The sequence below is a fragment of the Bradyrhizobium sp. Kon37 genome (assembly GCF_055807535.1).
This window is the reverse complement of sequence record NZ_JBVVOY010000007.1, coordinates 108,667-164,062: the sequence shown is the minus strand read 5'-3', so window position 1 is coordinate 164,062 and position 55,396 is coordinate 108,667. Positions and strand designations below refer to the sequence as shown.

The 55,396-nt window shown below is 64.3% G+C and carries 58 protein-coding genes and 1 pseudogene (2 of these 59 running past the window's edge); 32 read left to right on the top strand and 27 right to left on the bottom strand.

Going from position 1 to position 55,396, the window contains the following annotated elements:
- The 8 genes from AC0L3J_RS17005 to AC0L3J_RS16970 all read right to left on the bottom strand — a co-directional run.
- A protein-coding gene (locus AC0L3J_RS17005) for an NTP transferase domain-containing protein (protein WP_473347778.1) crosses the window boundary here: on the bottom strand, positions 1-639 show its beginning. Its footprint begins 966 nt before the window's first position; only the first 639 of its 1,605 coding nucleotides appear in the window; its start codon is at positions 637-639; the stop codon falls past the left edge of the window.
- Positions 636-1,337, bottom strand: coding sequence for an XdhC family protein (locus tag AC0L3J_RS17000; protein ID WP_473347777.1), 702 nt, complete (start codon positions 1,335-1,337; stop codon positions 636-638). Before AC0L3J_RS17000 ends, AC0L3J_RS17005 begins: the two co-directional genes overlap by 4 nt.
- 2 nt (positions 1,338-1,339) lie before the next feature.
- Positions 1,340-1,663 (bottom strand): XdhC family protein, encoded by a 324-nt coding sequence (locus tag AC0L3J_RS16995; protein ID WP_007602422.1) that lies wholly within the window; start codon positions 1,661-1,663, stop codon positions 1,340-1,342.
- Between the two features lie 9 nt (positions 1,664-1,672).
- Positions 1,673-2,875 (bottom strand): vWA domain-containing protein, encoded by a 1,203-nt coding sequence (locus tag AC0L3J_RS16990; RefSeq protein ID WP_473347775.1) that lies wholly within the window; start codon positions 2,873-2,875, stop codon positions 1,673-1,675.
- Between the two features lie 145 nt (positions 2,876-3,020).
- Positions 3,021-3,959: an AAA family ATPase gene (locus AC0L3J_RS16985; RefSeq protein WP_473347773.1), complete on the bottom strand. Its 939-nt coding sequence runs from the start codon at positions 3,957-3,959 to the stop codon at positions 3,021-3,023.
- Between the two features lie 62 nt (positions 3,960-4,021).
- Entirely contained in the window at positions 4,022-4,828 is an 807-nt protein-coding gene (locus tag AC0L3J_RS16980) for an FAD binding domain-containing protein (protein ID WP_027567711.1), read from the bottom strand.
- 33 nt (positions 4,829-4,861) lie between these two features.
- The gene (locus tag AC0L3J_RS16975) at positions 4,862-5,347 is read right to left on the bottom strand and encodes a (2Fe-2S)-binding protein (protein ID WP_007602418.1); all 486 of its coding nucleotides are present in this window, start codon (positions 5,345-5,347) and stop codon (positions 4,862-4,864) included.
- Between the two features lie 135 nt (positions 5,348-5,482).
- Positions 5,483-5,929 (bottom strand): SRPBCC family protein, encoded by a 447-nt coding sequence (locus AC0L3J_RS16970; RefSeq protein WP_018455582.1) that lies wholly within the window; start codon positions 5,927-5,929, stop codon positions 5,483-5,485.
- Positions 5,930-6,113: 184 nt separating this feature from the next.
- Here AC0L3J_RS16970 and AC0L3J_RS16965 point away from each other — a divergent pair, with 184 nt between their 5' ends.
- The 3 genes from AC0L3J_RS16965 to AC0L3J_RS16955 all read left to right on the top strand — a co-directional run bounded on the left by AC0L3J_RS16965 (position 6,114) and on the right by AC0L3J_RS16955 (position 8,788).
- Complete coding sequence (locus tag AC0L3J_RS16965; protein WP_473347772.1) at positions 6,114-7,469, top strand: 3-carboxy-cis,cis-muconate cycloisomerase; 1,356 nt, start codon at positions 6,114-6,116, stop codon at positions 7,467-7,469.
- Positions 7,470-7,505: 36 nt separating this feature from the next.
- Positions 7,506-8,288, top strand: a complete 783-nt coding sequence (gene pcaD / locus AC0L3J_RS16960; RefSeq protein ID WP_473347770.1) for a 3-oxoadipate enol-lactonase — start codon at positions 7,506-7,508, stop codon at positions 8,286-8,288.
- 107 nt (positions 8,289-8,395) lie between these two features.
- Positions 8,396-8,788, top strand: a complete 393-nt coding sequence (locus AC0L3J_RS16955; RefSeq protein WP_027567707.1) for a carboxymuconolactone decarboxylase family protein — start codon at positions 8,396-8,398, stop codon at positions 8,786-8,788.
- Here AC0L3J_RS16955 and AC0L3J_RS16950 read toward each other — a convergent pair.
- Complete coding sequence (locus AC0L3J_RS16950; RefSeq protein ID WP_473347768.1) at positions 8,750-9,286, bottom strand: hypothetical protein; 537 nt, start codon at positions 9,284-9,286, stop codon at positions 8,750-8,752. The two genes, AC0L3J_RS16955 and AC0L3J_RS16950, sit on opposite strands and share 39 nt — an antisense overlap.
- Positions 9,287-9,630: 344 nt before the next feature.
- Here AC0L3J_RS16950 and AC0L3J_RS16945 point away from each other — a divergent pair, with 344 nt between their 5' ends.
- The 5 genes from AC0L3J_RS16945 to AC0L3J_RS16925 all read left to right on the top strand — a co-directional run bounded on the left by AC0L3J_RS16945 (position 9,631) and on the right by AC0L3J_RS16925 (position 14,723).
- Complete coding sequence (locus tag AC0L3J_RS16945; RefSeq protein ID WP_007602412.1) at positions 9,631-10,548, top strand: ABC transporter permease subunit; 918 nt, start codon at positions 9,631-9,633, stop codon at positions 10,546-10,548.
- Positions 10,549-10,559: 11 nt separating this feature from the next.
- The gene (gene livM / locus AC0L3J_RS16940; RefSeq protein ID WP_027567705.1) at positions 10,560-11,879 is read left to right on the top strand and encodes a high-affinity branched-chain amino acid ABC transporter permease LivM; all 1,320 of its coding nucleotides are present in this window, start codon (positions 10,560-10,562) and stop codon (positions 11,877-11,879) included.
- Positions 11,876-12,709 carry an ABC transporter ATP-binding protein gene (locus AC0L3J_RS16935; protein ID WP_473347767.1) on the top strand — a complete coding sequence of 278 codons (834 nt, stop codon included), beginning with the start codon at positions 11,876-11,878 and terminating at the stop codon, positions 12,707-12,709. The genes livM and AC0L3J_RS16935 overlap by 4 nt, the downstream gene beginning before the upstream one ends.
- Complete coding sequence (locus tag AC0L3J_RS16930; protein WP_473259002.1) at positions 12,706-13,446, top strand: ABC transporter ATP-binding protein; 741 nt, start codon at positions 12,706-12,708, stop codon at positions 13,444-13,446. The genes AC0L3J_RS16935 and AC0L3J_RS16930 overlap by 4 nt, the downstream gene beginning before the upstream one ends.
- A 158-nt stretch (positions 13,447-13,604) precedes the next feature.
- Entirely contained in the window at positions 13,605-14,723 is a 1,119-nt protein-coding gene (locus AC0L3J_RS16925) for a branched-chain amino acid ABC transporter substrate-binding protein (RefSeq protein WP_007602405.1), read from the top strand.
- A gap of 83 nt (positions 14,724-14,806) precedes the next feature.
- Here the strand turns inward: AC0L3J_RS16925 and AC0L3J_RS16920 are convergent, their stop codons facing one another.
- On the bottom strand, positions 14,807-15,193 hold the full coding sequence (locus AC0L3J_RS16920; RefSeq protein WP_473287743.1) for a response regulator: 387 nt from the start codon (positions 15,191-15,193) through the stop codon (positions 14,807-14,809).
- Positions 15,194-15,433: 240 nt separating this feature from the next.
- Here AC0L3J_RS16920 and AC0L3J_RS16915 point away from each other — a divergent pair, with 240 nt between their 5' ends.
- From AC0L3J_RS16915 to AC0L3J_RS16905, 3 genes are read left to right on the top strand one after another with little or no spacing between them, the layout of a single operon-like run.
- On the top strand, positions 15,434-18,244 hold the full coding sequence (locus tag AC0L3J_RS16915; RefSeq protein ID WP_473347766.1) for a PAS domain S-box protein: 2,811 nt from the start codon (positions 15,434-15,436) through the stop codon (positions 18,242-18,244).
- Positions 18,245-18,302: 58 nt separating this feature from the next.
- Positions 18,303-19,298, top strand: coding sequence for a P1 family peptidase (locus tag AC0L3J_RS16910; RefSeq protein ID WP_473347764.1), 996 nt, complete (start codon positions 18,303-18,305; stop codon positions 19,296-19,298).
- Positions 19,299-19,347: 49 nt separating this feature from the next.
- Positions 19,348-19,560 carry a KTSC domain-containing protein gene (locus AC0L3J_RS16905; RefSeq protein WP_473347762.1) on the top strand — a complete coding sequence of 71 codons (213 nt, stop codon included), beginning with the start codon at positions 19,348-19,350 and terminating at the stop codon, positions 19,558-19,560.
- Positions 19,561-19,572: 12 nt separating this feature from the next.
- Here AC0L3J_RS16905 and AC0L3J_RS16900 read toward each other — a convergent pair whose 3' ends face one another.
- Complete coding sequence (locus AC0L3J_RS16900; protein WP_473347760.1) at positions 19,573-20,364, bottom strand: EF-hand domain-containing protein; 792 nt, start codon at positions 20,362-20,364, stop codon at positions 19,573-19,575.
- 251 nt (positions 20,365-20,615) lie between these two features.
- Here AC0L3J_RS16900 and rpe point away from each other — a divergent pair, with 251 nt between their 5' ends.
- The 4 genes from rpe (at position 20,616) to AC0L3J_RS16880 (ending at position 22,002) form a co-directional block, all read left to right on the top strand.
- Positions 20,616-21,317, top strand: a complete 702-nt coding sequence (gene rpe / locus AC0L3J_RS16895; RefSeq protein WP_473347759.1) for a ribulose-phosphate 3-epimerase — start codon at positions 20,616-20,618, stop codon at positions 21,315-21,317.
- 150 nt (positions 21,318-21,467) lie between these two features.
- A complete protein-coding gene (locus AC0L3J_RS16890) occupies positions 21,468-21,608 on the top strand; it encodes a hypothetical protein (protein ID WP_456769247.1) in 141 nt (46 codons plus the stop codon).
- 4 nt (positions 21,609-21,612) lie between these two features.
- Positions 21,613-21,789, top strand: coding sequence for a hypothetical protein (locus AC0L3J_RS16885; protein ID WP_198034867.1), 177 nt, complete (start codon positions 21,613-21,615; stop codon positions 21,787-21,789).
- Between the two features lie 21 nt (positions 21,790-21,810).
- Complete coding sequence (locus AC0L3J_RS16880; protein ID WP_007602380.1) at positions 21,811-22,002, top strand: hypothetical protein; 192 nt, start codon at positions 21,811-21,813, stop codon at positions 22,000-22,002.
- A 24-nt stretch (positions 22,003-22,026) separates the two neighbouring features.
- On the opposite strand, the gene AC0L3J_RS16875 is transcribed toward AC0L3J_RS16880, so the two are convergent.
- From AC0L3J_RS16875 to AC0L3J_RS16855, 5 genes are all read right to left on the bottom strand, one after another.
- The gene (locus tag AC0L3J_RS16875; RefSeq protein WP_473347758.1) at positions 22,027-23,451 is read right to left on the bottom strand and encodes a protein kinase domain-containing protein; all 1,425 of its coding nucleotides are present in this window, start codon (positions 23,449-23,451) and stop codon (positions 22,027-22,029) included.
- A gap of 6 nt (positions 23,452-23,457) precedes the next feature.
- Positions 23,458-24,198 carry a metallophosphoesterase family protein gene (locus AC0L3J_RS16870; protein WP_473347757.1) on the bottom strand — a complete coding sequence of 247 codons (741 nt, stop codon included), beginning with the start codon at positions 24,196-24,198 and terminating at the stop codon, positions 23,458-23,460.
- A 116-nt stretch (positions 24,199-24,314) separates the two neighbouring features.
- Positions 24,315-24,920 (bottom strand): hypothetical protein, encoded by a 606-nt coding sequence (locus AC0L3J_RS16865; RefSeq protein WP_027567695.1) that lies wholly within the window; start codon positions 24,918-24,920, stop codon positions 24,315-24,317.
- Entirely contained in the window at positions 24,913-25,599 is a 687-nt protein-coding gene (locus AC0L3J_RS16860) for a hypothetical protein (RefSeq protein WP_473347756.1), read from the bottom strand. Before AC0L3J_RS16860 ends, AC0L3J_RS16865 begins: the two co-directional genes overlap by 8 nt.
- Complete coding sequence (locus AC0L3J_RS16855) at positions 25,596-26,366, bottom strand: MotA/TolQ/ExbB proton channel family protein (protein WP_473347755.1); 771 nt, start codon at positions 26,364-26,366, stop codon at positions 25,596-25,598. Before AC0L3J_RS16855 ends, AC0L3J_RS16860 begins: the two co-directional genes overlap by 4 nt.
- Positions 26,367-26,545: 179 nt before the next feature.
- On the opposite strand from AC0L3J_RS16855, the gene AC0L3J_RS16850 reads away from it, so the two are divergent.
- The 4 genes from AC0L3J_RS16850 (at position 26,546) to AC0L3J_RS16835 (ending at position 30,253) form a co-directional block, all read left to right on the top strand.
- Positions 26,546-27,916 carry a sensor histidine kinase gene (locus AC0L3J_RS16850; RefSeq protein ID WP_473347753.1) on the top strand — a complete coding sequence of 457 codons (1,371 nt, stop codon included), beginning with the start codon at positions 26,546-26,548 and terminating at the stop codon, positions 27,914-27,916.
- 7 nt (positions 27,917-27,923) lie between these two features.
- On the top strand, positions 27,924-28,574 hold the full coding sequence (locus AC0L3J_RS16845) for a response regulator (RefSeq protein WP_473347752.1): 651 nt from the start codon (positions 27,924-27,926) through the stop codon (positions 28,572-28,574).
- 241 nt (positions 28,575-28,815) lie between these two features.
- Positions 28,816-29,853 (top strand): MBL fold metallo-hydrolase, encoded by a 1,038-nt coding sequence (locus AC0L3J_RS16840; RefSeq protein ID WP_473347751.1) that lies wholly within the window; start codon positions 28,816-28,818, stop codon positions 29,851-29,853.
- A gap of 100 nt (positions 29,854-29,953) precedes the next feature.
- Complete coding sequence (locus AC0L3J_RS16835; RefSeq protein ID WP_473347750.1) at positions 29,954-30,253, top strand: hypothetical protein; 300 nt, start codon at positions 29,954-29,956, stop codon at positions 30,251-30,253.
- A gap of 18 nt (positions 30,254-30,271) precedes the next feature.
- Here AC0L3J_RS16835 and AC0L3J_RS16830 read toward each other — a convergent pair.
- Positions 30,272-30,451: pseudogene (locus tag AC0L3J_RS16830) on the bottom strand (hypothetical protein); the annotation flags it as partial.
- A 177-nt stretch (positions 30,452-30,628) separates the two neighbouring features.
- On the opposite strand from AC0L3J_RS16830, the gene AC0L3J_RS16825 reads away from it, so the two are divergent.
- On the top strand, positions 30,629-31,825 hold the full coding sequence (locus AC0L3J_RS16825) for a calcium-binding protein (RefSeq protein ID WP_473347749.1): 1,197 nt from the start codon (positions 30,629-30,631) through the stop codon (positions 31,823-31,825).
- 139 nt (positions 31,826-31,964) lie between these two features.
- Here AC0L3J_RS16825 and AC0L3J_RS16820 read toward each other — a convergent pair whose 3' ends face one another.
- The gene (locus AC0L3J_RS16820; RefSeq protein WP_473287762.1) at positions 31,965-32,552 is read right to left on the bottom strand and encodes a TetR/AcrR family transcriptional regulator; all 588 of its coding nucleotides are present in this window, start codon (positions 32,550-32,552) and stop codon (positions 31,965-31,967) included.
- A gap of 582 nt (positions 32,553-33,134) precedes the next feature.
- Between AC0L3J_RS16820 and purB the strand changes: the two genes are divergently transcribed.
- Complete coding sequence (purB, locus tag AC0L3J_RS16815; protein ID WP_473347748.1) at positions 33,135-34,442, top strand: adenylosuccinate lyase; 1,308 nt, start codon at positions 33,135-33,137, stop codon at positions 34,440-34,442.
- Positions 34,443-34,549: 107 nt separating this feature from the next.
- Complete coding sequence (locus AC0L3J_RS16810; RefSeq protein ID WP_456769236.1) at positions 34,550-35,722, top strand: M20 aminoacylase family protein; 1,173 nt, start codon at positions 34,550-34,552, stop codon at positions 35,720-35,722.
- 150 nt (positions 35,723-35,872) lie between these two features.
- Here the strand turns inward: AC0L3J_RS16810 and AC0L3J_RS16805 are convergent, their stop codons facing one another.
- The 4 genes from AC0L3J_RS16805 to AC0L3J_RS16790 form a co-directional block, all read right to left on the bottom strand.
- Positions 35,873-37,198 carry an LVIVD repeat-containing protein gene (locus AC0L3J_RS16805; protein WP_473347747.1) on the bottom strand — a complete coding sequence of 442 codons (1,326 nt, stop codon included), beginning with the start codon at positions 37,196-37,198 and terminating at the stop codon, positions 35,873-35,875.
- Between the two features lie 162 nt (positions 37,199-37,360).
- On the bottom strand, positions 37,361-39,181 hold the full coding sequence (locus tag AC0L3J_RS16800) for a caspase family protein (RefSeq protein ID WP_473347852.1): 1,821 nt from the start codon (positions 39,179-39,181) through the stop codon (positions 37,361-37,363).
- 5 nt (positions 39,182-39,186) lie between these two features.
- Positions 39,187-41,007 (bottom strand): caspase family protein, encoded by a 1,821-nt coding sequence (locus AC0L3J_RS16795; protein WP_473347746.1) that lies wholly within the window; start codon positions 41,005-41,007, stop codon positions 39,187-39,189.
- 189 nt (positions 41,008-41,196) lie between these two features.
- Complete coding sequence (locus AC0L3J_RS16790; protein WP_473347744.1) at positions 41,197-43,104, bottom strand: acyl-CoA synthetase; 1,908 nt, start codon at positions 43,102-43,104, stop codon at positions 41,197-41,199.
- 260 nt (positions 43,105-43,364) lie between these two features.
- Here AC0L3J_RS16790 and AC0L3J_RS16785 point away from each other — a divergent pair, with 260 nt between their 5' ends.
- On the top strand, positions 43,365-44,462 hold the full coding sequence (locus tag AC0L3J_RS16785; protein ID WP_473347743.1) for a SecDF P1 head subdomain-containing protein: 1,098 nt from the start codon (positions 43,365-43,367) through the stop codon (positions 44,460-44,462).
- A 279-nt stretch (positions 44,463-44,741) separates the two neighbouring features.
- The gene (locus tag AC0L3J_RS16780) at positions 44,742-45,548 is read left to right on the top strand and encodes a Crp/Fnr family transcriptional regulator (RefSeq protein ID WP_473287769.1); all 807 of its coding nucleotides are present in this window, start codon (positions 44,742-44,744) and stop codon (positions 45,546-45,548) included.
- 18 nt (positions 45,549-45,566) lie between these two features.
- Here the strand turns inward: AC0L3J_RS16780 and AC0L3J_RS16775 are convergent, their stop codons facing one another.
- The gene (locus AC0L3J_RS16775; RefSeq protein WP_473347742.1) at positions 45,567-46,208 is read right to left on the bottom strand and encodes a glutathione S-transferase family protein; all 642 of its coding nucleotides are present in this window, start codon (positions 46,206-46,208) and stop codon (positions 45,567-45,569) included.
- 66 nt (positions 46,209-46,274) lie between these two features.
- Positions 46,275-46,823 carry a cytochrome b gene (locus AC0L3J_RS16770; RefSeq protein WP_473347741.1) on the bottom strand — a complete coding sequence of 183 codons (549 nt, stop codon included), beginning with the start codon at positions 46,821-46,823 and terminating at the stop codon, positions 46,275-46,277.
- A gap of 173 nt (positions 46,824-46,996) precedes the next feature.
- On the opposite strand from AC0L3J_RS16770, the gene murI reads away from it, so the two are divergent.
- The 8 genes from murI to AC0L3J_RS16730 all read left to right on the top strand — a co-directional run bounded on the left by murI (position 46,997) and on the right by AC0L3J_RS16730 (position 52,500).
- The gene (gene murI / locus AC0L3J_RS16765; RefSeq protein ID WP_473347740.1) at positions 46,997-47,794 is read left to right on the top strand and encodes a glutamate racemase; all 798 of its coding nucleotides are present in this window, start codon (positions 46,997-46,999) and stop codon (positions 47,792-47,794) included.
- Positions 47,795-47,855: 61 nt separating this feature from the next.
- Positions 47,856-48,629 carry an HpcH/HpaI aldolase family protein gene (locus AC0L3J_RS16760; protein WP_106944481.1) on the top strand — a complete coding sequence of 258 codons (774 nt, stop codon included), beginning with the start codon at positions 47,856-47,858 and terminating at the stop codon, positions 48,627-48,629.
- A gap of 72 nt (positions 48,630-48,701) precedes the next feature.
- Positions 48,702-49,085 (top strand): cupin domain-containing protein, encoded by a 384-nt coding sequence (locus AC0L3J_RS16755; RefSeq protein WP_456769226.1) that lies wholly within the window; start codon positions 48,702-48,704, stop codon positions 49,083-49,085.
- A gap of 104 nt (positions 49,086-49,189) precedes the next feature.
- Positions 49,190-49,957, top strand: a complete 768-nt coding sequence (locus AC0L3J_RS16750) for an acyltransferase (protein ID WP_473347739.1) — start codon at positions 49,190-49,192, stop codon at positions 49,955-49,957.
- Positions 49,958-50,154: 197 nt separating this feature from the next.
- On the top strand, positions 50,155-50,772 hold the full coding sequence (gene rpsD / locus AC0L3J_RS16745; protein WP_007602315.1) for a 30S ribosomal protein S4: 618 nt from the start codon (positions 50,155-50,157) through the stop codon (positions 50,770-50,772).
- Positions 50,773-50,885: 113 nt separating this feature from the next.
- Positions 50,886-51,116 carry a hypothetical protein gene (locus AC0L3J_RS16740; protein WP_473347738.1) on the top strand — a complete coding sequence of 77 codons (231 nt, stop codon included), beginning with the start codon at positions 50,886-50,888 and terminating at the stop codon, positions 51,114-51,116.
- The gene (locus AC0L3J_RS16735) at positions 51,095-51,397 is read left to right on the top strand and encodes a type II toxin-antitoxin system RelE/ParE family toxin (protein WP_473347737.1); all 303 of its coding nucleotides are present in this window, start codon (positions 51,095-51,097) and stop codon (positions 51,395-51,397) included. The genes AC0L3J_RS16740 and AC0L3J_RS16735 overlap by 22 nt, the downstream gene beginning before the upstream one ends.
- A 35-nt stretch (positions 51,398-51,432) precedes the next feature.
- Positions 51,433-52,500, top strand: coding sequence for a threonine aldolase family protein (locus AC0L3J_RS16730; RefSeq protein ID WP_473347735.1), 1,068 nt, complete (start codon positions 51,433-51,435; stop codon positions 52,498-52,500).
- A gap of 115 nt (positions 52,501-52,615) precedes the next feature.
- On the opposite strand, the gene AC0L3J_RS16725 is transcribed toward AC0L3J_RS16730, so the two are convergent.
- The 3 genes in view from AC0L3J_RS16725 to AC0L3J_RS16715 are tightly spaced (at most 46 nt apart) and all read right to left on the bottom strand, a layout consistent with a single transcriptional unit that may run on beyond the window.
- A complete protein-coding gene (locus tag AC0L3J_RS16725) occupies positions 52,616-53,878 on the bottom strand; it encodes a serine hydrolase domain-containing protein (RefSeq protein WP_473347734.1) in 1,263 nt (420 codons plus the stop codon).
- A 1-nt stretch (position 53,879) separates the two neighbouring features.
- On the bottom strand, positions 53,880-55,166 hold the full coding sequence (locus AC0L3J_RS16720) for a serine hydrolase domain-containing protein (protein WP_473347732.1): 1,287 nt from the start codon (positions 55,164-55,166) through the stop codon (positions 53,880-53,882).
- A gap of 46 nt (positions 55,167-55,212) precedes the next feature.
- Positions 55,213-55,396, bottom strand: partial view of an O-acetyl-ADP-ribose deacetylase gene (locus tag AC0L3J_RS16715; protein WP_473347731.1) — the 3' portion only. Its footprint extends 368 nt past the window's final position; 184 of the gene's 552 nt are visible here — the last part of the coding sequence; the start codon falls outside the window, past its right edge; the stop codon is at positions 55,213-55,215.

Below are 55,396 nucleotides of genomic sequence, written 5' to 3'. Positions count from 1 at the left end.
CGCCTGCTCCTCATGGGCGACCCGCCGCTCGGCGATGATGCCGGCGCCGGCTGGCGCCAGCCGCTCGGCGGTGACGCGCAACGTCTTGTCGATCACCTTGGAGGACAGGCCGGGCAACAGCGTCGAGACCACGCCGACACGCTTGACGACGTAAGGCGCGATCTTCAGCACGTCGCGACCCGCGGCCTTCACCGCGGCATCACGCAAGTTTCCTTCGACGCCGAACGGGATGATCTTGACGGTGCCGACCATCTCGCCCTCGACCACCGGCTTGAAGGCCGAGAGCGTGGCAAAAGTAATGGCCTCGTCGATATTGTTGATGCGGTCCACCGCGGCGCGATCGATCACCAGCACGCCCGGGCGCGCGGCGAACAGATTGGCGCGACCGGTAAAGGCACGCTCGACATGAATGCCATCGCCACCGACGGCGAGCGCGATGCTGGCGGCAGCGATGTCCTCGGAGACATCGCCCGCCTCCATCCGCACCACCACGACGTCCTTGATGCCGGCGCGCTCCAGCGCCTCGACCTCGGTGGGCCCGATCGTCGTGCCCTTCTTCAGCACCAGCGGTCCCTGACGCAGGGTGTGGACGGTCACCCCGCCGATCGCATCCCTGGGGCTGGCCGGGCCGAATTTCATGCGGCTTCTTCTTTTTCTTTGGGCGGCAGGCGAAGCACCGCCGTGATCTCGGCCATGATCGACACCGCGATCTCGGACGGCGAGACCGCACCGATCGCAAGCCCGATCGGCGCGTGGATGCGCGCGATGTCAGCCTCCTTGGCGCCCTGCGCCCGCAGCCGGTCGCCGCGCTTGGCGTGCGTCTTCCGCGAGCCGAGTGCGCCGATATAGAAGCAGTTGCGCTCGAAAGCGTGCAGCAGCGCGGGATCATCGATCTTGGGATCGTGCGTCACCGCGACGAAAGCGGTGTAGGCATCGACGTTGAGCGGCGGCAGCGCCGTGTCGGGCCATTCCGCGACCAAGGGAACGTCGGGGAAGCGCTCCGGGCTCGCAAAGGCCGTGCGCGGATCGACCACGGTGACGTCGTAGCCGAGCGAGCGCGCCAGCGGTGCCAGCGCCTGGCTGATATGGACGGCGCCGACGATGACGAGCTTGGCGGTCGGCGCATGGACGTTGAGGAACAGCTTCTTGCCGCCGGCCTCGACGCTGGCGCTCTTGCCCATGCGAAGCTGCTTGTCCAGCTCGGCGCGCAAAGGATCCTTGGCAAAATCCTTGGCCTTCACCAGGCGCTGCTCGCCGCTGTCGGTGTCGGTCACCAGAATCACCGGGCGGCGTGCGGCGCGCTCAGCATTGAGTTCGTGCAGGATTGCGAGCTTCACGGCTAGCCGACCTTCTCGACGAAGACGCGGATGGTACCGCCGCAGGACAGCCCGACATTCCAGGCAGTCTCGTCGGCAACGCCAAACTCCAGCATCCTGGGCTTGCCGCTCTGGATCACGTCCATGGCCTCGGTGACAACGGCGCCCTCGACGCAGCCGCCGGAGACGGACCCCAGGAACGTGCCCTCGTCGTTGATGACGAGGCTCGAGCCTGCCGGACGCGGTGCCGAGCCCCAGGTCTCCACCACCGTGGCGAGCGCGACGCCCCGGCCGGCCTTCTGCCAGTCCTCCGCCGCCTTCAGAATATCCTCGTCGCGATCGAGCATGGCTACCTCTCAGGCTGCGGAGCGGATCAAGCTGCGGTGATGCGGCGGCAGCGGCCGGGAGAGCGTGGTGATCAGCTCCTGGATCGAGCTCAAATTATGTACGGGGCGGAATTCGTCAACGTGCGGCAGCATCATTTTGATACCCTGGGCCTTGGCCTCGAAGCCGCCAAACCGCAGCAGCGGGTTGAGCCAGATCAGCCGCCGGCAGGAACGGTGCAGCCGGTCCATCTCGAAGGCGAGCTTGGAATCGGCTTCCCGCTCCAGCCCGTCGGAGATCAGCAGCACGATGGCGCCCTGGCTCAGCACGCGCCGCGCCCACAATTTGTTGAAATTGTGCAGGGAGGCCGAGATCCGCGTGCCACCGGCCCAGTCCTCCACCGAGGCCGAGCAGCTCGCCAGCGCCTCGTCGGGATCGCGCTGGCGCAGCGCCCGGGTCACGTTGGTGAGGCGGGTGCCGAACAGGAACACCGAGACACGTTTTCGCGCGTCCCCTATGGCATGCAGGAAATGCAGGAACAGGCAGGTGTACTCGCTCATCGAACCCGAGATGTCGAGCAGCGCGACGATCGGCGCCGGTTTCTCGATCCGCCCGAGGCGATGGATGTCGATGATGTCGCCGCCGGTGCGCAAGGACGCGCGTAAGGTACGGCGCAAATCGAGACGAAGCCCGCGCGCATCGGGCCGGTGCCGGCGCGTCAGAAGCTCGGCCTGCGGCAATCGCATCCGCTCGACGGCGCGAAGCGCTTCGGTGATCTCGGCCGCGCTCATCTGCGCAAAATCCTTCTTCTGAAGGATTTCCTTGTCGGAGACCGACAGGCGCAAATCCTGCTCCTGGTGCTGCGGCGTCTCCGTCATGCGCGGCTGCGACATCGCCTCCTGGACGCGGCGGGAGCCGGCCTGCGGCTTCTTCTTGGCCTGCTCCGGCAACGGTACCGAATCCAGCATGTGCTTCCACTCTTCCGATGCACGGAAGAACAGGTTGAAGGCCTGCTTGAAGATCAGCGCATGCTCGTGGCGCTTGACGAAGATCGCCTCCAGGGTGGTGAAGACGTCGGCGCGTTTGCCGATGTCGATCACCTCAAGCGCGCTTATGGCATCGATGACCGCACCCGGCCCGACCGGCATGCCCGTCGAACGCAGCGCACGGGCGAAGCCGACGATGTTATCGGCGAATTGCTCGGTTTGCTCAGGCGCAAGGTGGTTGATGGCCATGCTTCATCACTCTCAGCCGTCATTCCGGGGCGCGCCTCTTGGCGCGAGCCCGGAATCCATTCATCTACTCACTCTGCGCACCAATGGATTCCGGGTTCGCGCTACGCGGGCCCGGAATGACGAGCTCAGTTATGACGCGCCCGCGTCAATTCTCGCTCGTCGCGTCCTTCAGTACCTTCTGCAAGGTGTCGCCCTGCATCCGCGTGATGTCGTCCTGGTATTTGAGCAGCGCGCCCAGCGTGTCGCCGACAACTTGCGGGGTCAGCGAGCGGGCGTCGAGCTCCGACAGCGCGGTGGCCCAGTCGATGGTCTCGGCGACGCCCGGCGACTTGTAGAAATCCTGATTGCGCAGCGCCTGGACGAAACGCACGACTTGCTGCGACAATTTTGCGGAGATGCCGGGCACGCGCGACTTGACGATCGCGAGCTCGCGATCGGCGTCGGGATAATCGACCCAGTGATAGAGACAGCGCCGCTTCAGCGCGTCGTGGATCTCGCGGGTGCGGTTGGAGGTGATGATGACGATCGGCGGGCTCGGCGCCTTCACGGTGCCGAATTCGGGGATCGTCACCTGGAAGTCGCTGAGGATTTCGAGCAGATACGCCTCGAACGCCTCGTCGGCGCGGTCAAGCTCGTCGATCAGAAGGACCGGCGGTCCGGCGACGTCAGGCTCAAGCGCCTGGAGCAGCGGTCGCTTGATCATGTAGCGATCGGCGAAGATGTCGGACGACAATTGATCGCGATCGGTCTCGCCGGCGGCTTCCGCCATCCGGATCGCGATCATCTGCGCGGCGCTATTCCACTCGTAGACCGCCGAGGAGACGTCGAGGCCTTCGTAACACTGCAGGCGGATCAGCTTCCGCCCCAGGGCCGCCGACAGCACTTTTGCGATCTCGGTCTTGCCGACGCCGGCCTCGCCTTCCAGAAACAGCGGCCGGCCCATGCGCAGCGACAGATAGGTCACCGTGGCCAGCGATCGCTCGGCGAGATAGCCGCGCGACGTCAGGAGTTCGAGCATCGAATCGACCGATGCCGGCAATACAACTGAAGTATTGGCACCGGGCGTATTGGCCGCTGAGGTCATGAAAAAGCCAGTCTCGCTACGCCCTCACCGGGGACAAGTTTGGGCCGAGGCGTGAGGATCGCTCACTCCTTGGCGTTGGCGGCGTCGAGGGCACGCCGCGTCAGCACGCCGATGAGGTGCGCGCGGTATTCGGCGCTGCCATGGATATCGCTGTTGAGGCCGTCCGCCGGCACCTCGATGCCGTCAAGCGCTTTCGCGGCGAAGCGCTTCTTCAGGGCTTCCTCGAACGCGGTGACGCGGAATACGCCTTCGGAGCCGGCGCCGGTGACCGCCACCCGCACGTCGGAAGGACGCCGCGCCACGAACACACCGACCAGCGCGTAACGCGAGGCCTGGTTGCGGAATTTGATATAGGCCGCCTTCTTCGGCAGCGGGAACATCACCTTGGTGATGATCTCGTCGGCTTCGAGCGCCGTCGTGAACAGGCCCTGGAAAAACTCTTCCGCCTTGAGGCGACGCTTGTTGGTGACGATGGTGGCGCCGAGCGCGAGCACCGCAGCCGGGTAGTCCGCGGTCGGGTCGTTGTTGGCGAGCGAGCCGCCGATCGTGCCCTTGTGACGCACGGCGGGATCGCCGATCTGGCTGGCAAGGTTCGCGAGCGCCGGGATCGCCTCGCCGACGATGGCCGAGCTTGCGACCTCGGCATGCCTGGCGGTGGCACCGATCACGAGCGCGCGACCCTTCATCTCGATGGTGTTGAGCCCATCGATATGGGAGAGGTCGACCAGATGCGGCGGGCTGGCGAGGCGCTGCTTCATGACGGGAATCAACGTGTGGCCGCCGGCGATCACCTTGGCGTCTTCGTTCTTGACCAGGATGTTGGCGGCCTGCCGAACGGTCCCGGGGCGATGGTATTTGAAGTCGTACATCTGAATGTCCTGATCGCAGAGTGCGCGCGAGGTTTACGCGAGATCGGATTTCGCCATCGCCTTGGCGCCGGCGGAGATCGAGGTGACGATGTTCTGGTAGCCGGTGCAGCGGCAGAGATTGCCTTCCAGCTCCTCGCGAATGGTGTGGTCGTCAAGCTCGTTGCCCTTGCGATGGACGATGTCGATCGCGGTCATGATCATGCCGGGCGTGCAGAAGCCGCACTGCAGGCCATGGTGTTCGCGGAAGGCCTCCTGCATCGGATGCAGCGGCGCGCCGTCGGCGGCCAACCCCTCGATCGTCTTGACCTCGTGGCCATCGGCCATCACGGCGAGCGTGGTGCAGGACTTCACGGCCTTGCCGTCCAGATGCACGACGCAGGCGCCGCATTGCGAGGTGTCGCAGCCGACATGGGTGCCGGTGAGCCGCAGATTCTCGCGCAGGAACTGCACCAGCAGGGTGCGGGGATCGACATTGGCCGTAACAGGATTGCCGTTCACGATGAGGGAGATTTTTGCCATAAGCACTCTCTATCAGCGCCCCGACGGGTCCCGTCGAAGCGGTTCTTATAATTATTCCAACCCATCATATGGGCCATTATGCCCCGGGGCAACATCACCGGGAATGCAAGGCGCTATGCCGAAAGGCGATAGCGTTCAGCCCTGTACCGCCTTGGCGAAGTTCGCGAAAAATTCGTCGGCCAGTTTCTTGGCGGCGCCGTTGATCAGGCGCTGGCCGAGCTGCGCCAACTTGCCGCCGATCTGTGCCTCGACCTCGTAGGACAAAAGCGTGCCGCCGTCCTTCTCCGCAAGCTTGACCACGGCGCCACCCTTGGCGAAGCCGGCCACCCCGCCCTCGCCTTCGCCGGAGATCTTGTAGCCGTTCGGCGGGTCGAGATCGGACAGCGTGACCTTGCCCTTGAAGCGCGCCGACACCGGACCGACCTTCATTTTCGCCGTCGCACGAAAGCCGCCATCGTCGGTCTTCTCCAGCTCCTCGCAGCCGGGGATGCAGGCCTTCAGCACCTCGGCATCGTTGAGCTTGGCCCACACGGCCTCGCGCGGCGCCGCAAGCTGGACTTCGCCGTTCATCGTCATGGCCATTGGGTGCCTCCCGGGATACCGAACTTGGATCGCGCAACTATTAAGGCAGCTCAAGTACCGCACGGAGGCGGCAAAAGAAAGGGTGGCCTCGGTCACGGGCAATGCATATTCGCAACTGCAAAAAGCTTGCGCCGGTGGTTTGGGATTGGCACAGGCGGCCCATGGTGGTTAGGTCCCGCACAATATGAGCACATCCCTCTCCCCCCTGCTCGCGCCGATGCTATCGAGCGTGGCCATGCGCGCGGTCTGCGACGACCGGTCGACCCTCCAGAACATGCTCGATTTCGAGGCAGCCCTGGCCCGAGCCGAGGCGGCCACCGGTGTGATTCCCGCGTCCGCGGTGGGCCCGATCGAAGCCGCGTGCAAGGCCGATACCTTTGACATGGCTGCGCTGGCCGAGGCCGCGACGCGATCCGGCAATCTCGCTATCCCCCTGGTCAAGACGCTGACCGCCAATGTCGGCAGGGCCGACGCAGAGGCCGCCCGCTACGTGCATTGGGGCGCGACGAGCCAGGACGTCATCGACACCGCGACCATGCTCACGCTTCGCGCCGGCATCGATGCGTTGGACGCCGATCTCAGCCGCGCCATCAAGGGCTTTGCTGCACTGGCACGAGCCCACCGCAACACGGCAATGGTGGCGCGGACCTGGCTCCAGCACGCGCTGCCGATGCCGTTCGGCCTGAAGGCCGCCGAATATGCCGCAAGCCTTGCCCGCGCCCGCTGCCGCCTGAGGCGGCTCTCCCGCGAGGGCCTCGCACTGCAATTCGGCGGCGCGGCCGGCACGCTTGCAGCCCTTGGCGATAAGGGGCTCGTGGTTTCCGAACGGCTGGCGCGGGAGCTGAACCTGCCGCTGCCCGAAGCGCCCTGGCACACCCATCGCGACCGCATCGCGGAAGCCGCGTCGAGCTTTGCGATTCTCGCCGGCAGCTGCGGCAAGATCGCCCGCGACGTCTCGCTGCTGATGCAGACCGATGTCGGCGAAGCGTTCGAGCCTGCCGGCGAAGGCCGCGGCGGCTCCTCGACCATGCCGCACAAGCGCAACCCGGTCGCAGCCGCAAGTGCGCTGGGCTGTGCGACCATGGCGCCTCAGCTCGCAGCGACGATTTTCGCCGCACAGGTGCAGGACCACGAACGCAGCGCCGGTCCCTGGCACGCGGAATGGCCGACGCTGCCGCAATTGATGCTGGTCACCTCCGGCGCGCTTGCCGCCATCGTCGACATCGCCGAGGGTCTCGATGTCGATGCCGCGCGCATGCGCAGCAATCTCGATGCGACGCACGGGCTGATCATGGCGGAAGCGGTCACCTTTGCGTTGGCCGAGGCGATCGGCAAGAGCGATGCGCATCACCTCGTCGAGGCCGCGAGCAAGCGCGCGGTCGCCGAGAAGAAGCATCTGCGCGAGGTGCTCGCAGCCGATTCGCAGGTTACTGCGCATCTTTCGCCGGAAAAAATTACGGCGTTGTTCGAGCCGATGGCCTATCAAGGCGCTTCCCAAGCCCTGATCGACCGCCTGCTCGACAGCCTCGAACGCGAATAGAGCAGCCTTGAGCGGACATAAAACGGAGACGCCAGCATGCCCATGATCGATGCCGACGGTTGCCTGATCAACGTCTCCGTCGAGGGCCGCGACGGCGGGCCGACGCTGATGCTGTCGAACTCGCTCGGCTGCACGCTGCAGATGTGGGAGCCGCAGATGAAGGCGCTGACGCAGATATTCCGCGTCATCCGCTACGACCGCCGCGGCCACGGCAAGTCCAACGTTCCGCCCGGCCCCTATACGATGGAGCGCTTCGGCCGCGACGTGCTCGCGATCCTCGACGACCTCAATATCGAGAAAGTGCACTGGTGCGGCCTGTCGATGGGCGGCATGGTCGGGCAATGGCTGGGCGCGAACGCGCCGGAGCGCTTCGGCAAGCTCATCCTCGCCAACACCTCCTGCTACTATGCCGAGCCGACCAAATGGCTCGAGCGCATCGACGCCGTGAAGAAGGGCGGCATCGCCGCCGTCGCCGACGCCGTTATTGCCGGCTGGCTCACCCAGGATTTCCGCGAGCGCGCGCCCGACATCGCCGCCAGGATGAAGGCGATGCTGCTGGCCTCGCCGGTCGAAGGCTATCTCGCCTGCTGCGAGGCGCTGTCGACGCTCGACCAGCGCGCGCTGCTGCCGAAGATCAAGGGCCCGACGCTGGTGATCGCTGGCCGCCACGACGTGGCGACGCCGATTTCGGCGGGTGAATTGATCCGCTCAAGCATTCCCGGCGCGAGCATGACCATCATCGACGCCGCCCACATTTCCAATGTCGAGCAGCCGCACGCGTTCACGGACGCGGTCGTGGGCTTTTTGACGCAACGCTGATTTCATAACGCCGTCATTGCGAGCGCAGCGAAGCAATCCAGAATCCCTCCGCGGCCACACTCTGGATTGCTTCGCTACGCTCGCAATGACGGAGAGGAGGATAGAGAATGGACGATCAGAAACGCCGCGATGCCGGCATGAACGTGCGCCGAAAAGTGCTGGGCAATGCCTGGGTCGACAAGTCGATCGCGGGTCGCAATGCATTCAACACCGATTTCCAGGACATGATCACGCGCTACGCCTGGGGCGAGATCTGGACGCGGCCGCATTTCGACGAGCGCACGCGGCGGGTGCTGGTGATCGGCACCATGGTAGCGCTTGGCCAATGGGACGAATTCCGCCTGCATGTGCGCGCGGCCCTCGCCGAGGGCGGCTTCACGCCCGACGACATCAAGGAAATCTTGCTGCAGCAGGCGATTTATTGCGGCGTGCCGGCGGCGAACCACGCCGTCAAGGAAGCCTCAGCGATTGTGCAGGAGCTCGGCCTGCTCAAGACCTAGCGGCGGGGCGGCCTCAACGGTCCTCTGAACGATCTTGGGCGCCGCCTCGGGCCGTTCGATCACCACCACGATGGCGGCACCGAGCAGGAGCAGGAGCTCGGTGGCGTGCAGCCGCAGTGCGGCCATCTCGCCGACTTTCGAGGCCATGATCATGCTCGCAAACGAGATCAGGCTGCCGATCGCAAGCGCGATGCCGAGCGCTTCGTCGCTGCCGCCGTTCTTGCGGATGCGCGGGATGCAGAGCAGCGCAAGGTAGATCGCAAAGAACGCCACCACCGTCAGTCGGCCCAGTGCCAGCAGCCAGGCGGCGCGCACCGTATCCATCCCCGCCATCTGGAGATGGTCACTGAGGAAAAGCGCCACTGCGACGCTCGGCCGCTCATAGAGGCCGTGCACCGGCGCCACCATGATGTTGAAGGCAACGAGGGTCCAGGCCGGGATGAAATAGGCCGCCAGAAGTGCGCCGTTGACCGAACCGATCCGCCAGTTTCCGAACATGCCGCTTCCCGCTTCGTTTGGCCCGCGCCTTCGATGGAAGGCATTGCCGGGAGCTAACTCGCATCAGACTGTGGCGGCAATTTAAACCCTTTGTTTACCTTAACTGCCTCCCGACAGGCATCCAATTGGGCGCCGGCGGCGCCGGTTCCGCCCATTGCGGGGAACCGCAGCGCCTAAATGATCTCTGTAAAAGCCTTGATGCGGAGGCAGGGCCGGTTGCAGCCGCCAGTTCCCTCCTGTTACAAAACGAGAATGCTTAAAGGGCTGCCGGGGCCCGAGAAGAAACCAGCACTCTCTCTCGAAGAGCTCCCTTTGAGCCGCGTCAGATTTGGGTACGGCAGCCTATGGATTATTTCGCCCAGCAGCTCATCAACGGCCTCGTGCTCGGCTCGATCTACGGGCTGATCGCGATCGGCTACACGATGGTCTACGGCATCGTCGGGATGATCAACTTCGCCCATGGCGATGTCTTCATGATCGGCGGCTTCATCGCGCTGATCACCTTCCTTCTCCTGGTCTCGACCGGCCTGACTGCGGTCCCGGTGATCCTTTTGATCGTGATCCTGGTCTCGATGGCGGTCACCGCCCTGTATGGCTGGACCATCGAACGCATCGCCTACCGTCCGCTCCGCCACTCCTTCCGCCTCGCGCCGATGCTGTCGGCGATCGGCATGTCGTTCGTGCTGACCAACTATTCGCAGGTGGCGCAGGGCGCACGGGTGAAGCCAGTGCCGCCAGTGATCACCGGCGGATATACGCTGCACGAGAGCGCCGATGGCTTCGTCATCCAGCTCTCCAACATCCAGATCGTGGTGGTCATCACCACCATCGTGCTGCTGGCGATCTTCACCTGGCTGGTGTCGCGCACCCGGCTCGGGCGCGACATGCGCGCCTGCGAGCAGGACCAGACCATGGCGGCGCTGCTCGGCGTCAACGTCGACCGCACCATCTCCATGACCTTCGTGATCGGCGCTGCGCTCGCCGCGGTGGCCGGCCTGATGTACCTGCTCTATTACGGCCTGGTCGATTTCTTCATGGGCTTCGTCGCCGGCATCAAGGCGTTCACGGCGGCCGTGCTCGGCGGCATCGGCTCGCTGCCCGGCGCCATGCTCGGGGGGCTCGCGATCGGGCTGATCGAGACGTTCTGGTCGGCCTATTTCTCGGTCGAGTACAAGGACGTCGCCGCGTTCTCGATCCTGATCGTCGTGCTGATCTTCATGCCGACCGGCCTGCTCGGCCGCCCCGAAGTCGAAAAAGTCTGACGGTCGCGCGCGTGAAAACTCCCTCGAGCAATACGGCCAAAGCTGCATCGGGCATCCCCGCTCTCCTGAAGACCGCCTGCGTCAACGCACTGATCGCGCTGGTGCTGTTCTCGCTGATGGTCGGCGTCCGCACCGAAGCCGGTTCCGACGGCCAGCTCACCTATTGGACGCGCTTCGGCGAGGTCGCCTCCCTCGTCGCCGCGGTATTCGGCGGCTCGATCGTGCTCGAGCTGCTCAAGCAATGGATCGGTCCGACCGGCGCCGAGAAGCTGGTGCCGCCAGCGGTGCAGAGCGGAATGTCGTTCCTCGGCCGCTATCTCGCACCGGCGCTCCTGATCTTCACGCTGCTGGTGCCCGTGATCTTCTATGACCAGCGCTACATCCTCGACCTCGCAATCCTCGTGCTCACCTATGTCATGCTGGGCTGGGGATTGAACGTCGTGGTTGGCCTCGCCGGCCTGCTCGATCTCGGCTACGTCGCCTTCTATGCGGTCGGCGCCTATTCCTACGCGCTGCTTGCGACCAATTTCGGCTGGTCATTCTGGATCTGCCTGCCGCTAGCGGGCGTCCTCGCCGCATTCTGGGGCGTGCTGCTCGGCTTTCCCGTGCTGCGCCTGCGCGGCGACTACCTCGCCATCGTGACGCTCGCCTTCGGCGAGATCATCCGCCTCGTCATCATCAATTGGCAGGATCTGACCGGCGGCCCCAACGGCGTCTCCAGCATTCCCCGCCCCTCCTTCTTCGGCATCCCGCTCGACAACAGCGACAACGGGCTCGCCGCCAGGCTCGGCATCGAATATTCGCCGACCCACCGCATCGTCTTCCTGTTCTACCTCATCCTGGCGCTCGCGCTGCTCACCAACTGGGTGACGATCCGGCTGCGCCGGCTGCCGATCGGCCGCGCCTGGGAAGCCTTGCGCGAGGATGAAGTCGCCTGCCGCGCGCTCGGCATCAACACCACGACAACCAAGCTCACGGCATTCGCGACCGGTGCGATGTTCGGCGGCTTTGCCGGCGCGTTCTTCGCGACCCGCCAGGGCTTCATCAGCCCGGAATCCTTCACCTTCCAGGAATCGGCGCTGGTGCTCGCCATCGTCGTGCTCGGCGGCATGGGCTCGCAGCTTGGCGTGGCGCTCTCCGCGCTCGCCATGATCGGCGGCTTCGAGCTGTTCCGGAGCCTCGAGAGCTATCGCATGCTGGTGTTCGGCATGGCCATGGTGCTGATCATGATCTGGCGGCCGCGCGGCCTGATCGGCCATCGCGCGCCGACCGTGTATCTGACCAAGGCTCACGCGATCTCATCCGACCTCGTCAAGGAGGGACACGGATGAGCAGCGACCAGATTCTCGAGGTCGACCGGCTCACCATGCGCTTCGGCGGCATCGTCGCGGTGCAGGACCTGTCGTTTGCTGCCGAGCGGAACAAGATTACCGCGCTGATCGGACCCAACGGCGCCGGTAAGACGACGGTGTTCAACTGCATCACCGGGTTCTACAAGCCGAGCGGCGGCGCCATCCGCCTCAGCCATGACGACGGCAAGGTGATCGCGCTGGAGCGGCTGAACGATTTCCGCATCGCCAAGCAGGCCAAGGTCGCCCGCACCTTCCAGAACATCCGTCTGTTTCCCGGCATGACCGCGCTGGAAAACCTGATGGTGGCGCAGCACAACGCGCTGATGCGCGCCTCCGGCTTCACCTTGCTCGGGCTCATTGGCGCGCCTGTCTACCGCGACGCCGAGAAGCGCGCGATCGATCTCGCCACCGACTGGCTCAAGCGGGTCAATTTGCTCGATCGCGCCGACGATGCCGCCGGTAATTTCGCCTATGGCGACCAGCGACGGCTCGAGATCGCACGTGCGATGTGCACCGAGCCTGCGCTCTTGTGCCTGGACGAACCCGCCGCCGGCCTCAATGCGCGCGAGAGTGCCGCCCTGAGCGAGCTGCTGCTGTCGATCCGCAACGAGCTCGGCACCTCGATCCTGCTGATCGAGCACGACATGTCTGTGGTGATGGAGATCTCCGACCACATCGTGGTGATGGACCACGGTGTGAAGATCTCTGAAGGCTCCCCGCGCGAGGTTCGCGACGACCCAAAGGTGATCGCCGCCTATCTCGGCACTGATGAGGAAGAGGCGGCGGCCGTGATGGAGAGCGGGTCGTGACGTCGCCCACTGCCCTACTCGCGATCCGCGGCCTTCGCGCCGCCTACGGCAAGATCGAGGCGTTGAAGGGCGTCGACCTCGCGATCAATGCCGGCGAGATCGTGGCGCTGATCGGCGCCAACGGTGCCGGCAAGTCGACGCTGATGATGACGATCTTCGGCAAGCCGCGCGCCCGCGCCGGCCAGATCCTGTACGAAGGCCGCGACATCACCGAAGTGCCCACCCACGAGATCGCGCATTTGCGCATCGCGCAATCGCCGGAAGGCCGCCGCATCTTCCCGCGCATGAGCGTGGCGGAAAATCTCCAGATGGGGGCGGACGCCACCGAATGCACTGACGCCGAACGCGAGGCGACGCTACAACGCGTGTTCACGCTGTTTCCGCGGCTGAAGGAACGCTACGCGCAGCGTGGCGGAACCCTGTCCGGCGGCGAGCAGCAGATGCTGGCCATCGGCCGCGCCCTGATGAGCCGTCCTCGCCTGCTCCTGCTCGACGAGCCCTCGCTCGGTCTGGCGCCGCTGATCGCGCGCCAGATTTTCGATGCAATCCGCACCCTGAACCGCCAGGACGGCCTGACCGTGCTGATCGTCGAGCAGAACGCCAACCACGCGCTCAAGCTCGCCCATCGCGGCTATGTCATGGTCAATGGCCTGATCACGCTGGCCGGGACCGGTGCCGAGTTGTTGCAGCGCCCCGAGATTCGCGCCGCCTACCTGGAAGGCGGCCGGCACGGCTGAGGCCCCAAAGGCGAACCCATGCTGCCGAATGTGGCGAGATATCTCTGCCCCTGCCCGTATTTTGCCGGTGACTTCTCCTCGAATTCATTCAAGAATGGCGCCGGTTTGAACCGGGCATGCCCGGTAACTCCCACAGGCGACCACCCTCGAGGTATCTCATGAAATCACTGAAGCTCATCGGTCTGGCATTCGGCGCGTCGATCGCGCTGTCGAGCGCGGCATTCGCGCAGGATGTCACCGTCGCAGTCGCAGGTCCGATGACCGGCGGCGAGTCCGCTTTCGGCCGCCAAATGAAGAACGGCGCCGAGATGGCCGTAGCCGACATCAACGCCGCCGGCGGCCTCAACGGCAAGAAGCTCGCGCTGTCCGTCGAGGACGACGCTTGCGATCCGAAGCAGGCGCGCTCGATCGCCGAGAAGATCGCCGGCGCGAAGATTCCCTTCGTGGCCGGGCATTATTGCTCGTCGTCCTCGATCCCGGCTTCGGAAGCCTATGCCGACGGCAACGTGCTCCAGATTACTCCCGCCTCCACCAATCCGAAGTTCACCGATAGCGGACTGTGGAACGTGGCGCGCGTCTGCGGCCGTGACGACCAGCAGGGCCTGGTCGCCGCCCAGTACATCGCCAAGAACTACAAGGGCAAGAACATCGCCATCCTCAACGACAAGACCACCTACGGCAAGGGTCTTGCGGACGAGACCAAGAAGGCGCTCAACAAGGCCGGCGTCACCGAGAAGATGTACGAGTCCTACAACAAGGGCGACAAGGACTTCAACGCGATCGTCTCGCGGCTGAAGCGCGACAACATCGATCTCGTCTATGTCGGGGGCTACCATCAGGAGAGCGGCCTGATCCTGCGCCAGATGCGCGACCAGGGCCTCAAGACCGTGCTGATGGCCGGCGACGCGCTCGCCGACAAGGAATATGCCTCCATCACCGGCCCGGCCGGCGAAGGCACGCTGTTCACCTTCGGCCCCGATCCGCGCAACAAGCCGACCGCGAAGAAGATCGTCGAGGCCTTCAAGGCCAAGAACATCGACCCCGAGGGCTACACGCTCTACACCTATGCGGCGATGCAGGTCTGGTCGCAGGCGGCCAAGAAGGCCGGCACCACCGACGCCAAGAAGGTCATGGCGGCCATCAAGGCCGGCAAGTGGGACACCGTGATCGGGCCGATCGAGTATGACGCCAAGGGCGACATCAAGCAGCTCGACTACGTCGTCTACAAATGGGACGCCAAGGGCGGCTACGCCGCGATCAGCGGCAACGGCACCTAGGCACGGTTGCCGGGGGCCTTGGAGGCCCCATCCAATCATCGTCGCGCCCCGGCTTGCCCGGGGCGTTTCTTCCCGCGTCAGGGTCAGACGGCTGCAGGCAGCGCGCCGTCCGCCGCGGCTTGGGCGTTCCTTAGTGCTTGAAGAAGATCGTTCGGCCGAAACGGCTTTTGAAGGCAGACCACGTTGGCGAGGTGGGGCGATTGTTCCATGAAGTCCAGCGCCGTCATCCCCGACACGGCAACGACCGGGAGGCTCGGTGCAAGCTCGCGCAGCGTCGTGATGACCTCGACGCCGCTGGTATCGCCAAGGAAAATGTCCACGATTGCCGCGTCGAAGCAGGCCTCGGTGAAGGCTTTCACCCCGGCAGCCCCGCTATCGGCCTCAACGACGTCGTAACGGTTGACGCGCAGCACGATCGCGACCATCGCACGGACGTCCTTCTGGTCGTCGATGATGAGAATACGGGGCATAGGGAACAACTCCCGGATCGTGAAATCAAAATGCCTGATTCAAACCTGGAACCCGTAGCAGCGGGAGAGCATTATGGCACCGTCCAGTAAAGCGCATCTTACCCGATCCCCCGTGCGCGTTCCCCACAAAATTAAGTAAACTGTAACCTTCGGTTGAGTCGCGGTGGGTTTTGTCATGATGCGTGCCCAGAACCCGCTACCATGGACCAAAATTGATTAGGCCAAATGAGATTGGCGAAGATGCTCAAGACCGATCTGCGAGAGCTGCACGTGTCCGCGACGACCGATCGGAACACATTCCTTTCGACGCTGCCGGCTACGCCGAAAGATCGCACCGCAGCATTGGCGATCGTGGGCGTCTCGTCGATCCTGTTCGCAATGGCCGTGCCCTTCGCAGGTATCCCGCTGCTCCCGGTGCCAGCCTTTGTCGCGAGCTATCAATCCGCGCTCGTCGTCGCGGACATCGTCACCGCTGTCCTGCTGTTGTCGCAGTTTGCGGTGCTCAGGACCCGCGCGCTCCTCGTGCTCGCGACGGGCTATCTGTTCACCGCTGCCGCGGCCGTGGTCCATGCCCTCACCTTCCCCGGACTTTTTTCGCCGACCGGGCTGCTCGGTGCCAACCAGCAGACCACGGTCTGGCTTTACATGATCTGGCACGGCGGCTTTCCGCTCTGCGTGCTGGGCTACGCCTGGCTGAAGGAGGCCGACGGCGGCGCCCGGATCGCGGGCTCGGCAAGCAAGGCGATCTACGCCAGCGTGGTCGGCGTCGCCGCGGTCATGATCGTCTTGACCTGGATCGTCACTGCCCAGCACGACCTGCTTCCGGTCCTGCTGCGCGACGGCCGTTACACGCAGATCATGATCGGCGTGGTGGCCTTTGTCTGGTCCTTGAGCTTTGCCGCGCTGGTCTCGCTGTGGTTCCGCCGTCCGCATTCGGTCATCGACGTCTGGCTCATGGTGGTGATGTGCGCGTGGCTGTTCGACATCGCGCTGTCGGCGATCGTCAACATCGCGCGCTTCGATCTCGGCTTCTACGCCGGCCGCGTCTATGGCCTCTGTGCGGCGACCTTCGTGCTCGCAGTGCTTTTGATCGAAAATGTCCGCCTCCAGGCGCACACGCTGGGGCTCGTCGGCAGGTTGCGCCAGCAGTCAGCATTGGATCGCGACTACTATGGCAAGCGCCTTGCGCTGTACGGGGCCGTCGTCGAATCCGCCAATGACGCCATCATTACGAAGACGCTCGATGGTGTCATCACGGGCTGGAACAAGGCCGCCGAACATCTGTTCGGCTATGCCGCCGCGGAGGCCATCGGCCAACCGATCGACATCATCGTGCCGGAGGACCGCAAGGCCGAGGTCAGGGGTATCCTGAACAGGGTCGGCGGCAATGAAACGATCGCCCAGCATGAAACGGTCCGGATCCGAAAGGACGGCCGGCCGCTCGACGTCGTTCTCAATGTTTCTCCGCTCAAATCAGCCACCGGACAGATCATCGGCGCTTCCAAGATCGCCCACGACATCACGGAAGAGAAGCAGGCACGAGAAAAACTGCGCCGCGAGGTCGAGGAGCGGCAGCGGATCTTCGAGACTTCGCAGGACCTGATCCTGGTCACCGACGGTTTTGGCAATTTCATCCAGGTCAGCCCCAGCGTGAAGACCATTCTGGGCTTGAGTCCGGACGACATGATCGGGCACAGCGCCACCGAGTTCATTCATCCCGATGACCTACAGAAGACGCGCGACGAGATGCGCGCGGCGCGGCGTGGCGCGGTCAAGCGCAGCTTCGAGGCGCGCTACTACCACTACGATGGTCACGAGGTCACGCTGAACTGGATGGGCACCTGGTCCGAGCCGGTCAAGCGCCATTTCTTCATCGGCCGCGATCTCACCGAGAAGCAGGCCGCCGAGGCGCAGTTCAGGCACGTCCAGAAGATGGATTCCATCGGTCAATTGACCGGCGGCGTCGCGCACGACTTCAACAATGTGCTGACCGTCATCACCGGCACGATCGGAATTCTGGCGGACGCGGTCGCTGACCGTCCCGAGCTCGCCGCCATCACCAAGCTGATCGATGACGCCGCCGAACGTGGCGCGCAACTGACCAAGCATCTGCTCGCCTTCGCCCGCAAGCAGCCGCTCCAACCGCGCGAAATCGACGTCAACGCATTGACGCTCGAGGCCGCAAAGCTCCTGCATCCCACGCTCGGCGAGCAGATCACCATCATGCCGCAACTCACCGACGATGCGTGGCCGGCACTGATCGACCCGGGCCAGCTTTCCACCGCGATCCTCAATCTCGCGCTGAACGCGCGAGATGCCATGCCCAACGGCGGCACGCTGGTGCTGGAGACGCGCAACATCTTCCTCGACGACGGTTATGCCAGCATGAATCCCGACGTGGTGGCTGGCAATTACGTCATGATCGCCGTCAGCGACACCGGCTCCGGAATCCCGCCGGAGTTGATCGACCGGGTGTTCGATCCCTTCTTCACCACCAAGGAGGTTGGCAAGGGCACCGGCCTCGGCCTCAGCATGGTGTTCGGCTTCGTCAAGCAGTCCGGCGGACACATCAAGATCTACAGCGAGGAAGGCCACGGCACGAGCGTGAAGATCTACCTGCCGCGCTCGAGCGGCGTGCAGGAGACCGAATTCGAGGTGCTCCAAAACGCGCCCGTCACCGGCGGCCACGAAAAAATCCTGATCGTCGAGGACGACGCGCTGGTGCGCCAATATGTCGTGACCCAGATCAAGAGCCTCGGCTATGTCGCCCTCGAAGCCGGCAATGCGGCCGAGGCCCTCGTCATCATCGACGCCGACAAGGACATCGACCTGCTGTTCACGGACGTCATCATGCCCGGCAACATGAACGGCCGCCAGCTCGCCGACGAGGCGGCTCGCCGCCGCCCCGACCTGAAGACGCTGTTCACCTCGGGCTACACCGAGAACGCCATCGTCCATCACGGGCGGCTCGATTCCGGCGTGCTGCTGCTGGCGAAGCCCTACCGCAAGTCCGAGCTCGCCAAGATGCTGAGGACCGCCCTCGCGGGTTGAGCCTGCGGCATCCCTGCGATATCGCTGAAGCGAGCGCCTTTCAGCCTGCGGAGCCGCCTTGAAAAACCTTCTCACCGATATCGCCGGCGTCCGCGTCGGCCACGCCGAGGATGCGAAAATCGCCACTGGCACGACCGCGATCATCTTCGACGCCCCCGCGGTCGCGGCCATCGATGTTCGCGGCGGCGGACCCGGCACGCGCGAAGACGCGTTGCTCGACCTCGCCAGCACTGTCGATCGGGTTGACGCCATTGCGCTGTCCGGCGGCTCCGCCTTTGGAATCGACGCCGGCGGCGGCATCCAGGCCTGGCTCGCCGAACAAGGCCGCGGCTTGCGGATTCGCGAGGCGGTGATTCCGATCGTCCCGGGCGCGATCGTTTTCGACCTGCTCAACGGTGGCGACAAGGCCTGGGGACGCTTCGCGCCCTATCGCGATCTCGGCTACGCCGCAGCGTTGGCCGCCAGCGACGATTTCGCGCTGGGCAGCGTCGGCGCCGGCCTCGGTGCCACCACCGCGACCTTCAAGGGCGGACTGGGGTCGGCCTCCGCGGTCCTGGCCAACGGTATCAAGGTTGCCGCGATCATGGTCGTCAACGCGGTCGGCAGCACAACCGTTGGCGATGGGCCTTGGTTCTGGGCTGCGCCGTTCGAGGAGAACGGCGAGTTCGGCGGGCGCGGCCTGCCGTCCGCGTTCACGCCGGACATGCTGGCGATGCGTATCAAGGGCGGACCCGCCGCGAGCGCGCGTGAGAACACCACGATCGGCCTCGTCGTCACCGATGCCACGCTGACCAAGGCCCAGGCCAAGCGGCTTGCGATGATCGCGCATACCGGGTTCGCCCGTGCGATCTATCCGGTGCATGCCCCAACCGACGGCGACGTGCTGTTCGCCGCCGCAACGGGCGAGAAGCCGATCGAGCCGCTCGTCGGCCTCACCGAGCTCGGAACCGTCGCCGCCAACGTGGTCGCACGCGCAATCGCACGCGGCGTCTACAATGCGACGGCCCTGCCGTTCGCAGGCGCGCTGCCGGCGTGGAAGGATCGGTTCGGCTAGAAACGAAACGGCTGACACGGCGTTACCCTTGCGGACAAGGTGCACAGCCATGCCGTCTTCCGTGATCCGGTTTTTCCGTTATGCGCCCGAGACGCGCGAGCTGAAAGTGACTTTCGTCAGCGGACGCCTCTATGTCTACGAGGACGTTCCGCCCGAGGTCGCCGCGGCGTTCAGGAATGCGCGCTCAAAGGGTACATTCTTCAACCGCGAAATCCGCGACCGTTATCTCCACCGTGACATCACTCACGAATATGCAGGCTAGCCGTGAGCAAGGTTACACGCTCATCGACATCGATGAACCGGCAGCCGCTGAGGCGCCTTGTCCCTGCCCGCCCTGCCGCTGCATCAACTGCGCGAACAGATCGTACGCCGAATTACGGGGGCTGGAGGCGCCCGGGACCGTCGTCGACATCTTGAAGCCGTCGGCGTAGGTGACGGTGGTGGTGGTCGAGCCGTCGGCGCCGGTCGTCGAAGTCGAGGTCGAGCCGCCCTTGGCCTGCGAGGAGGAATCCGAGCCGCTGCCGGAGGCGTCGCTCGCACCCTGCGCGTGATGGTGGCCGCGATGGCCGCTCTTCAGCGCCTTCGACATCTCATCGAGGCTGACGCTGCCGTCGGTATTCGAATCCAGCTTTGAGAAAACGTCGTCGGCCCGCGCGAGGTTGGTGCCGCCAGCACCGAGCGCATTCTCGAATTCCGACTTGGTGATCTTGCCGTCGCCGTCGCCATCGATCTGCGAGAACAGGTCCTTCAGGGCGGCGTCGCGGCGCGTCGAGGACGAGGATGTCGAGCTCGACGAGGTCGAGTTGGCGCTGCCGGTGCCGTCCGTCGACTGGCTCTGCGCTGCGAACAGCGCGTTCATCGTCTCCGACGAGATCTGCGGGGTTTTGCCCGCATTGACCGACGAGGTCGCGCCGGTCGTGCTGTTGCTGCCGCTGTCGATCGCGAACGGATTGGTCGCCGGCTTTTGCGAGGACCCCGTCTTCTGCGTCGACGAGGACGATTTCGAATTCGTCAGCGACTGGATCGCGTCGAGCGCACTCGATACGGCCCCAAGAGCGAACAACATTGCACAACTCCAACCGATGCGGCATGCCGCGGCCAATGTTCTGTTGAGATGAAGTCAGCAAGCGCCGTGCCAGCGCAAAAAACTCAATGAAATCCGCTCTCACCGCACGTTGCATGGCCCGGGAACACCGGCAATTCATGCCGGTCGCGGCAGAAATTTCCGCCCACAGGAAGCACGCCGCCCCTGCATTGCCCGGCTGAGAGGCCCATGTTAGGCGAGTCCATCTTTCACGGCCGCCACGGGAAACCGCCATGACCCAAGCCTTCGCTCCCCGCCCCCTGGCAATCGCGCCCTCGATCCTGGCCTCGGACTTCTCCAGGCTCGGCGAGGAGGTGCGCGCCGTGGACGCCGCCGGAGCCGACTGGATCCATCTCGACGTCATGGACGGGCACTTCGTTCCCAACATCTCGTATGGCCCCGACGTCATCAAGGCGATGCGCCCGCACACCAAGAAGATCTTCGACGCGCATCTGATGATCTCGCCCTGCGACCCCTATCTCGAGGCCTTTGCGAAAGCCGGCTGCGACCACATCACCGTGCATGCTGAGGCCGGTCCCCATCTGCACCGCTCGCTTCAGGCGATCCGCGCTCTCGGCAAGAAGGCCGGCGTTTCGCTCAATCCGGGCACGCCGATCAGCGCGCTCGAATACGTTCTGGACCTGGTCGACCTCGTGCTGGTGATGTCGGTCAATCCCGGCTTCGGCGGCCAGGCCTTCATCCCCTCCACGATCGGCAAGATCCGCGATATCCGCGCGATGACGGCGGGCCGTCCGATCGACATCGAAGTCGATGGCGGCGTCGGCTCCGACGTCGCAGGTCCCCTGGCCGCAGCCGGCGCCAACGCCTTCGTCGCCGGCACGTCCGTGTTCAGGGGCGGCACGCAGGACGCCTACAAGACCAACATCGCCGCAATCCGCAACGCCGCCGCGGCTGCACGCGGCGAGGCGATCTGAGGGCTCGCGCGGCTCCGCAGATGTGCGGCTTCTACGGGTGTTGCGGCGCGCAGTGCCTAAATTTGCAACCTTAATCCGTACTCCTCCGGGCTTCCCTGATTCGCGCAAATCACCGCTAGTGATTCTTGCCTGTTTTCGCGGGAGCACATCATGACGACGACCCTGGTTTGGACTGGCGTGGCGTTGTGGCTTGGTTTTTCTGCGTTTGTTGTGTTTGGTCCATCGGCTGGACCGGTGAAGGTCTCGGCTCGCTCGACCCGCATCGCTCGTCGCGACTGGTATCGGGCCTGACCCCATGCAGATCGCGCTCGTAAAGCGTCAGCCGAAGCGCCGGTGCCGCATCCCGCGGCGCCCACATCCTGACCTCGATTTTTTCTTCGGTCGGCTCGAACGCACCGAAGGCGAGATGCGCGACGACACCGGGCCCGAGACGGACCTGGATCACCCGCTCCGGTCACCGCGCCGGCATTGAATTCTTTTCTGGACCAAGCTCATGAAGCCGCATTGCCCGAACTGCCTGAAGGAAATGACCAAGGCGTCCGCGTCGCGTAACCTGTTCAACTGCGAACCCTGCCGCGAGATCATCCAGTTCTTCGGCGGCAGCGCGGATCACGGCGAGCCCGGCCCGCAATTCTCCTGGCCGATCCGCCGCAAGCGCTCCGTCCACACCGCTCACGCGGCCTGAACCTCCAGGATCCAGAGCGCGGCGCTATCCGGCCTCCTCGCCCGCATCCGCTGCCATTCGCGGCGGCCGTACCACGGTGACGGTGCAGGCCGCTTCCGAGGCCACCTTGGCCGAGACGCTGCCGAGCAGCGTGCGCCTGAACGAGCCCTGCCGCGCGCCGATGATGACGTGGTCGACGTGGTTGACCTCGCAAAACTCCAGGATGGCCGCCGCGGGATCGACGGCTTCCAGCACGTGAGCCGACAGCCGGCTCTCATCCAGCTTGAGCGGAGTGGCCCAGTGCCTGAGCGCCACCAACCGGTCGATATGCTTGTTGGAGCCCTGCTCATCCAGCGTCCTGTCGATCGCGATGCGGTTGAGCTTCAGCACGTTGAGACATGCGAGCCGCGCCGACGGCAGCGTGGCGAGAATGCGTTCCGTCGTCATGCGCAGAGCCTCGTTCAACTCCGGCTCGCCTTCCGCCGTATCGAGCGCGACCGCAACGATCGGGCTTGATGCGAGCTGGGCTGCGACATCCGATTTCGCGCGGGGCGCCATGACACCCTGGTTGAACCGGCGGCGCCAGGCGACGCTGAGCGGATCGCGCTTCATTCGCTCCGAGCGCATCGTGAGCCTGATCTGGTCCGGATGGGTCAGATCGAAGGCGAGCTGCGACGCCGTCGGATAGCGCCGCACCGGCTCGATCTCGAGGCACCGCAGCACCACCTCTTGGAGCCAGGGCGGATAATCGGCGCGCAAGCCGCGCGGCGGGTGCGGATCGCGCCACAGCCGGCGCCGCATCGCACGCAGCGTCTCGCCCTCGCCGAACGGCCGCTCGCCGGTCGTGAAGAAATAGAGCAGCACGCCAAGCGAGAACAGATCGCTGCGCGGATCGTCGCGCACCCCTGACAGCCGTTCAGGCGCCATATAGGGCGCGGTGCCGTAAGGCAGGCGGAATTCCTCCTGCAACAGGTCCGGCAGATGGTTGTGATGCGACAGGCCATAGTCGATCAGCACCGCCTCGCCGCTCTCGCGAAACATGATGCTGCTCGGCTTGATGTCGTGATGGATCACGTTCTGCCGGTGCAAATCCGCGAGCCCCGTCGCGATCCTGGCGACGAGTTGCCGCGCCTCGTCATACGGCAGCGGCAGGTCGGGCAACCGCTTGTAGAGCGTGGTCCCGGAGATGCGCTCGATGACGACATAGGCCTGGTGGGCGAAATCGCCGGTGCCGAAGCTTGAGGGCACATGCGGCCCGGCCAGCCGCGGCAGGATCATCATCTCCATTTCGAAGGAGACGATCGCCGCGGGGTCCTCGCCCTCCGATACCCGCGGAATCTTCATCAGCAGCGGCACATCGATGCCGGGATGGGTGACCGACCACAGCGTCGCCATTCCGCCGGCATGGACGCATTCGCCGATCGTGTAGCCATCGATCTCTGCGCCTGATTTGACGAGGGGTTTCGGCATCGGCCTCTAGCGCCCCTGCGACAGCCGGTCGGCGAGCCAGTGCGGCAGGCCGTTCTCACGGATCCGGTTCGCGGCCGTCTCGACATCATAGGGCGCGCGGCAATAGGTGATCAGGCACGTGACCGTGTCGAACAGCACGAAAGCCGCGGATGGATCGCCATCGCGGGGCTGGCCGACCGAGCCGAGCACCGCTAGCCATTGCCGCCCGCGCAGCAGCGGTACGGAGACGTCGGTCTTGGGCACGAATCCCGACATCTTCGCCGTCACCGACATCGAATAGATCGCCGGGCGGTGGATGTGGCCGCAGAACGTGACATGAGCGGGCGTCGCGATCAGGCTTTTGGCGGCGTCCGCCGTCGATCGGACATAGTGCCAGCTTCGGGGGCTGGAGGCTTCCGAATGCACGAACAGGCGATCGCCGTCCTCCACCAGCATCGGCAATTCCGCCAGGAACCGCCGCTGCGCGGTGTCGAGCCGGCCGCGCGTCCATTCGATCGCGACTTGCGCCTCGGCATTCATCGTCTCGGCCGAGGAATTCACCGCCTGGTCATGATTGCCGCGCACGGCGACGGCGCCCTGGGCGACCAGCTCCATCGCGGTATCCACTACCCATTCCGGATCGGCGCCATAGCCCACGAAATCGCCAAGCAGGATGAACCGCTCGGCGCCACGCGCCCGCGCGACTTTCAGGCACGCCTCGAACGCCTGCCGGTTGCCGTGGATATCCGAGAAAACCGCGAGAAGCACGCACCCTCCACCCTCGAACCTTATTGGGAGCCGATAAGGCCAAATTGAGGGAGGTCAAGAACATGCGCCAGCGGCGCGCGGTTTGCCAGCGCTGCCCTGTCGCGATGGTGAAGAGCCTATTGCTCGTCCTTCGGCGGCATCCGGGGCGGCGGAATCGGGGTGAACACGGCGCCCTGCGCGCCGGCCGGTGGCGCCAGGAATTCGCCGGTCGAGGAATCGCCTCCGCTCGTCTCCAGGATGGTCTTGGGCGTCACATATTCCCTGACCATGTCGATGAGGCTGCCATCGCCGCCGCCGAAATCGGCGGCCCGGCCGCCTTGCGGATGTCCCAGCGCGATCTCGTTCTCCGCCGCATGGGTCTTGTCGGCCAGCCTGTCATTGTAGGGCACACGAAAGGCGCGCGGGATGCCGCTCGGGCGATTGTCCTCGTCGAGCTGCTCGACCCAGAGATAGATCGAGCCGGGATCGCCTTCCAGCGAATGCGGCTCGACGATGCGGGCCTTCAGCAGCTTGAAGGAGGCCGGCAGCCGGTCGGCGCTGGCCCAGCCGAGCAGCCCGCGCATTTCCGTGAAGCTGACGACATAGAAGGCGCTGGTCACGACCACCGCAACGGCCTTGATCGACCAGTGCAGCCGCGCATAGACCAACACGACCAGCAGCAGCGCACCGATGACGGCGTAAGCTATCGATAGCGTGAGGATGACCGTCTGCAGGCTAGTCACGGCGCACCCTCACAGCGTTCTTGCTCACGCCTGTGCTCGGGTCGAGATCGGCGCCGTTGCGCCAGCCGCTGCGGAACGTCTCCAGCAGCGATTTCGGCCGCTGATCCACATTGACGACCTTGCCCTCGGCATCGAGCCGGAACCGCACCGCGGTCTTCTCGTCGCCGGTGTGATCGACCGTGAACTTGTTGTCGAAGACCACTTGCGCCGTGGGATTGAGCTTCTGCACCTTCACATTCGCTGTGACGGGTTCGCCGGTCGTGGCCACGAAATGTGAGACATTGACGGTGTATTCGCCGGGAACGATGCCCCGCACCGTGACGATCTCCTCGCGGATCGGCGAGGCAATCTTCTTGCCGTTGACCACGATGAAATCGTTGGCTCCGCCGCGGTCGTCGCGGTCAAGCGTGAGGAAGCCGGCCTCGCGGTGGCGATACCAGGCGATGTTGCCCACGGGATCCTGCACGAACAGGTCGAGATCGTCGGGATGGCTGTCCGGCCAGTCCAGCGTGATCATGAACTCGGCCTTGGAGTCGACCTTGCCGTCCTTGGCGTCCGGCGAGACCGCGAGCAACGCGAGGAAGAACAGAAAAGCGATCACCTGGAGCGCCTTGAACAGCATCACGCCCAGGGGATCGAACGGCTCCTCGCGCGGATAGAGACCGAAATCATCCATCATGGCGCGATTCCAGAACCCTTGCGCTCCAGCACCGGCGTCACATAAGTCTCGGTCAGCACCACCGCATCCGAGAACACCTTCTGGGTCGCGGCATCCAGCATGTAATACTGGATGCGGACCAGGATCGAACCGACCAGGCCCGCCAGAGTCGTGTACATCGCGACCGCCATGCCGTCGCTCATCAGTCCCATCGAGGATCGCATCGCGACCTTGTCGGCGGCATCCAGCCCCGCGATCGGCGCCAGCATGATGATGAAGCCGACGATGGTGCCGAGCAGGCCGAGCTTCATCAGCGTGTCCGAGACGAAGGCGCCGAAGCCGTTGGAGCCGCGCAGGCGGTCGGCGAGCGTCCGCAGCAATAGGGTCTGGTCGACCGGGCGGTAATCCTGCGCCGCGGCCTTTGTCACGAGGCTCTCGATGTGGTCCCGCACCAGCCCGCGTGGCAGCGCGGCTGCGCCGGCGTCGAGCGCCCTGCCGCCCTCGGGCTCCGCAAGCACCGCGCGGCAGCGCCGGGCTGCCGCACCCTCACGGGCAATGGCCCGCGTACGCAGGAAGCAGTGACCGCAAGTGACGACATAGAGCAGCGCGATCACGCTGGAAATGTAGGTCCGATCCGAGGTCAACATGAGACGGATCAGTCCGAACCGCCACAGCAGCACCACGGCGAAGATCGAAAGTCCGGTGAAGATCATCCAGAACAGGAGCGCGCTACGCTCGGATGGGTCGGCAGCAGACCCCGCGATCGGCCCAATTGTCATCGAACTCATGCTGCACCGCTCCTGGCCGTGAATTCCGCCCATTAGATCAAAGCCGCCGCGCCCGGTCCAAAGAGCCATGCCCAATCCGGCTTGGGAAATTTGCCCGAGCTGCCATCCTGCCGATCCCCGCAATTGGCAAGGCGCGGCGGCGTTGTTAGGCTGACCTTACCAAACTTTGGGGTGATCGCATGCGCCTTGTGCTTCAGCTTGTCGCCCGTCTGTTTCTCATCGTCGTGCTTTGCCTTGGCGCGGCGACCATCTGGGCCACGTTCGACGCCTATCGCAGCGTCGACCGGGCGACTGCGGCCTCGGCGCAGCGGGTCGCCCAGGCGCTACAGGCTCTGTACTGGCACGAATTCTTGTTGCGTAGCAGCAGAACACGCGAGCAGCTTCTGCCGGTTCCGGAGTGGCGCACGCTGGAGACGATGAAGCTGATCTCACCCGGCGTCTGCGTCGAATTCCAACCGGCTATCGCGTTCGAAAAGCCGCTGTGCGGCCAGAGCGAGGGGCTAGGCAAGACGCCACCGCGCTGGTTCGCGTCGATTGTGCCGACCTTCCTTGGCAGCCATGCCGAAGTGATACGGCCCGTCAGTCCCCGCGCGGCGACCGCCGGAACGGTGGTCGCGACGCCGGATGAAACGGCCGCCATCTCGCTCGCCTGGGAGTACATCCTCAACGTGATCGACGTCGCGCTTCTGATGGCGGCGGCGATCGCGCTGCTGGCCTCGCTCGCGATCGCGCATGCGCTGGCGCCGGGGCGCACGATCGTGATCGCCTTGCAGCGCATGGCCCGCGGTCAGTATCGCACGAAACTGCCGCGCTTCCGCTCGATGGAGCTGGCGATGATCGGCGGCGCCGTCGACGCGCTCGGCGCCCGGCTGGAAGAAGCCACCGAACAGCGCGCGGCGCTGACGCGGCGCCTGATCGAGATCCGCGACGACGAACGCCGCGCGCTCGCCCGCGAGCTGCACGACGAGTTCGGACAAAATCTCTCGGCCATCCTCGCCTTCGCCAACACCATCGAGACGGCGAGCACGAAGGCAGACAAGCACAACGATATCGTGCAGGACGCGCGGATGATCTCACAGGCCACGCATCATCTGATGGCCTCGCTGCGCGACGCGCTGAAGCGCCTGCGCAATCCCCTGCCCGCCGAGCTTGGGTTGGAGGCGAGCCTCGTGAATTTGGTGGATAGCTGGCGCTCGCAGAGCTCGGCGCGACCGACGATCCAGCTCGATCTCCGGGGCAACCTCACCGACATCAGCGGCCCGGCTGCCACCACCGCCTATCGCGTCGCGCAGGAGTGCCTGACCAACGCGCTGCGCCACGGCGCGGCACGCGAGATTTCGCTCAGCGTGGAACGGCGCGCGGGCGACGACGATGCGTTGCTGATCCGTGTCGAGGACGATGGTGGCGGCGACGCGGCACGCGTTAAGCAGTCGGCCGGCTTTGGCCTCACGGGCATCCGCGAGCGCGTCGCAGCGGCCGGCGGCTCATTCTCGATCCTGCCCGCCCGAGGCGGACTCAGCGTCGCCGCCACCATCCCGCTCGCCGCGTGAGGCCGGCATGAACGAGATTACGACAACAGGCATCTCCGTGCTGCTGGTCGACGACCATCCGATCGTGCGGCAAGGCTACCGGCGCGTGCTGGAAAGCCAGGGCGATCTGCATGTCGTGGCGGAAGCCGACAACGCCGCGGATGCCTACAGCGCCTTCAAGGCGCGCGATCCCGACGTGGTCTTGCTGGATCTCTCGATGCCCGGCGCGAGCGGGCTGGAAGCCATCCGCAACATCCGCGCGCGCAGCCCGCGGGCGCGAATCCTCGTTTTCACCATGCACAACGAAGCCGTGCTGGTGAAGGCAGCCTTCAGTGCCGGCGCCAGCGGCTTCGTCACCAAGAGCAGCGAGCCGTCCGCGGTCGTGTCCGCGATCCGCAGCGTCGCACGCGGCGAACGCGCCATGAGCGACGACATCGCGCACATCCTGGCCGAGGACAACCTGTCGGCGGGCTCTGCGCTGGATCAACTGGGCGAACGCGAGATCGAGATCCTGCGCCAGTTCGCCGGCGGCGCCACGACCGAACAGATCGCGGCGCATCTCAATCTCAGCGTGAAGACGGTGCAGAACTATCACTATCTGATCAAGACCAAGACCGGCGCGCGCACGGATGCGCAGCTGGTGCGATTGGCGGCGAATTGCGGACTGACGAAAATCTAGAGGGTGACGGCGTGCCGTTTGCTGCGACCAGAATATCTGGTTCCCGACTGGCCACCCCCAACGAAGGTCTCCAAGTCTCTCTCAGATTGTGCTAGGCTCCACCACAGGCACGGCATCCAGCATCAAGCGGCCAGTGGATGCGTGTCCGGCTCCGATCTTTCGACGAGAGCCAATTTGGACGGCTCTCGAGAGCCGCCCTCGTTCCCGTTGTATGTCTTGCACGACAACAGGAGACGCTTTCATGAACATCAGGGACAGTCTTCTTGCAGCACTGATCGCCTTCAGCGCTTTCGCGGCCGGGCTCACCGAAAGCGCGGCAGCTGACGCGAAAAACCAGATCACGATTCTCTATGACGCCTTCGGCACAGATGAGGCGATGACGAAGGACTGGGGTTTCGCCGCCCTGGTCGAAATCGCGGGAAAACGCATCCTGTTCGATACGGGTAACGATCCCGAAATCTTCGCGGCGAACGTGAAGGCCAAGGGAGTTGATCTCTCGGACCTCGACTTTGTCGTTCTGTCGCACCGCCACTCCGATCACATGGCGGGCTTGTCCTACCTCCTGAGCATCAATCCAACCGTCAAGATCTACGCGCCGAAGGAAGGATTTGGCATCTACGGCTCGTCTCTGCCTTCCTCCTTCTACCGGAAAGACGAGGCCTTGCCGCCGGAGATGCGGTACTATGCAGGCAAGCCGCCCGCGGTGATGAAGTTCGGCACGGCATGGGCCCACGCGAACTTCGAACTGATCGATCAGACCACCGAGATCGCTCCCGGTATCACACTTATCTCGCTGATTTCCGACGCACCGGGCACGAGAGAACTCAAGGAGCTGTCTTTGGCCGTCAACACGGCCGACGGCATGGTCCTTCTGGTCGGTTGCTCGCACCCCGGGATCGAGCGCATCGTCGAAGCGGCGACGGGTATCAATCCCAGGATTCATCTCATCGCGGGAGGATTTCATCTGGTCGTCGCACCTGACGAAGCTATCGCGAAAGTCGTTACCGCCCTGAAGGACAGGTTCAAGGTGGAAAGCGTAGCCCCGGGACATTGCACCGGTGAGCCGACTTTTACCGCGCTCAAGAAGGCTTTCGGCGACAACTATCTCTACGCAGGCCTCGGCGCGTCGATTCCGGTTGCAACGGTTGCGGGCGTGAATGTCAGACGCGGGGAAAGTCCGACACTTGACGACCTTGCGACCTATCGCAAATTCGCTGGGCGCGAAGACCCGTTCGGCATATTGCAGTTGCGCAGCTCGCGTTTGGCGCCCGCGCTCTAGGGCGCCGGCGTGGCTCGCACCTTTAGATCATGTGTGGCCGGGTGGGATTGGAACTGACGCCGTCGCGCCGAGGTTAGTAGCGGAGTGAGGGAGTTGCGCCATGAGTAAGGCTATCCGCGAAGCCATCCATCATCCCCCGATCATCACTGTCGGCGAGCTCATCGATGAGCTCTGCCGTCTGCCAGACACAGCGACGATCCAATTCCACTGCCCCATTCTCGAACAGGAACTTGCGTTCTACCGCCTTCGAAAGCGGTCAAAGGACGTGGTCGAAATCGAAGTCAATACCTATCCGGAAAGCCCGTCGGTCGTGCCATCGGCCAACGCCGCCCTACGTCCGCGGAAAAAGACCCATCATCAGCGCTCGCTCGGCAATGGCAGCGTTGCCGATAAGGTCTGAGATAGAAACCGCGACAGGTCACGTCAGGTGTAGCGGCTTCGGAACGCGTGAAGGAAGTTGGCTTACGACCTTCAGCCCGCGTAGCGCGGGCGTCGCATCGACACGCGCCGAGAGATCGGCGTCCTTCTCGTCGGCGTGGGCCGGATGATGGAAGCGGACGGTCGCATCGAAGATGGCGCGCGCGGTAGACTTGACGTCGGTCGAGTTCCGCCACGCTGCGCCGAAGTTCCTTCGGTCGCAATGAAATCCAACCCAAAGCAAATCTCCGCCATCAACTCCGAGCAGATTCAACGTCAAGCGCGGCCACAGCGCGTCTCGCAAAGACCTCCGCTGCTTTCAGGCCCCGCGACTGAAATGAAATCGGAGTGAAGCGACATGCACCAACTGCCAAACGACACTATCGCAGTCACCCTGCCGGACTTCGGTCAATCCATGACCGTGCTCGGAGATCCCGGGTTGGCAACCGACGACTGGGGCGGCAACGATGCGCTGACGGCAGCCATATCGAGTCTCAACTCGAACGTGACGCTCGTTGGGGAAGACCTGGCTGCCATGCATGGCAATACGCACGGAGGGAACGACAGTCTCGTGGTGAGCGTGGATGGCGGCTGGGATAGTGCCGTTGCCGTTGGCGATGCCCAATCCATGGCGGACAACACCCGGGGCGGTAACGACACCCTCAATGTCGATGCCCACAACTCGCTCTACACCAATGTTTATCTCTATGGCGACGTCCAGGGCGACATGTCGGGCAACGCGGGAGGCGGAAATGACACGCTGACGGCGTCGACCGGATGGAGATCGTTCGGGTCGCTCAGCGGGGACGCTGGTGGTGCCATGAGCGGCAATGCGCACGGTGGGAATGATACGCTGAGCGCGACGGACTATGGGATAAATGGCGGCGGCGACGCACTCAGCGGGGATGCCACTGGCGCCATGACCGACAATGCGGTCGGCGGAAACGACATCCTGACCTTTGCGGCGAGCAGCGACGCCCAGCTCGGAGGAGGAAGCCTGTCGGGCGATTCCGGAACGTCCATGTCCGACAATACCCAGGGCGGGAACGATATCCTCACCGCCGTGGTCGATGGCGAGCGAGCTGCTTTCAGCACGACGTTGTACGGCGACGCTCCCACGATGTCGGGCAATGCTCACGGCGGGAACGACATTCTCACCGGCGGATCGAGCCCCGATCGCCTGGCGGGCGATGCCATGAGCTACGCGCCTTCCTCACCCGGCTCGATCACCGGAGGCACGGATACCCTCAACGGTGGCGGCGGCAATGATCTCTTGTGGGGCGGGCCGAACAACGACACGTTCGTCTTCAACACGGACTCCGGCCAGGACATCGTCAACGATTTCAATCAAGGCAACCAAGCTGTCGGCAGCACCACCACCGAACACGATGTGATCAACCTGCATGACTACGGCTTCGCAGACTGGGCAGCCGTCTCCAGCCTCATCGGCGACAATAGCGCCGGCGATGCCGTGATCCACCTCACCGCCAACGGTACGATCACGTTGGACGGCGTACACACGGCGGCCCTGCATCCAACGGACTTCATCATCTGACGGCTCACAGCCACGCAGGATGACGGATGGTGGTCACGACAGAATCGTCGAGCCCAGGCCCGTCATCCTGCCGATCGCCAAAGTCATGAGCAGGAGCGGATCAAGCCCCAAGCTGCGATGCCGCGCAGGCTCCGCAACCTCACGCCGCCTTCAGCCCGCGCAATACCAGCGCGAGCGTCGCATCGACGCGCGCCGCGAGATCGGCGTCCTTCCATTCGTCGGCATGAGCCGGATGGTGGAAGCGGACGGTCGCGTCGAAGATGGCGCGTGCGGTGGCCTTGACGTCGTCCACGGCGAACACGCCCTGCGTCACGCCATCGGACAGGATCGCCGCGATCTGGTCGATCATGGTGTCCTTGTGACATTTGACGGCTGCACAGGCCTCGCGCGCCAGGGTCAGATAGGTGTCGAACATCTCGGGGTCGTCGAGCACGCGCGAACGTTTGGCGGCGAACAGCGTGCGGAGCCAGCGGTCGAGCCGCGCCGGCGCCGGGCCCTGCTCTTCGGCGAGCTGGCGTAAGGGCGCGTCGATGCGGTCAAGCCAGCGTTTGGCGACCGCCTCGCGCAGCGAGGCCTTGCTCGGGAAATGGCGGTAGACGCTGCCGTGACTCACATCGAGCGCACGGGCAACGTCGACCACGGTGGCCTTGGCGAGTCCGTAACGCCGCAGCACGTCCTCGGTGACTTCGAGGATCCGCTCCGGCGTCAAGATAACGGCTTCGTTCATGCCAGCACCATGTTCCCGTTGAGGGCTCAGTTACCCGGCGACGGAGCTGCTTCCGAAGCGCCCGTGCCGGTCGTTTCGGAAAGCTCTCGCCTTAATGAGGCAGTTTTGCAGCCTGCGCCGCGATCTGGCGCGCCACCAGTAAATTGAGCCAGTGCCCAATCGTCCCGGTCAAATTGATGATTTCGGTCGTCATTGTCGTAAGTCTCCAATCAATTGGCGGTCCCCGTTGTTCAATTGCGACCCTCAATCCCCCATTTGCTTGGGACGTCGGGCTCCCGGGATGCCGCCAGACGCCCAATCGGAGCGTCCGAGGATGGATATACACGCCTCGCTGACAGATTTCAATATCTGTCAGTCAATGATCCGTGATTGACAGTTAATATCTGCGGGCATCCCTCTTGGGGCCGGCCACCCATCGCCCCACCGCCGCCGGGCCGATGATCCTGTCCAGCCCAATCATCCCCCGCTACGTTGCCGGTGCCGTTTGTTTCGCCCTCCCTGCTCTGCTAGATCACGGCGTAAAAAACATTCTGGCAGGTCGCACCCTTTCGGGTCGCCCGCCCACCTTCCTGGAGCAGTCCAATGATCCCCCGCTATACTCGCCCGGAAATGGCCTCGATCTGGGAGCCGCAGACCCGGTTCAAGATCTGGTTCGAGATCGAGGCGCATGCGGCGGACGCCCTTGCCGAGCTCGGCACGATTCCCAAGGAGGCCGCCAAAACGGTCTGGGCCAAGGCCAAGGACGCCACTTTCGACGTCGCCCGCATCGACGAGATCGAGCGCGAGACCAAGCACGACGTCATCGCCTTCCTCACCCACCTCGCCGAGATCGTCGGCCCCGAAGCGCGCTTCGTGCATCAGGGCATGACCTCCTCCGACGTGCTCGACACTTGCCTCAACGTCCAGCTCACCCGCGCCGCCGACCTGCTGCTCGCCGACCTCGACAAGGTGCTTGCGGCGCTGAAGAAGCGCGCCCTCGAGCACAAGATGACGCCGACCATCGGCCGCAGCCACGGCATCCACGCCGAACCCGTGACCTTCGGCCTCAAGCTCGCTTATGCCTATGCGGAATTCTCGCGCGCTAGGGAGCGCCTGATCGCGGCGCGGAAGGAAGTCGCGACCTGCGCCATCTCCGGTGCGGTCGGCACTTTTGCCCAGATCGATCCGCGGGTCGAACAGCATGTTGCCAAGGCGATGGGTCTCGTCCCCGAGCCGATCTCGACGCAGGTCATCCCCCGCGACCGCCACGCGATGTATTTCTCGACGCTCGGCGTGATCGCTTCCTCGGTCGAGCGTTTCGCGGTGGAGATCCGCCACATGCAGCGCACCGAAGTGCTGGAAGCCGAGGAGTTCTTCTCCGAAGGGCAGAAGGGTTCGTCGGCGATGCCGCACAAGCGCAACCCGGTGCTGTCGGAAAACCTCACCGGCCTGTCGCGCATGGTGCGCGCCTATGTGACGCCGGCGCTGGAGAACGTCGTGCTCTGGCACGAGCGCGACATCTCGCACTCTTCCGCCGAGCGCATGATGGGTCCCGACGCGACCGTGACGCTCGACTTCGCGCTGGTCCGCCTCGCCGGCCTGATCGACAAGCTCCTGGTGTACCCCGCCAACATGCAGAAGAACCTCGACCGCCTCGGCGGCCTCGTGCATTCGCAGCGCGTGCTGCTGGCGCTGACCCAGAAGGGCGCAAGCCGCGAGGACGCCTACAAGCTCGTGCAGCGCAACGCCATGCCGGTCTGGCGCGGCGAAGGCGACTTCCTCCAGCTGCTGAAGAACGACGCTGATGTGAAGAAGTATCTCACCGACGCCGAGATCGAGGAGCAGTTCGACCTCGGCTATCACTTCAAGCATGTCGACACGATCTTCAAGCGGGTGTTCGGCGAAAGCTGAGCGTCATTCGTAGTCCGGGTGAGCGCAGCGATACCCGGGACTTCCCTCACAAAGATCCCGGATGTCGCTTCGCTCATCCGGGCTACAAATCAAGGCGGACCTTCCTCATGCCCATCGTCAATCGCGTTGCCGCCCTCTCCGACGAAATGGCCGCCTGGCGCCATGACTTCCACGAGAACCCGGAGCTGCAATACGACGTCCACCGCACCGCCGGCATCGTCGCCGACCGCTTGCGCGAGTTCGGCTGCGACGAGGTGGTGACGGGCATCGGCCGCACCGGCGTCGTCGGTGTGATCCGCGGCCGCAAGTCGGCCTCCGGCAAGACCATTGGCCTGCGCGCCGACATGGACGCGCTGCCGATCATGGAAACGTCGGGCGTCGCCTACGCCTCCAAGGTCCCCGGCAAGATGCACGCCTGCGGCCATGACGGCCACACCGCCATGCTGCTCGGCGCCGCCAAATATCTCGCCGAGACCCGCAATTTCGACGGCACGGCCGTGGTGATCTTCCAGCCCGCGGAGGAAGGCGGCGGCGGCGGCAAGGCGATGGTCGAGGACGGGCTGATGACGCGCTGGAACATCCAGGAGGTCTATGGCATGCACAACATGCCGGGCTTGCCCGAAGGACATTTCGCGACCACGCCCGGCGCGATGCTCGCCTCCTCCGACAACATCCAGATCACGGTCCACGGCAAGGGCGGCCATGCCGGCGCGGGTCCGCACAAGTCCATCGACAGCGTGCTGATCGGCGCGCAGATCGTCAATGCGCTGCAATCGATCGTCGCGCGCAACGTCGATCCGCTGAAGTCCGCCGTCATCTCGATCACGCAATTCCACTCCGGCACCGCCTTCAACATCATCCCGGAGATCGCCGAGCTCGGCGGCACCGTGCGCACGCTCGACCCTGAAGTGCGCGATCTCGTCGAGCGCCGCATCGGCGAAGTCGCCGACAGCGTCGCGCGCGCCTATGGCGGTTCGGCCGAGACGAAGTACACGCGGATGTATCCGGTGACGATGAACCACGCGCGCGAGGCTGGCCTTGCCGCCGACGTCGCCCGCGGCATCGTCGGCGCCGAGCGCGTCAACGATAAGTTCATTCCGATGATGGGCGCCGAAGATTTTTCCTTCATGCTGGAAGCGCGCCCCGGCGCGATGATCCTGGTCGGCATGGGCGACGGCAACGAGTGCCATCACCCCAGCTACATCTTCAACGACAACATCCTCGGCCACGGCGCGTCATATTGGGCGCGACTCGTCGAAACGCGGATGCCGGCAGAGTGAAGCTGCAATCGCCGCACTCGTAGCCCGGGTGAGCGAAGCGACACCCGGGACAGCTCTCACCAGATTTGCAGCAAGGTCCCGGATATCGCTGCGCTCATCCGGGCTACGATTCCCCGTCTCATGACGTGAACAGAGCCTCCTGCCCATCGCTCATCCCTGATACTGCAGCACGTGCATGCCGGCGTTCCAGTCGGAGACGAACATCAGCCCTTCCGGCCGGACATAGGCGTCACAGGTCTTGGCCGCGAGCGCGACGTTCGGGCGCGGATCGATAAGCTTTTTCGGTGTCGGCGGCACCCAATACGCGATCTCCTTCGGTGCGAAGGCATCCCTGATGTCGAACACCCTGACGCCGGCATTGTTGTAGGTCGCGAAGATCGTCTCCTCGCTCTGGAACGAGCCCGGGCGGTTCTCGTGCAGATTATGCGGCCCGAAGGTGCCGTTCGTGCAGAAGTCGCGGTCGCGTGGGGTCGGCAGAGTTGCAATCGGCACCGGGTTTCCAGGCGCCCGCACGTCGAGGACAAATGTATGGAACAGGCCTTTGGCGCACTGATCCGCATTGGCTTCGTCCGCGACGATTGCGAGCTGTCGCTTGGGCAGCGGCAGCGGCGTATGCGTGCCGCCGGCGAAGGGCGGCGACCAATTGATGTGGGACAGCAGCTTTGGATTCAAGGGATCGCTGATGTCGTGAATGGTGAAGCCGCCATCGCGCCAGGCAGCATAGCCGCGATCACCCGCCGTGATCATGTGATGGAGCGCAAAGCGCTTGCCCTTCGGCGTTGCCGGCTCGCCGGCCGCGCGGTTCATGCCCGGCAGCCACCATTTCGCGACGATCTCCGGCTTCGTGATGGTCTTGAGATCGACCACGCAAAGAATGTGGTCGGTGAACCCGTCAAGATGCGCCGACACATAGGCATAGCGGCCGCCCGGCCACCACAGACGGTTGATGCCGAAGCCAGGCATTTCGAGGAACGCGATCTCGCGCATCTCGCCCGGTTTCGATATGTCGTGGATCGAGAGACCGCAGCGGAATTTCTTGGCCTTGGTGATGCTGTCGACCAGCGTGTTCTCGAAATAGCCGCGCATGTTGTCGTAGGACTGCATCGCGACGATGTTGGCGCCGTTCGCAAGCAGCAGCAAATCTTCGGCCACCTGTAAATGGTGCGTGCGGGTGTATTGTCCTGCGGTGAAGAAGTTGACCGGCTTCAGCGCACGCGGGTCGGAGGCGTCCAGGATCGTCACGCCGTCGCTGAACATGTGTCCGACATAGACGTGCTGCCGGTTGAACATCACCTGCACACTGTCGGGCCGTCCGCCGATGTCGCTATAGGAGACGTGCTTGATCCCCTTGCCGATGCCCTCGGGAGGAATGTCTGCCTCCGAAGCCTCTGCCGGCCTCGACCATCCTGACAACGCGGCGGATCCGACCACGGCCGACAATTGCTGAAGATGGCGGCGGCGAGAGAGTTGTGGCATCGATTTCCCCCATTTTTTCGGGGAATGATGCTCGCTTGCGGCGAGGCATGCAAGCCTTGTGTCATCTGCCCTCACCTGCAGCGCACCATCTCATGCAGCATCACGAATGGATCCCGGCTGCGTAGGATTTACGCGCTCCACCGCATCAACTTAGCCCGGCTCTCAATTGCACACCTCGTACGACCCACCGGCGGCCGCGTTTGAGGCGGCCCTGCCGGGGATAAGCCCATTGACGAGCCGGCATCCTTTCTGCACTGGACGACAGCCCGCCGAACTGCAGAATATCTGTCCGCTTGCCTCGGGCTTGGACGGCGAAGATTCGGTTGCCTTCCGGTCCGTGTCCCGCCTCTTCGAATCATCGCGCGTCGCCACCGGCTTCTTCTCCGGCACCTTCTCGCATTCGCTGTCATCGCCGACATGATAGCCGGCCCGGCAGGTGATCTTCGCGCATTGATCGCCGTCGGCCTTGAAGCCGAAATTGCACACCAGCGGACAGACCCGGCCCGGCTTCGCCTTCAGCGCATCGAGCGCGTCAACGCTTGCAAGCTTCGCGTCGAACTGAGTGCCAGCATATTTGTTGAACAGCGTCAGCGAGCGCTGCGTTGCGGCGTTCCAGTCGCCGTCAGCGGAGGCCGAAAGACAGCCGACGCGGCGCAGTTCGCTCTGAACAGATTTCGTGAGATCGCCTGATGGCGGGGAGCTTGGCGGCGGCGACAGCGCGGCGACCTTCCTGCTTTCGGCATCAGCCGCCTGCTTCGCTGCGGCCTCGGTCGCCGATTTCTCAAGCGCCCGCTTCTCCGCGAGCGACTTGGCCGCGGCAGCCTCGGCCGCCTTGCGATCTCGTTCGGCCGCCTCCGCCTTGGCCTGCTCGATCTGCTTGGCTTTCTCGGCCGCGATCCTCGCCTCTTCCGCGGCTTTGGCAGCTGCGGCGGCTTTCTCCTGCTCGGCCTTCTGGGCTCGTTCGGTCGCAAGCCTCGCCTTCTCCTGTTCGGCCAGACGCGCCTTCTCGGTCGCCACCGTGCGGTCTTCCTCGGCGGCGATCTTCTTCAACTGCACGCGGGCGAGGTTGGCGTAAAAGCCGTCCGGATAGGTCTGGAGGAATGCTTCCCAGGCCTCGCGCAGGCCGGCCTGAAGGGCAAGCTCATAGTCTTTCCGCACGCTGTCCTGCGGGTTTGCCTGCGGACCTGCTGCGGCGACCGGCCTTGCCGGCACCAGCGGCACATCGCTGCCGCCCAGGGAGCCATAGACATACGGCTCCTGCTTGTTGCCGGTCTTCTTCAAGACGTCGTCACGGACAAACCCGAACGCCTTGCGCAAATCGAGCCCGGGCTTCGGCAGATGATCGGTCAACGCGACCGCGAACGGGCTATTCCGGGAGTCGCCATCCGACGCCGTCGATCCCGCCTTGGCCGCAAACGCGATCATCGTGTTCGGACTGGTTGGCTCGACCTTGGCAAGTCCGCCACCAATCGCGCGCGAGGCCAGGGTGCGCTTCATCGTCTTGGCGAAGGGATTGTCGCGGCATGCATCGAGGATGACGAGACGGAGTTGTTTGGCCGGTTCGACCGCGTACAGCGCGCGGTCGAGCGCGATCGTCTCATCGAGGACGTCGCCGTCGGTTTCCAGCATGGCATCGGTCGGAACGAGATAGTTGCTGCCGTCCAGCTCGATGCCGTGGCCCGCATAGTAGATCACCGCCATGTCGGCATCGCGCGTCCTGGCCGCGAACTCGCGTAGCGATCGCCGCATTTCGCTGGCATTGAGGTCCAGCCTGATCTCGACCGTATCGAAGCCCGCATTCCTGAACATGCCGCCGACCAGCCCGGCGTCGTTCACCGGGTTCGCGAGCCGGGGCGCGTTCTTGTAGGCGGAATTGCCGATGACGAGCGCGACGCGCTTGTCGGCGAGGGCAGAGCCACAGCTCGCAAGGATAAAAAGAATAAGAACTTTAAGCCCGAGGGTGCAGTTTCGGAAGGCTGACATCGCCATCAGTTACACACTTCACCGGTGACCTTGACGCTGGCGTTGCTGGGATTGGGAACCAATCCGAGCCGGCATCCCTTAGCAACCGGCCTGCATCCTGCGTTGTTGCAGATCATCTGCCCGGACGCTTGCGATTTCGGTGCCGCAGATTCTGCGTCCTTCCGGTCTTGGTCGCGCCTTCTCGGCTCGTCGCGGGCGGTAGGCGCCGGCTTCTTCTCCTGAACCTTCTCGCACTCGTTGTCGTCACCGACGCGATAGCCGGCGCGGCACGTAATTTTCACGCATTGATCGCCATCCGCCTTGAAGCCGAAATTGCAAACCAGCGGGCAAACCCGTCCGGGCTTCGCTTTCAGGGCATCGAGCGCGTCGACGCTTGCGAGCTTGGCGTCGAATTGGGTGCCGGCATATTTGTTGAACAGGGTCAGCGAACGCTGCGATGCTGCGCTCCAGTCGCCGTCGGCGGTGGCGGACAGGCAGCCGACGCGGCGCAATTCACTCTGCACGGATTTTGTCAGATCAGCCGCCGACAAGGTGGATGCCGGCGCCGGTGAAAGGGCTGCGACTTTTTGCTCGACCTCAGGCATCTGCCGATCGGCCACAGGCTTTGCCGCCTGTTCCGCCTTCTCGGCGGCCTGCCTGGCGGCAAGCTCGGCCTTCGCTTTCTCCGCCGCCTGCTTCTCGGCCTGTGCTTTCGCCGCGGCGGCTTCGGCCAGCTTGCGCTGCTGCTCCGCCGCCTCCGTCCTCGCCTGCTCGATCTGCTTCTGTTTCTCCGCCGCGATCCGGGCCTCTTCGGCCGCCTTGGCCGCCGCGGTCGCCTTGTCCTGCTCGGCCTTCTGGGCGCGTTCGGCAATGAGCCTTGCCTTCTGCTGCTCGGCCGCGTTCGCTTTTTGCTCGGCCGAGGCGCGCGTCTCTTCGGCGGCGATCTTGTTCATCTGGCCCTTGGCGAGATTCGCGTAGAACCCCTCGGGATATTGCGCCAGGAACGCTTCCCAACCGTCGCGCGTGGCAAGCTGCAGCGCGAGCTCGTAATCCCTGCGAATAGAATCCTGCGGATTGGCCTGCGGACCGGTCGCTGCCGGCTTGGTCGCGACCAGCGGCACATCGTCGCCGCCAAGCGAGCCATAGACATAAGGCTCCTGCTTATAGCCCGTGCTCTTGAGCACGTCGTCGCGCACGAAGCCGAACGCCTTGCGCAAATCGAGGCCCGGCTTGGGCAAGTGCTCGACTAAAGCGACGGCGAACGGGCTGTTCCTGGAGTCACCGTCAGACGCGGTCGAACCGGCCTTTGCGGCGAAGGCGATCATGGTGTTGGGGCTGGTCGGCTCGACCTTGGCAAGCCCGCGACCGATCGCGCGCGAGGCCAGCGTCCGCTTCATGGTCTTGGAAAATGGGTTGTCGCGGCAGGCATCCAGGATGATCAGGCGCAGCTGCTTGGCCGGCTCGACTGCGAACAGCGCGCGCTCGACCGGGATGGTTTCGTCGAGCACATCGCCATCCGTCTCCAGCGTCGCGTCAATCGGAATTAGATAGTTGGTGCCTTCCAGCTCGATGCCGTGGCCGGCGTAATAGATCACCGCCATGTCGGCATCGCGGGTCCTGCCGGCGAACTCACGCAACATGCGCCGCATCTCGCTCGCACTGAGATCCAGCCTGACGTCGACGGAATCAAAGCCGGCCTTCTTGAACATGCCGCCGACCAGAGTGGCATCGTTGACGGGGTTGCCGAGCTTGGGCGCGCTCTTGTAGGCGGAATTGCCGATGACAAGCGCAACCCGCCGGTCCGCATGGGCCGGTCCGCAGGCGAGGCCAATGGCCAAAATCAACAAAGCAAATAGCCGAAACGGAATCACTTGCGTCCCCCCGGATGCAATTCCACGAGACTATTCGGACCATCGCTCAATTACCAATTCTTCCTATGTGATATTTGTCACATAAGAGGCTCTCTCAGGGGTATGGATAATGCGGCGAAGCGTCGCCCTGCCTTCGAGCTGACGCCAAAGCCTCTGTTGAGTCCGTTACATTTGCACCACCTCGTGGCGCATCACGAACGGTGCAAGCAGTGCGTGCACCTCGCGCGCAACCGCCTCGCGCTGATCCGCCGGCAGGCCCGCAAGCGTTACGGTGGCGATCGAGCCGTGGCTGCCGTGAGCGCCGACCCTGACCTTGCAGTCGATGCCGCGCTCAGTGAGCGGCGTCAGCACCTTCGTGAACACGCGCTGGGCTGCGTCCCAGCGCAGCTGCGGCTTGAACACTTTGCCGACGCCGGTCACCGGCATCGGATCGATCGGGATAACCTGCACCGGGACAGCCGCGCGTTCCGGCGTACGCTCGCGCACCCATGTCTCCAGCTCGCCCGGCTCGACGGTCGCGCCCGGCTTCAGCTGCACGTAACCCACCGGCAGTTCGCCGGCATAGGCGTCGGGCTGGCCGACCACCGCGGCAAAGCCGACCGCAGGATGCCGGAACATGATCTCCTCGATCGGTGCCGGATCGATGTTGTGGCCGCCGCGGATCACGAGATCCTTGGCGCGGCCGGTGATCCAGAGATAGCCGTCGGCATCAAGCCGGCCAAGATCGCCGGAATTGACCCAGACCTCGTCGACGAAGGCACCCTTGTTGTGCTCGTCGTTGAGATAGCCGCCGAACACGCCGGGCCCGGCCATGATAACGACACCGATCTCGTCCGGCGCGCAGTCGCGGATCAGCTTGCCCTCGGCATCGAGCTGGACGATGCGGACTCGCGCATAGGGCATGGGAAGGCCGACCGAACCGAGTCGGATCGGCCGTGACGGATAGGCCAGCGTGTGCACGCTCGAGGTCTCGGTCATGCCGTAGACCTCGACGACCGGCAGCTTGAGCTTGTCCTGGATTGCAGACCCCACCGCGACCGGGATCGCCGAGCCGCCACCGGCTGCATATTTCAGGCTGGAGATGTCGGCATTCCCAGGCGGCACCGCGAGCGTTGCGGCGAGCACCGTCGGGACGCTCGACAGCGCCTCCGGCTTGAAGCGCTCGACCAGTTGCCAGATGTTCTTGACCGCATTCGGATTGCGCCATCCGCTCGGCGACAGCACGACCAGCGAGCCGCCGGCCGACAACGTCGTCAGCACCTGCGTCAACGAGCCCCCGACGTGAAACAGCGGCATGCCGAACAGCATGTTGGCGCCCGGCTTCGACTCCAGCAGCAGATTGAGCGCCCAGGCTTGATACACTTGGTTGGCATGCGTGTGCCGCACCAGCTTTGGCGTGCCGGTGGTGCCGCCGGTGTGGAAATAGGCGGCGATGTCGCTGCCCAGAATCTTGCGCTCGCTGATAAGGCGGTCCGAAGGCTGCTGCCTGATCAGGTCGTTGAAGGCAAGGATTCCCGTGGCCGGATCGCCAGCACCGAACACCTGCACAATCGCCTTGAGGTGCTTGAGTTGCGGCCTGATCTGCTCGACTTTCTGCCAGATGTCGGTGCCCGGCATCGGCCCGAGCGCCACCAGGACTTTTGTGTTCGCGGCCTCCAGAATTTCCGCGATCTGGTGCGGCTCCAGGAGCGGATTGACGGGATTGGCGATGCCGGCGGCCTCCGCGCCGAACAGCGTCACGAAGGCGTCCGGTACCAGCGGCAGCATGAAGCTGACGACGTCGCCCTTCTCGACGCCAAGCGCGTGAAACATGTTTGCGGCCTGCGTGACGCGCGCGATGAAGTCGCGGTACGTCACCACGACCGGCGTGTCGGCCGGATCGGCGTTTTGCAGGAACTGGAGCGCCGGCCCGTCGGGGTTACGGGCCGCACCCAGCCTGATGGCGTCGTAAGTGCTCTCGGCCGCGACGCGATCGACGTAAGGGACCTGCTCGAAGGCTCGAACCTCTGCGTCCGTTGCCAGGTCCGGATAGTCGTTGCCGATGAAGCGATCGAGCGCGTGGATGCCCGCCATGGAATTCCGTCCTCCCTCAGATGCATGTCCCCGCGCCCTGTCTTTTGACTTTTTGGGTTGGCGAGACCTCGACCGATGGCCGGCCGAGCAAGGGCAGAATGATCGATGATTTGGCGTTCGTCCATGACCTAACGGCCGCCGTAATCGGGCTCTGGTGAGAGGCTTTTGAACCTGCGCGCCCGATCCGGGGACCAAGAACTGGCATTGGACTCACATGCCGGTGTCCTTGCCAGCGCCCTGGCGCAAGACTTGAGGTGATCATGACCACGCCCCCGCGGGATTGCGCCACCCGGCTGTTCATCGCGCTCGCCGTGACAGCAGGGATCATGACATCGGTGCTCGCCCTGCCCCGCCCGGCACACGCCGAGGACGGCCAGATCGACAAGATGCGCGCCAAGATCTCGGCCTTCATCAGCGACAAGATGGAGAAGCTCGGCGGGTCACGCATCGTCTACAAGGTGGACACCGATGGCCTGCGCGAGAGCGTCGTTACGGATTTGCGCGACGACGTCTACAAAAACCTGCGCGACGGCAAGATCGCCTTCTCCGGTCTTGCGATCCGCGACGGCGGCGTCGAGTTGAAAATCGCCGACACCAAGGGCCGCGAGCAGCTTGCGCGCAAGCTCGCGTCTGCCGCGGAGGGATTGCCGTCGCATGCACTCGCCGTGACCGACGGCGGCGACGGACTGGTCAGGCTCGCGCCGACCAATGCGGCATCCGCCGCGCGGTTGCACGAACTGGTCGAAGATGCCATCGCCATGATCGAGCAGCGTCTGAAGGAGGCTGGCGTCCAGCTCGCCAGCGTCCAGCCCGATGGCACCGACCGCATCCGAATCTTCCTGCCCGGTGTGATGGAGCCCGAGCGCGTCACCGCAGTCTTCGCCCGAAGGGTCAAGGTCGGCTTCCGCCTGATCGACCTCTCGATGCCGCCGGAGCAGGCGCAATCCGGCACGCCGCCGACTGGCACGGAAGTCCTGCCCGGCTTCAAGGACAAGAGCCTTTATCTGGTCGCCAAGGACAGCGTGCTCGACGGCGACGACATCAGCTATGCGGGCCCGGGGTTTGCAAGCGCCACGAAAGAGCCGATCGCCTCGTTCCGCTTCAATGGCCGCGGCACGCGGCGCTTTGCCCATATCACCGAAGAGAACATCGCAAAGCCCTTCGCCATCGTGCTCGATGGCAAGGTGATCTCCGCCCCCGTGATCCGCGAGCCCATCACCGGCGGCTCGGGCCAGATCTCCGGCAATTTCACTCTGGAGGAAGCAAACAGCGTCGCCATGCTGCTGCGCGCCGGTTCGCTGCCGGGGCACCTCAGCCTGGTCGAGCAGCAGGTCGTGCCGCCCGCCGCCAAACCCTAAGAGCGGGGATCGCCCCCACGCCCACGCCTGGTCCCGCACCGCCCTGTCGGGCGCCGAGGTCCACCACGCCGAGGTTCGGACCCGGTGGCCCCCGAATCGCAGGCGCGCCACGGCCATACGCACCGCCAAACAGGCAATTGCCGAAACGCCCGATCAGGCTAAAATTTGCCTCTTGCGGCACGGCGGCCCAAAGCTTCATTCAAGCGGTCGTCGTTCGATTTCGGCTATAGGTGTCGAGAAGACCGACCGTGACTGAAGGCCTTACGCGGGGATAGTACCATGCCGTCCGGCAGCGCAGACATTTCGTCGATCCTCGACCGCATTCTCGAGGCGGCGACGGATAACCTCAGGATCGCGAAGATCCTGGTCCAGATGGGCCTCGATCCGAACAACGTCACCTATGACTCGATCTTCAATCGGATGCTGGAGATCTTCGTCCAGAACATCACGCTGGCCAATATGTTTGCCGCGGTCGGCGCCGGCTTCTTCGTCGCCACCCTCCTGATGCGGACGATGGTTCCGTTGCGCGTCGCCAATATGGTCGGCTGTGCGTTCTTCGCCGTCTTCGGCGCGCTCTCTGCCAACGTCTCGACCTTCTTGCTCTATCTCCTGCTGCTACCGATCAACGCCTTGCGCCTGCGGCAGATGCTCAAGCTCGTCAAGAAGGCGCGCCATGCGGCCGAAGGCGACATGTCGATCGAATGGCTCAAGCCGTTCATGACCGAACGCAAATATCGCCGCGGCGACACGCTGTTCAAACTGGGCGACCCAGCCAAGGAGATGCTCCTTACGGTCACCGGCAAGTTCCTGGTCAAGGAGATCAATATCGAGATCATGCCGGGCGCGCTGATGGGCGAGCTCGGCTTCCTCACGCCGGGCAACCGGCGCACCGGAACGATCGAATGCATCGAAGACGGGCAGGTGCTGACGATTACCTATGACCGGTTGCTCGAGATCTACTTCCAGGATCCGCAGTTCGGCTACTACTTCCTGGTGCTGACCAGCCAGCGGCTACTGCAGAACATCGAGCGCCTCCAGACGCAGCTGGCGTCGGAGCGGGCGGCCACCACGAACAGGATCGCGTGATCGAGTGCGCGCCGCCGTTCAGTTCAAGAGCAACGCCATGCCCGGATCGCCCTTCTCCATCGCACGCCGATAGCCCGCCCGCGCGCTGATGCGGCCGAGATATTTGACCACGTTGGGACAGCGCGACACGTCATAGGGCTGGAAGTAGCGCATGGTGGTGAGCGAGAACACCGTCATGATGTCGGCGGTCGTGAAGGCGCTGCCTGCAAGATATTCCGCCTCGCGAAGCCTTGCGTCGAGAAGATCGTAGGCCCGATCGAGACGCCCCTTCATCGCGAGCAGGGTCGGATTGTCCGTGGCGAGATCGAGCCGGCTCAGGATCATCATCCGCCCCATGCCGGGTTGCAGGGTGCCATTGGCGAAATGAAGCCAATACAGAAATTGCGCGAAGGCGGGATCAGTGGGACCGAGCACGAGTCGACCGTTGCCATATTTTGCAACGATGTAGTCGACGACCGCGCCGGATTCCGCGAGCACCAGCTCGCCGTCGGTGATCACCGGCGCCGCCCCGATCGGATGCAGCGCCTTGTACTCGGCCGGAGCCAGCATGGTGACGGGATCGCGCGTATAGCGCTTCAGCTGGTAGGGAATCGCCAGCTCCTCGCACAGCCAGACGATTCGCTCGGACTGCGACTTGCCGAGATGATGGACGGTGAGCATGAGGCCTCCTGACGATATGAAGCAGAACGTGGGATGTGCCACGAGAACGCATAGGTGTGGTTGCGACTACGCCTCGTCCGTCACCATCCGCGCCACGACGCGGTCGCGGCGGATGAAGTGGTGCCAGAGGGCGGCGATCACGTGAACCGAGATCAAGGCGAGCAGCACATAGGCAAAGAGGATGTGGCGGTCTTCATAGGCGCCCGCCGCCGCGCGGTCGGGAGCGGTGAATTGCGGCACGTGAAACAGGCCGAAGAAGTCCGAATAATCAGGTGCGTGCGCACCGGAATGCGCCCAGCCGAGCATGGTGACGACGATGACTGCGAGGTAGAGCGCGCCGTGGCTGACATGGGCGGCGGCCTTCTGCCAGCGCGAGGTTTCGGCCGGCAGGGCGGGCGTCGGGTTGACGAGGCGCCAGACCAGGCGCAGCACCGTGAGCAGCAGGATCACATAGCCGATATCGGCGTGGATCGAGCGATAGAAGAAGCGGTCGGGACGCGCCGGCATGTGGTTCATCCACCACCCGAAGCCGATCATGCCGATGATGGTCAGCGCCAGACCCCAGTGCAGCCATCGGGAAATGCTGCCCCAGCCGTGACTGGTATTTCTGATCATGTCGGTTCTCCGGAGTTTTGCGGGCCTGTCCCTATCCGCACCGCAGTACGGCAGCTGATACCGGGACCATGCGGCAATCGCGAAATCGAATCGTTCCAAATTAGCCCTAAGCGCCCCTGCCGCAAAACCGCCCCAAAAACCGAATGGTAACCATGTCCGGCTAGAGTGATCACGTGACCAATTCCCCGACGATTCTGGTGTTCGATTCCGGCCTTGGCGGGCTCACGGTCCTGCGTGAGGTCGTGGCCGCGCGCTCCGACGCGCATTACGTCTACGTCGCGGACGACGCCTTCTTCCCCTACGGCCATCACAGCGAGGACGCGATCATCGCCCGCGTGGTGCCGTTGATGGGGGAATTGATCGGCACGCACGATCCTGACCTCGTCGTCATCGCCTGCAACACGGCGTCCACCCTGGTCCTATCGCATCTGCGCGCCGCTTATTCCCTGCCCTTCGTCGGCACTGTGCCGGCGATCAAGCCGGCCTGCGCGCAGTCGAGGAGCCGGCGCGTGTCGGTGCTCGGCACCAAGGGCACCGTGAAGCGCGAATATACCAAGGCGCTGATCCGCGATTTCGCGCAAGGCTGCGAGGTGACGCTGGTCGGCTCGCCCGAGCTGGCCGCGCTGGCCGAAGCCGAGCTCAGCGGCTCTCCCGTCAGCGACGACGCCATTCTCGCCGAGCTCGCCCCATGTTTCGTCGGCGATGCCGGAGACGCAGGCGCACGCACCGACACCGTGGTGCTCGCCTGCACGCATTATCCGCTGCTGCTCGACCGGCTGAAAGAGCTCGGGCCCTGGCCGGTCGACTGGATCGATCCGGCGCCCGCGATCGCCCGCCGCGTCTCGGATCTGCTCGGCCCGCACACCGGTGGTATCGCGCAATCCGGCGCCGAGATGATCTTCACCTCGAACCGCGTCCATGGCCTTTCGGCCACGCTGATGCCGTTCTTCGGCGGCCGCATTCCAGCCTGACCTTGCGCCTCGACGGCGCGCTGCTAGGCTCCGCCCTCGTTGTTTCCTGCAGGTTCTTCCCATGTCGGTCCCCGCAACGCCGCTCAACCGTCTCCGCCAGCTCTGGCGCGAGGGTCGTCCCGCCTTTGGCGCGATCGCGACGATCCCGAGCGTGCAGACCGTGCAGATCATGGCGCGCTCGCTCGACTGGATCATCGTCGATCTCGAGCATGGCCCGATTGGATTGACCGAAGCACATGCGATGATCGCGGCCACCACCGGCACACCGTGCACACCGCTGGTGCGGATCGCGGCGAACGAGCCCTGGCTTGCAAAGGCACCGATGGACATCGGCGCCTTCGGCATCAATTTCCCGATGATCACCAATCGCGCGGAGGCCGAGAAAGCGGTGCGCAGCGTGCGCTATCCGCCGCGCGGCGATCGGCTCTGGGGTCCGTTCCATGCGCCATTCCGCTGGGGCCAGTCGATGCCCGACTACATGGCGAGCGCCGACGACGAGATGATCTGCATGATCACCATCGAGCACGTCGACGCCGTCAACCGAATCGACGAGATCATGGCCACGCCCGGCATCGACGTCGCCGTAATCGGCCCCGGCGATCTCGCCACCTCCATCAACAAGCGCGGCCAGATGGACGATCCGGAATTGCTGGAGCTGGTGGCGCGGGCCGAGGCCGGCATCCTCAGAAGCGGCGTGCCAATCGGCGGCGTGGCGCGTACCGCAGACCAGGCCAACGCCCTGGTCGACCGCGGCTACCGCGCGATCGCGCTGGGCTTCGACTGGTCGCTGTTCCAGCGCGGCATCATGGCGGCGTTCGAGGGGATCAAGCGCTGACGGCGAAGCCGATTGCCACCTTGCCGGGAACTGCTGCGCTGCTAGGCTCAGTCGTTCCAGGGAGGAAAAACCATGCTCAAAAAGACTTTGCTCGCTCTCGCCTTCACCGGCCTCGCCGTTGCGGCCTTCGCCCAGCAGCCCGGCATCAAACGCACCCCGCTCCAGAAGGTCGAATTTCCGGATGGCTACAACACCATCACCGCCATCGCGGAGGTCCCGGCGGGCGGCTCGGCGGGACGCCATACCCATCCGGGCATCGAGACCGGCTACGTGCTCGAAGGCGAACTCAATCTCCTCATCGACGGGCAGCCGGAAAAGACGCTGAAAGCCGGCGATTCCTACCAGATCCCGGCAGGCGTCGTGCATGACGCCAAAGCCCACGGCGACAAGGCTATGAAAGTGCTTGGAGTTTACATCGTCGACAAGACCAAGCCGCTGGCCTCGCCGGCGCCCTGATGCGGCGAACCGACCGGCCCCACGCGGGTTGGTTCGTGCTAGAGCAGGTGGCGAGCGGGAACCCGCTCGCTGCACAAACTTTAATCAGGGGAAACCAAAGAGCGATGCGCGGGACGCCCAAGACCATTTCGCTGCCGCGTCGCCTGATTGTCGACCTCATGCACGCCTCGATGGGCGTGCCCTTCGTGTCCCTGTCCCGTTCGCTCGATATCGGCCCCCTGCTGGAGGCCCGCGCGGGCGCGATGGCACCAGCCGGCTGGGCGGCCATGTTCGTCAAGGCTTTTGCCCTCGTCGCCAGGGAAGAGCCGGTCCTGCGTACCATCTATGCCAAATGGCCCTGGCCGTCGCTCTACGAGCTGCCGAAGAGTGTGGCCTCGGTGGCCATTGCCCGGGTCGAGGGTGGCGAGGAATGCGTGATCCCGCAGCGAATCGCAGCTCCCGAGGCCATGACCCTGGCTGCGGTCGACGCCGAGATCCGGCGCGCCAAGACCGCCCCGATCGACGAAATTCCCATGTTCCGCAAGATCATGCGGGCGACCCGCCTGCCGCTGCCGCTGCGGCGGCTGTCCTGGGCGATAGGGCTGAATTTCGGCCGGCAGCGCGGCAACTGGTTCGGCAGCTTCGCGGTGAGCTCGGTGGCCGCCTATGGTGGCGGCGAGCTTCACCCGATCACGCCCGGCCCCTTCATCGTCAGCTATGGGGTGGTCGGGCCTGACCAGACCATCCATGTCGTGATCCGCTGGGATCACCGGGTCACCGATGCCGCCCCGATCGCCCGGGTCCTGACCCGGCTGGAACAGGTCCTGAACGCTGAAATCGCTGCCGAATTGCGGGCGACCGGGTCGAAGCCGATCCGGGCGGTCGGGACGTGAGTCCGGGCCATTCGCATTGACAGCGAGCCCCAAATCCTCCTAAAAGCCGCTTGCTCGCGGGCCGATTTCGGCCCGCGAAGCGTTTCGCGACCCGTGGTCCTGTCCCTTAAGCTTTGGGGATCGGACCTGTCAGTGCCGGGCTAGCCCGTCACACAGGAGGGCGCGTTTCCTCAAACCATGTACCTGAAGAGGACGCGATGACTAAGCGCAGTGAGGCGAAGTACAAACTCGATCGCCGTATGGGCCAGAACATCTGGGGCCGCCCGAAGAGCCCCGTGAACCGCCGCGAATACGGCCCCGGCCAGCACGGCCAGCGCCGCAAGGGCAAGCTCTCCGACTTCGGCGTGCAGCTGCGCGCCAAGCAGAAGCTGAAGGGCTACTACGCCAACATCTCCGAGCGTCAGTTCCACAGCATCTATGTCGAGGCCAGCCGCCTCAAGGGTGACACCGGCGAGAACCTGATCGGCCTGCTCGAGCGCCGTCTGGACGCGGTCGTGTACCGTGCCAAGTTCGTCTCGACGATCTTCGCCGCGCGCCAGTTCATCAACCACGGCCACGTCAAGGTGAACGGCCGCAAGGTCAACATCTCGAGCTATCTGGTCAAGCTCGGCGACGTGATCGAGGTCAAGGAATCCTCCAAGCAGCTCGCTCACGTCCTCGAAGCCAGCCAGCTCTCCGAGCGTGACACCCCCGACTATCTCGAAGTCGACCACGGCAAGATGACCGCGAAATATATTCGCATCCCGCACCTCTCGGACGTGCCGTTCCCGGTGCAGATGGAGCCGCATCTGGTCGTCGAATTCTATTCGCGCTGATAGTTCGGCAGATCAATCGCTCAAAGGCCCCGGTTTTCCGGGGCCTTTTTGTTTGGGCCAGCCATTCCCATGTCTCAATCCACTTGTGCTATGATTGCAAGTAGTGGAGCTACATGATGACGCGTCTTCTGGAAGAGGCCTTTAACAAGGTTTCCGCCCTGCCTGAGTCAGAGCAGGACGAGCTGGCGCGGACGCTGCTTGAGCTCGCCGGGGTCGATCAGCCTCCGATCCAGCTGACGGCGGCGGAAGAGGCCGATCTCGCCGAGGCCGAAGCTGAAATCGCCCGTGGCGAACTGGCCAGCGCTGACGAAGTTCGAGCGATGTGGGCAAAGCACGGGCTGTGAATGTCCGCTACACAAAGCGAGCACTCGCCCAGATCGACGAAGTTCTGACCTATATCGAGGCGCGATCGCCCCAGGGAGCGAGCCATGTGCGCGACCGCATTGTTGCTCTCATCGCGCTGCTCCAGGCTCACCCTTATGCAGGACGACCGACCACTCGTGCATACGTCCGTCGCTTGCCGGTCAATCCTTATCCGTATCTGATAGACTATCGTGTGACCGTGACGGAAATCGTTATTATGCGGTTTCGTCACGCCGCTCGCCGTCCACCCAGAACTCGCTGACCGCAAGTGAGTGCCATCCCTTAGGGAGCAAGTTGATGCTCTACACCCCTCCCCCGATCGATCCCAAGGCGCCGCCGGTGCGCATCAATCTGCTGTCGGACACGCAGACCAGGCCGACACCCGCAATGCGCGAGGCGATGGCGCGGGCGGAGGTCGGCGACGAGCAGGTCGGCGACGATCCGACCGTGAACGCCCTGTGCGAGCGCGTCGCCGAGCTGCTCGGCAAGGAGGCAGCCGTGTACATGCCGTCAGGCACGATGTGCAACGTCACCGCGACCCTGGTGCATTGCCGTCCCGGCGACGAGATCCTGGCGCACGAGAGCGCGCACATCATCGCGCGCGAAGGCGGCGCGCATGCCGCGATCGGCGGCTTTCAAGTCACGCAATTGAAGGGACCCGACGGCCAGTTCACGCCGGAGACCTTTCGCAGAGCGCTGCATCCGCGCACCCGCTACCAGCCGCCGCAGACGGTGGTCAGCGTCGAGCAGACCGCCAATATCGGCGGCGGCACGGTCTGGAAGAAGGCCGCGCTCGACGAGATCGTCGCGATCGCGAAACAACATGGCCTCGTCACCCACATGGACGGCGCGCGCCTGCTCAACGCCACCGTCGCGAGCGGCATCTCCCCGCGCGACATGACCGCGGGCTGGGATTCGGCCTGGATCGATTTCTCGAAGGGCTTGGGCGCGCCGATCGGCGGCGTGCTGGCGGGCTCGCGCGCCTTCATCGATGCGGTCTGGCAGTGGAAGCAGCGGCTCGGCGGCTCGATGCGACAGGCCGGAATCTGCGCGGCGGCTTGCATCTACGCGCTCGACCATCATGTCGATCGGCTCGCCGACGATCACGCCAATGCGCGTGCGCTCGCCCGCGGACTGTCGCAGATCGCAGGCGTCGAGGTGCAGGAGCCCGAAACCAACCTGGTGTTCTTCAAGCCCGATGGTGCCGGCATTCCCGGCGACAAGATGGTCGCGGCGCTGCGCCAGCGCGGTGTGACGCTTGCGATGATGGACGGCCGCATCCGCGCCTGCACCCATCTCGACGTCAATGCGAGCCAGGTCAAGGAAACGGTCGGATATATCCGCGAGATCGTGCGCGGGGCGTAGTTGATCCAGTAGCCCGGATGGAGCGCAGCGTAATCCGGGAGGCTATCCGCGCGGTGAGAGTCCCGGATTGCGCTTCGCTCCATCCGGGCTACTACAGCGGGGCTAGACGAAAAGGCTAGCGCCCCATCGCCTGGTAGATCAGCGTCTTCAGCGCCAGTTGAATCCGGCCGCGCTGCGTCGGGGTCTGCACCATGAAGATCCCGAACAGATCGTCCTCGGGATCGATGAAGAAGAACGTGCCGCCGACGCCGTCCCAGCGATACTCCCCGAGCGGCCAAGTTGTTCCAGGGGGCACCGAAGTGCGCACGGCGAAGCCGAGGCCGAAGCCGGAAGACCCGCCCGGATAATAGTTCTGGTCGCGTGCGATCTTCGTCTCCGGCCCGATATGATCCGAGGCCATCAGCGCGATGGTCTCCGGTTTGAGATAGCGCCGGCCGTCATAAGTGCCGCCGTTGAGCAGCATCTGGGCGAAGCGGGCGTAGTCGCCGACCGTGCCGACCATGCCGCCGCCGCCCGATTCCCATGTCGCGGGCCGCCTGATGTCGCGGACCTGCGTCGTCGGATTGATATTGCGATCCTCCGGCATCGGCTCGGCGATGCGTGGGAATTTGGCGGGATCGGCGACGAAGAAGGCCGTTTCGGTCATGCCGAGCGGATCGAGCAGCCGCTCCTTCTCGAACTGCAGCAGCGTCTTTCCCGCGATGATTTCGACGACGCGGCCAAGCACGTCGGTGGAATAGCCGTAATCCCACACCGTGCCGGGCTGCTCGACCAGCGGCAGCGTGGCGATCTTGGCGGCGAATTCGGCGTTGGTCAGATTGCTGTTGAAGAGATCGGCGTCCGCGTAGAGCTCGCGCACCATACCGCCGCCATAATAGCCGTAAGGCAGCCCGGAGGTGTGGCGCAGCAGATCCTTGATCGTGATGGGTCGCTCCGGCGGCTCCAGCGCCAGGGCGACTTTGCCGTCCTCGGCCTTCTTTTCGATGCCAACCTTCATGCCGGCGAAGGCCGGAATGTATTTCGAGACGGGATCGTCGAGCGACAGCTTGCCCTCCTCAACCAGCATCATCGCCATGACTGAGGTGACCGGCTTCGACATCGAGTAGAGGCGGAAGATCGTGTCCGCGCTCATCGAGAGTTCAGTCGCGACGTCGCGGACGCCGAAATTCTGATAGTAGACCGGCTTGCCGTGCTGCTGAAGCAGCAGGATGGCTCCGGGGATCTTGCCGGTGGCGACCTCATTGCGGATGTAATCGGAAACCTTCGCCAGCCCCGCAGGCGAGAGCGTGTGGACCGCACGCCCCTCGGAACCCGCCTTCGCAATGATGCCGCCGGCGAGAAGAACGAGCGCCGCGATCAATGCGCGGCGCCCGAACATGTCAATTCTCCATCGCTTCATAAACCAGCTGCTTCAATGTTCGCTGCACGCGCTGGCGCTCCGTCGGGGTCTGCTCCAGCAGCACGAAGAACATGTCCTGCTTGGGATCGATCACGAAATAGCAGCCGGAGGCGCCGTCCCATTTCAATTCGCCGAGATCGCCGGGCGGCGGCGGTTTGGCATTGCCGGGGTCGGTGCGCACCGCAAGTCCGAGACCGAAGCCGAAACCATCGCCGGGGAAGTAGAAATAATCGCGATCGACGCCCGACTTGGGGCCGATCTGGTCGGTCACCATCAGCTTGAACGTCTCGGGCTTGAGAATGGTCTTGCCGTCGAGGCTGCCGCCGTTGAGCAGCATCTGCGTAAAGCGCTCATAATCGGCCATGGTCGTGACCATACCGCCGCTGGCGAACTGGATTTTCTTGACGACCGTCGGATCGTTGATCCTCCCGACCCGGAAATCGCTGTCGTTCGGCACCGGCTGCGCCAGCAGCTTCTGCTTTACGGGATCGGTGACGAAGAAGCCGGTGTCGACCATGCCGAGGGGGTCGAGCAGCTTCTCCCGCTCGATCTCGATGAGCGGCTTGCCGGCAGCGACTTCCATGACCCGCGCCAGGATGTCCGTGGAATGGCCGTATTGCCACAGCGCGCCCGGCTGGTTGTGCAGCGGAAGTTTCGCGATTCGCTCGGCGAACTCCGCGAGGTCGAAATCGCCGGCATAGATATTGGCGTCGCGATAGGCCTTGCGGACCAGGCTGTCGCCATAGAAGCCGTAGGTGACGCCCGAAGTGTGCGTCATCAAATCGTGCACCGTCATCGGCCGGTTCGGCGGCACGAACTCGAGCGACTTGGTGCCGTCCTCGGCCTTCTTCTCGACGCCGACTTTTACGTTGGCGAAGGACGGAATGTATTTCGAGACGGGATCGTCGAGCTTGATCGTACCTTCCTCGATCAACTTCACTGCGACGACGGACGTGATCGCCTTGCTCATCGAGAACAGGCGGAAGATCGTCTTGTCCGTGATCGGCGCCTTGCTGACCGCGTCCTGCACGCCGAAGACTTCGTGGTACACCGGCTTGCCATGTTGCTTGATGAGCACGTTTGCACCGGCGATCTTGCCGGTCGCGACCTCGTTCTTGAAGAACTCGGTGACCTTCGCGAGCTTGTCCTTGTTGAAATGCGCGCCGGCCGGAATCTCGTAGGTGCCCTCCGCCCGCGCGAACGACATCGTACCCAACGACACGAGCGCGACGCAGACCAGCGCGCGCAGTCCAGATCGTGAAATCATATCCCCTCCCCGGAACATGGCCGGGCGGAGTGTACCGACCGCGTCATCAGGCACAAGGGCCGCCATACCGCGCCAAAGCATCCGCGTGCAGAGCCGCGCTTTTTTCCGAGAAACAACAAAATATGACGTCGGCGACCAGCGGCGCGGCCGGCAGGGCTTCAATGGTGGCATGGACCGCAATCTTCGCCGCTTGGTCGGCCGGAAAGCCGTAAACCCCGGTCGAAATTGCG

Bases quoted from the DNA above. Each gene is read 5' to 3' on its own strand.
- pcaD (WP_473347770.1), top strand. From the start codon at position 7,506: ATGCCCATGATCGATGCCGACGGTTGCCTGATCAACGTCTCCGTCGAG.
- AC0L3J_RS16970 (WP_018455582.1), bottom strand. From the start codon at position 5,929: ATGGCCATGACGATGAACGGCGAAGTCCAGCTTGCGGCGCCGCGCGAG.
- AC0L3J_RS16875 (WP_473347758.1), bottom strand. From the start codon at position 23,451: ATGCCGAAACCCCTCGTCAAATCAGGCGCAGAGATCGATGGCTACACG.
- AC0L3J_RS16770 (WP_473347741.1), bottom strand. From the start codon at position 46,823: ATGATCAGAAATACCAGTCACGGCTGGGGCAGCATTTCCCGATGGCTG.
- AC0L3J_RS16965 (WP_473347772.1), top strand. From the start codon at position 6,114: ATGAGCACATCCCTCTCCCCCCTGCTCGCGCCGATGCTATCGAGCGTG.
- AC0L3J_RS16785 (WP_473347743.1), top strand. From the start codon at position 43,365: ATGACCACGCCCCCGCGGGATTGCGCCACCCGGCTGTTCATCGCGCTC.
- rpe (WP_473347759.1), top strand. From the start codon at position 20,616: ATGACCCAAGCCTTCGCTCCCCGCCCCCTGGCAATCGCGCCCTCGATC.
- AC0L3J_RS16975 (WP_007602418.1), bottom strand. From the start codon at position 5,347: ATGGCAAAAATCTCCCTCATCGTGAACGGCAATCCTGTTACGGCCAAT.
- AC0L3J_RS16825 (WP_473347749.1), top strand. From the start codon at position 30,629: ATGCACCAACTGCCAAACGACACTATCGCAGTCACCCTGCCGGACTTC.
- AC0L3J_RS16880 (WP_007602380.1), top strand. From the start codon at position 21,811: ATGAAGCCGCATTGCCCGAACTGCCTGAAGGAAATGACCAAGGCGTCC.
- AC0L3J_RS16985 (WP_473347773.1), bottom strand. From the start codon at position 3,959: ATGACCTCAGCGGCCAATACGCCCGGTGCCAATACTTCAGTTGTATTG.
- AC0L3J_RS16945 (WP_007602412.1), top strand. From the start codon at position 9,631: ATGGATTATTTCGCCCAGCAGCTCATCAACGGCCTCGTGCTCGGCTCG.
- AC0L3J_RS16860 (WP_473347756.1), bottom strand. From the start codon at position 25,599: ATGATGGATGATTTCGGTCTCTATCCGCGCGAGGAGCCGTTCGATCCC.
- AC0L3J_RS16900 (WP_473347760.1), bottom strand. From the start codon at position 20,364: ATGTTGTTCGCTCTTGGGGCCGTATCGAGTGCGCTCGACGCGATCCAG.
- AC0L3J_RS16980 (WP_027567711.1), bottom strand. From the start codon at position 4,828: ATGTACGACTTCAAATACCATCGCCCCGGGACCGTTCGGCAGGCCGCC.
- AC0L3J_RS16755 (WP_456769226.1), top strand. From the start codon at position 48,702: ATGCTCAAAAAGACTTTGCTCGCTCTCGCCTTCACCGGCCTCGCCGTT.
- AC0L3J_RS16995 (WP_007602422.1), bottom strand. From the start codon at position 1,663: ATGCTCGATCGCGACGAGGATATTCTGAAGGCGGCGGAGGACTGGCAG.
- AC0L3J_RS16935 (WP_473347767.1), top strand. From the start codon at position 11,876: ATGAGCAGCGACCAGATTCTCGAGGTCGACCGGCTCACCATGCGCTTC.
- AC0L3J_RS16840 (WP_473347751.1), top strand. From the start codon at position 28,816: ATGAACATCAGGGACAGTCTTCTTGCAGCACTGATCGCCTTCAGCGCT.
- AC0L3J_RS16905 (WP_473347762.1), top strand. From the start codon at position 19,348: ATGCCGTCTTCCGTGATCCGGTTTTTCCGTTATGCGCCCGAGACGCGC.
- AC0L3J_RS16990 (WP_473347775.1), bottom strand. From the start codon at position 2,875: ATGGCCATCAACCACCTTGCGCCTGAGCAAACCGAGCAATTCGCCGAT.
- AC0L3J_RS16855 (WP_473347755.1), bottom strand. From the start codon at position 26,366: ATGAGTTCGATGACAATTGGGCCGATCGCGGGGTCTGCTGCCGACCCA.
- AC0L3J_RS16790 (WP_473347744.1), bottom strand. From the start codon at position 43,104: ATGGCGGGCATCCACGCGCTCGATCGCTTCATCGGCAACGACTATCCG.
- AC0L3J_RS16810 (WP_456769236.1), top strand. From the start codon at position 34,550: ATGCCCATCGTCAATCGCGTTGCCGCCCTCTCCGACGAAATGGCCGCC.
- rpsD (WP_007602315.1), top strand. From the start codon at position 50,155: ATGACTAAGCGCAGTGAGGCGAAGTACAAACTCGATCGCCGTATGGGC.
- purB (WP_473347748.1), top strand. From the start codon at position 33,135: ATGATCCCCCGCTATACTCGCCCGGAAATGGCCTCGATCTGGGAGCCG.
- AC0L3J_RS16725 (WP_473347734.1), bottom strand. From the start codon at position 53,878: ATGTTCGGGCGCCGCGCATTGATCGCGGCGCTCGTTCTTCTCGCCGGC.
- AC0L3J_RS16920 (WP_473287743.1), bottom strand. From the start codon at position 15,193: ATGCCCCGTATTCTCATCATCGACGACCAGAAGGACGTCCGTGCGATG.
- AC0L3J_RS16760 (WP_106944481.1), top strand. From the start codon at position 47,856: ATGTCGGTCCCCGCAACGCCGCTCAACCGTCTCCGCCAGCTCTGGCGC.
- AC0L3J_RS16845 (WP_473347752.1), top strand. From the start codon at position 27,924: ATGAACGAGATTACGACAACAGGCATCTCCGTGCTGCTGGTCGACGAC.
- AC0L3J_RS16750 (WP_473347739.1), top strand. From the start codon at position 49,190: ATGCGCGGGACGCCCAAGACCATTTCGCTGCCGCGTCGCCTGATTGTC.
- AC0L3J_RS16800 (WP_473347852.1), bottom strand. From the start codon at position 39,181: ATGTCAGCCTTCCGAAACTGCACCCTCGGGCTTAAAGTTCTTATTCTT.
- AC0L3J_RS16950 (WP_473347768.1), bottom strand. From the start codon at position 9,286: ATGTTCGGAAACTGGCGGATCGGTTCGGTCAACGGCGCACTTCTGGCG.
- AC0L3J_RS16835 (WP_473347750.1), top strand. From the start codon at position 29,954: ATGAGTAAGGCTATCCGCGAAGCCATCCATCATCCCCCGATCATCACT.
- AC0L3J_RS16780 (WP_473287769.1), top strand. From the start codon at position 44,742: ATGCCGTCCGGCAGCGCAGACATTTCGTCGATCCTCGACCGCATTCTC.
- AC0L3J_RS16775 (WP_473347742.1), bottom strand. From the start codon at position 46,208: ATGCTCACCGTCCATCATCTCGGCAAGTCGCAGTCCGAGCGAATCGTC.
- AC0L3J_RS16915 (WP_473347766.1), top strand. From the start codon at position 15,434: ATGCTCAAGACCGATCTGCGAGAGCTGCACGTGTCCGCGACGACCGAT.
- AC0L3J_RS16885 (WP_198034867.1), top strand. From the start codon at position 21,613: ATGCAGATCGCGCTCGTAAAGCGTCAGCCGAAGCGCCGGTGCCGCATC.
- AC0L3J_RS16805 (WP_473347747.1), bottom strand. From the start codon at position 37,198: ATGCCACAACTCTCTCGCCGCCGCCATCTTCAGCAATTGTCGGCCGTG.
- AC0L3J_RS16925 (WP_007602405.1), top strand. From the start codon at position 13,605: ATGAAATCACTGAAGCTCATCGGTCTGGCATTCGGCGCGTCGATCGCG.
- AC0L3J_RS16720 (WP_473347732.1), bottom strand. From the start codon at position 55,166: ATGATTTCACGATCTGGACTGCGCGCGCTGGTCTGCGTCGCGCTCGTG.
- AC0L3J_RS16820 (WP_473287762.1), bottom strand. From the start codon at position 32,552: ATGAACGAAGCCGTTATCTTGACGCCGGAGCGGATCCTCGAAGTCACC.
- AC0L3J_RS16730 (WP_473347735.1), top strand. From the start codon at position 51,433: ATGCTCTACACCCCTCCCCCGATCGATCCCAAGGCGCCGCCGGTGCGC.
- AC0L3J_RS16955 (WP_027567707.1), top strand. From the start codon at position 8,396: ATGGACGATCAGAAACGCCGCGATGCCGGCATGAACGTGCGCCGAAAA.
- AC0L3J_RS16850 (WP_473347753.1), top strand. From the start codon at position 26,546: ATGCGCCTTGTGCTTCAGCTTGTCGCCCGTCTGTTTCTCATCGTCGTG.
- AC0L3J_RS16740 (WP_473347738.1), top strand. From the start codon at position 50,886: ATGATGACGCGTCTTCTGGAAGAGGCCTTTAACAAGGTTTCCGCCCTG.
- AC0L3J_RS16890 (WP_456769247.1), top strand. From the start codon at position 21,468: ATGACGACGACCCTGGTTTGGACTGGCGTGGCGTTGTGGCTTGGTTTT.